The sequence below is a fragment of the Brevibacterium sp. FME37 genome, assembly GCF_014897485.1.
Taxonomy (GTDB): Bacteria; Actinomycetota; Actinomycetes; order Actinomycetales; family Brevibacteriaceae; genus Brevibacterium.
Genome location: NZ_JABUYE010000004.1, coordinates 1 through 57671, shown reverse-complemented (window position 1 = coordinate 57671; position 57671 = coordinate 1). Strand labels below are relative to the sequence as shown.

Sequence of the window (57671 nt, the reverse complement as noted above, 5' to 3'; positions counted from 1 at the left end):
TGGCTGCTGGCCCGGTCGTGGCACCGTTCCGATCAGGGACGGAGCGCACCAGGTCGAATGCCGTTCATGATGGCGAGGATGTTCCGCAGGCTGAAATTCATCAACCCGATCATTCTGCTCGCTGGCCTGATAGGAGCGGTTGCGAATTTTCCTGCAACCCCACTGGCAGCCGTCATCGTGATCCTCATCTGGGCGTTCGGAGTCGCCGAGTACATCAACTACTTTGTCGTGCGGCTCTCGTATCCGTGGACACAGTGGGCCACCGAGGTCGGTCGTCGGCGGACGCCGAGGCTGGTCAAGGACATGCATGCGGCACGCTGATGCCGATACTGCCTGTTTGGCGTCAGCTGCTCAGTGTCAGCCGCGCAAAGTCAGCCGCGCAGCGCCAAAGCAAACGGCAGCACCGCGGTGGCTCCCGCCTGCCTGAGCAGTCGTGCCCCGATCGCCATCGTCCAGCGGGAGACCACCTCGTCGTCGACGAGCAGCACTGCCTTCCCGGCCACCGTTTCCTCGACCTCGGGCGGAACGACGAATGCATCGTAGAGATCCTTCACCCGGAAGGCACTGTTGACCTCCGGGCTACCGTGATCATGGACCTGCAACAGCTCGCCGCCGTCGATGAGCCGGCCGGCAGACGCCAGGTTCGCCGCCAGCGACCTCACGGTCGTCGGCCTCCGCGCGCTCGGTACCGACACAACAACCTCGGGCCTGATGTCCCAGTCCCACTGGCTCAGGACCTCGAGGCACCATTTGCCGATCTGCACAGGGACCTCAGCATCGGGAGCATCCGGTGCAAGGAACGACCGCAGAGTCTGCCCCTGTCCCAGGTCGCTGAGTCGAGCAATAGCCCGTCCTTCGGCAGCCAGCTCTCCGGCTGGGATGCGGCCCTTGAGCGGAACCCCGATATTGGCCATTCCACTGGGCCAAGTGCTGCGCGGATCGACGGGCAGACCAATGCGATGCAGAGTCCCTGCCGTGGTCTGTCTGCTCTCGTCCGAAATCTCGGCCGACCACCAGACTCCGGCACAGTTGTCGCAGCGCCCACAGGGTTTGGGCTCCGGATCATCGAGCTGCCGAATGAGGAACTCCATCCGGCACTCACGAGTCGACTCGTAGTCCAGCATCGCCTGTGCTTCTGCCGCCCGCACGGCCGCGACCTTCTCGTATCTCTCTTGGTCGTAGGTCCAGCCTTGACCTGTCGAGACGTATCCGCCCTTGATCTTAGTTACGGCGTCTTCGACTTCCAGCGTCTTCAGCAGCAGCTGAAGACGGGTTCGCTTGGTGCCGACAAGGGTCTCCAAGCGGGCCACGGACAGGGGGCCGTCCGCCTCGGCAAGGGCCTGAAGCACGGCGTTGGCATCGGACTGGCTGGGCATCGATGCGGTGGCGAAGTAGTTCCAGATCTCCTGGTCTTCAGCACCGGGCAGGAGCAGGACATCGGCGGAGTCCGTTGCTCGGCCGGCGCGACCAACCTGCTGGTAGTAGGCGACGGCAGACGATGGAGCCCCGATGTGGATGACGAATCCGAGGTCGGGTTTGTCGAAGCCCATTCCCAGCGCCGAGGTGGCCACGAGTGCCTTGATCTGGTTGTCTTTGAGGCGCTGTTCGAGTTCGGCTCGCTCTTCCGAGTCGGTGCGGCCGGTGTAGGCACGGACCTCATGGCCTTGATCGCGCAGGATCCTTGTGATGTCCTCGGCGGCGCTGACCGTGAGCGTGTAGATGATTCCCGAGCCGGTGAAATCGCCGAGGTGGGAGGTCAGCCAGGCGATACGCCCACTCGCGTCGAGGCCCGGCAGGACGCCCAACCTCAGGGAGTCACGGGCAAGCTCGCCGCGGACGACTGTGGTGTCTTGGCCGAGCTGTTCGGCAACATCGGTGACGACGCGGGAGTTGGCGGTGGCTGTCGTGGCCAAGACGGGGGTGTTGCCGGGCAGTTCGGACAGGATGCGGCCGATGCGCCGGTAGTCGGGGCGGAAGTCGTGGCCCCAGTCGGAGATGCAATGCGCCTCGTCGACGACGATGAGGCCGAGGAACGCGAGAAGCTGTGGCAGGACTTCGTCGCGGAACTGGGGGTTATTCAGCCGTTCGGGCGAGACGAGCAGAACGTCGAGGTTGCCGGCTCTGAGGTCATCGAGGACGGCGTCCCACTCGGTGACGTTGGAAGAGTTGAGGCTGGCTGCGCGAACTCCGGCGCGTTCGGCAGCGGCGATCTGGTCGCGCATAAGAGCCAGCAGCGGCGAGATGATGAGGCTAGGACCGGTGCCTGCTGTTCGAAGCATCCTGGTTGCCACGAAGTACACGGCCGACTTGCCCCAACCGGTGCGCTGGACCACGAGGACTCGCTTCTTCTCCACGACGAGATCGCGAATCGATTCGAGCTGACCATCTCGGAACTCAGCGTTGGGATTCGCGGTGAGCTCGGCCAGGATACGTTGAGCCTGAACGGCGAATTCGTCGGCGTCGATGGTCGTTGCGGTCGGGGTGGATTCGGTCATGGGCCCAGTCTAGGTGTCACCACTGACGCGGGCCCATCGAGTACGCGCGACCGCGCCTTCAACCCCTGACTCGTCACCTCAGTGCGAGGTTGACTCCCAAGGTGGCGAGCACGCCGAAGAGCACTCCCCACAGGACGATCGAGATGCTCTGCCAGAACGCTACGGCGTTGCGGTTCGCGCCGAAGCCCACCATGGCCGACGAGGTGATCTGCGACGGCAACAGGGTCTGTCCCAGGAGCGAAACGCCGGGGACCCCGAACTTGTCGAACATGCGCTTGAGTCGCTGCCGCTTCTGCGAGGGCTCGGCGTCCTTCTCGCGGTTCTTCGTCGCCTTGTCTCGGATCGCTCCGGCGCCGTAGACGAATGCGAGCATCGAGGCCACATTGCCGATGATCGCCATGAGGATGGCGACGACCGGGTGCAGACCGATCGCGACGCCGATGACGGAGCCGAAATAGGATTCGACGAAGGGGACGGCAGAGACGAGGATGATGCCCGCCCATTGCAGCCAGTCCGGAATCGACCCGGCGAAGTTCTGGATGCTTTCGATCATTCTGAGGCTCCATTTTCATTGGTACGGAGTCACGGTCGACGCGTTGCACATGAGCCTCCTGGTCATTCTCGACACACGAACTCGGCGACGCAGTACAGTGTACTAGTACGCTGTACTATACAGAAGACGACAATGATGCGCGAGACTGAATTCGGATTGCGAGACTGAGGAGAGCACGAATGTCCAAACGCGATGACATCATCTCTGCAGCGATCCGACTGGCTGAGCAGGCTCCACCTGGGCAGGCCAGCCTCAGCGTGCGGGCGGTCGCCAAGGAAGCCGGAATCGGTGCCTCGACGCTGCGCCACTATTTCCCCACCCAGGCTGATCTGCATGAGGCGATTACTCGCGGCTCCATGGACATGGCAGTCAAGGACTTCTCGATCACCGATTCCAGTCGGGATCCGGGCGAGCGGCTCTTTGAGTGCTGCGCGCAGTTCCTTCCTAACCACGAACACCGTGAGATGCAGCTTGAACTGTGGCTCACGATGCACATCAGCGCGCTTGGCCCCGAACGCCGTGCGGTGACCCGACGGCTGCTCGAGTACGGCCACGACTTCACCTACACATGCCTGCATCGCTGGCTTGAGATCCTGGCCGGCGAAGGCCACCTCGACCCCGCCGAGGTGGCACCATCGGCGACTGCTTTGTTCACCATGCTCGACGGGCTGGCCCTTCACTCAATCGTCACCCCCGAACGGGTCACCGTCGATGCCGCGCTCGATCACCTCAGGTGGCTGATCTCAAAGGTGCTCGCGCCCGCTCCCGATCCGCGAAGATAGGCGCACTGCCCAGCCCGTAGCTCAGCGCATCTGGGCCGCCGCCTGCTGGAGAGCCTGCGTGAGTCGTCCGAGCTTCTCCGAGGCGAGGTTCCAGTGGTGCCAGTACAACGGCACATCGATGTTCGGCTGCGCGGTGATCTGCACTAGGTCCCGACTGAGACCTCCCAGCTGCATGCTGGGGATCAGGCCCCAGCCGACCCCGGCTTCGACGGCGGCCGCGAATTCCCAGGAGCTGGGTACCACCGACATCGGCGGAATCGTCGTCACCCCGGCCCGGCGGAGGAAGTCGAATTGGAGGTCATCGTCCTTGCCGAAGTTCACCATGGGCAGGGATCCCAGACCCACCTCGGCGAATGATCCCGCGCCAACGTCGGCTCCGTACTTCGCGAGCAGCCCTTTCGTGGCCACTGCAACATAGCGCATCGATCCGAGCTTCTGCACCTGGGTGCCGTAGCCGCCTGCGGCTGCCGAGGTGATGGTGCCCAGTACTTCCCCCGACGTCAGCAGCGGCAGGGCATTGCCCTGGTCAGCGACCTCGATTCGGATGACGATGTCATCCCATTTCGCCACCTCGGCGAAGATCGGTCGGAACCAGGTCGAGAGCGAATCGGCGTTGACTCCGATTCGCAGCACCGTCGGTTCTCTGCGTCGTCCACCCTTGGATACGGTCCCGTCGGCACCGATGCCGTCGGGAGCGTCGATGTCGATACCGTGGAGTCGATCCATGGTTTCGGACTCGAGGAGCTCAATCTCCCGCGCATATTTCAGCACCGCCTCCCCAGCCTCGGTGACGGTGATGGGGTTCGTGCGACGGATGAGGACCTGCCCGATGCGGGACTCGAGAGTGCGGATGCGCTGACTCGTCGCCGATGGCGTGACGCCGAGGACGAACGCTCCGCCTTCGACCGTGCCCTCGTCGACGACGGCGGCCAGGGCTTTGACATGATCGATGTTCATTAAGCAATTGTGCATCAGATGAAGATTCTGTTGTTTTTCTTATCAGTGTGCGCGTCATAGTCTTTTCGAGTGCTCACTCATCTCATCAGCGGAACCCTCGCGGGCTGGTCGCTCATCATCGCCGTCGGACCACAGAATGCCCTCGTCCTGCGCCAGGGGATTCGGCGTGAGCACCTCGGCGCGGTGCTCACCATCTGCATCCTCGCGGACGTCGTACTCATCGGATCGGGCACTGTAGGCATCGGTGCGATCGTTCTCCTGGCTCCGTGGGCGCTGGAGATTCTGCGGTGGCTAGGGGTGGCCTATCTGCTCTGGTACGCGTGGGGCAGCCTTAAGTCAGCGCGCGAGGCTTCGGGGCTGACCGCAGATACACATCAGCGCAGCCTGAAATCCATCATCGCCACCACTTTGGCGCTGACCTTCCTGAATCCCGGGGTATACCTCGATACTGTCGTCATGCTCGGCAACCTGGCGAACCAACAGGGACCTGGCGGTGTCTTGCCGTTCACCATCGGGGCGATGTTCGGGTCTCTCACATGGTTCCTCGGCATCGGCTACGGCGCTCGGGCGTTGTCGGGCTACCTGGCTCGGCCGCGGGTGTGGCAGATCCTCGACATCGTCATCGCCGTGGTGCTGGTGGTCCTGGCCGCACGGCTTGCGTTCGGGTAGGAGTCAGCTGTCGGGAGGGCTGGCTATTGCCTCCCCAGTGTGCCGCCCAAAGCGCCGTGTCCGTGCCGAGGGCTACAGTCGGTGACATGGATTCCCGGGTAGATCTGCCGTTGCGGTCGGTGACCAAACATGCGCACTCGCCGCCAGAACTCAGCCCATGGCTGCGTGAGCTTCCTGCTGTCGAGGATCTCCTGGAAGGGTTCGAATTCGAGCGCACGACCGTCTTCGTCGGGGAAAACGGTTCGGGCAAGTCAACGCTCATCGAGGCACTTGCCACGGCCCTGGATCTCCCTCACGGTGGCGGCACGGGATGGGAGGTGCGCGACCACGCCGAGGAGGTTCCTGAACTGAGCGAACATGTGCAGATTGTGCGTGGAGCCGCTTCCAAGCGCGGCGCGTTCTTCCTTCGCGCCGAGACCATGCACGAGAACATGGCCTATCTGATGGAGATCGGCTCCTTTCGGGGGCATCACTATTCACAGCAGTCGCATGGTGAGATGTTCATCGAGATGCTGACGGGGAAGTTCATGGGCCTGGGGCTGTGGGTCCTCGACGAACCGGAGAGCGCGTTGTCCTTCACCGCCTCGCTGACTTTGCTGCATCTCATCCGGCAGCGAGATCGCGCGGGGCTGCAGACCATCATGGCCACCCACTCCCCCGTCCTCGCACATGCAGAGGGTGCCAAAATCGTTGAGGTAGGCGAATGGGGATTGCGCGAATCCACGTGGAACCGTCTCGATATGGTCGACCACTGGAGACGCTTCCTCCATGAACCACAGCGGTACCTGCGATATTTCGATGACGATTGACCGCCACTCCTCACCGGAACGGCGGTGCGCGCGAACGCACCGCCGCCTCGGCGAGGGCTGAGGCTTAGAGCGACAGGCTCGGGTGCAGCTGAGTCAGCGTAACCATCCGCTTCTGGCCGCAGACGAACATGGTTGCCACCAGACAGATCGCAGTCATGAGCAGCAGGACAACCGCCGCCTGCGCTGCGATGAACATGTCCCCGCCGGCGATCAGAGCTCGCAGGCCGTTGACCGCATGAGTCATCGGCAGGAACGGCGAGATGATCTGGAAGATGCTCGGAGCCGTCTGCACCGGGTAGGTACCTCCCGCCGAGGCGATCTGGACCATGAGCAGGACCAAGGCGACCAGCCTGCCGACACCACCCAAGGCCGCGACGCAAAGTTGATGGACCGCATGGAAGCTGGCGGCGACAAGGATTGAGAACAGCAGGGTCCACACCCAACTGCCGGCGGAGAAATCGAGGGCGAAGGTGAGCACCCCATAGAGCACCGCCACTTGAGCCACCCCGAACATAATGCCGGGCACATAACCGGCCCAAGCGATACGAGAGGATTTCGCCGATGACATCAGCGCACGATACGGAATCGCATTGATGACCATGTAGGTGATCATTCCGCCGATCCACAGGGCGAGGGACACGAAGAATGCGGCCAGACCTTCACCGTAGGCGTCCACGGCGTTGTCCTTGAGCTTCTCGGCATCGACGGGCACCGCCACGACATCCGAGCGATTCTCGCGGTCGGATTTGTCATAGGTCGGAATCTGTTTGAGGCCGTCGGCAAGCTTGTCGGCGAGTTCTCCCGATCCGTCGACGAGCTTCTTCGCGCCCTTGTCGAGTTCATCGGAGCCGTCAGCCAGCTTTGAGGATCCGTCCTTGAGGTCGGCTGCACCGGTCTTGGCCTTCTCTGTGCCGTCCTTGAGCTGGATGACACCGTCGTTGAGGTCTCCGGCGCCCTTGGCCAGCTTGCCTGCACCGGCGTCGAGTTTGATGAGCCCTGAATGCAGGTCATCGGCCCCAGTGGCCACCTTCTGCGCACCGTCGTCGAGCTTGCCGATCTTCCTGTCGGCGTCCCTGATCTTACCCATGACGTCATCGACGGCCTTCTTCACCGGGCCTTCGAGGTCCTTAGCCTCATCGGCGGCCTTCGAGGCCCGACCGTGAGCCTTGTCCAGATCCCCGCCGAGGCGGTCCATGTCGTCGGCAAGCTTCGCCACGTTAGGATCATCGGGATAGTCTTCGCGCAGCTGAGCGACCCGATCATCCACATCACCGTTCACGGTCTTCCGCGCCGACTCGAAGTCATCTTCCGCATTGTCCAGCTTCGGTCGTGTGCCCTCGACGAGGTCGTCGGCGCGTTTGCGCAGATCTTCGGCCTTGTCCGTGGTCTCATCGGCGGTGTCACGCAGCTGCGATGTTCCATCAGCGACCTGTCCGGCTCCGGTTGAAAGCTTCTTCGAGCCGTTCTTAGCCTCGGTGGTGCTCTTGGCCAACGTATCTGCACCGGTCTTCAGGTCGCCGCTGCCCTTCTTCAGCTTTCCAGCTCCCTCGTCGAGGTCACCGATGCCGGTCTGCAGCGTCCCTACTCCCTTGTCCAACTTATGTGCACCGTCGGAGAGTTCACCAGTTCCGTCGTGGAGGTCAACCGCACCATCGTTGAGCTTCGACGCGCCCTTGACCGCCTCCTTTGTCGAGGAGTGGATGTCATTGAAGCCGAGATAGACCTCGGTGACGTATTCGGCCGTCGTGGTCTCGTTCAGTCCTGATTTGATCTCGTTGAGGATCGTTCCCGCCATCTGTCCCACGATGAAGTTGTGCGCATCGTCGGTGCGCAGGTTCAGTCCTGCCTGCTCGGGATCGTCCCCTCCAGTCGAGACGAGTCGCTCGGAGAAGTTAGAAGGGATCTCCAGGACGGCGAAATATTTGCCTTCGGCGAGACCGTCGTTGGCCTCCTTCAGCGATGTCTCCTGCCAGTCGAAGCCACCTTCACCTTTGGGCGTGATCTTGTCTACGAGCTCATCGCCTGCCTGGAGCTTCTCACCATCGGAGTCGGGTTTCTCGGCGCCCTCGTCCGTATTGACCACGGCTGCCTGGAGCTTGTCCAGATTGTCGGTCGGCGCCCAGTTCGACGCCAGATACAGTCCACCGTAGATCGCGGGGATGATGGCCACGACGATGATCGCCAACCGAGTGATGGTGTGCCGTTTGAAACGGCTGAGTTCGAGCCATGGCAGAGAGAACATCGAAGAAGCACCTTATTGTTGTCGACAGATTCGAAAAGCTGGTGGAAGCGGGACGTCATCTGAGTCGCCCGCCTCGGTGACTGAGTCGGTTGACTCAGTGTCGGGGATGCTGGGTCAGTTGCAGTGTGCTCACTGAGGTGGGCGATACCTCCGTGTGCAATGCGTCGAGGGCGAGGTCGACATCGGTGGAGTCTTCGCAGGAGGCGATCACCGTCAGTGGACGCTCGGGGTCACGTTTGCGGCGCAGATCCTGATAGATGAGGATGGCCGCCCAGGCGCGGGCGCGATCTTGGCGCTCGCGCAGATAGTCGATGTTATCGAGGACGACGACTGGTGCCTGGGCGAGGCTGGCGAGGCCCAGCTCGAGGAGGAATTTCTGGAGCTCGCTGAGCTCGGAGACGAAGGCCTTCCCCTCGTTGTCGATGAGGAAGTCGGCATCCTTGGCATCCGCAGCAGAGAACGTCCCGACGGGCAGACGATCGATCACCTCGGTGGCGGAGTCGAAGGTCTCGCGGATGACGTCGGTGACCTCGCGCAGGGAGGACTTCGACACCCAAGGTTTGTACCAGGGTTGAAGCATGATGAGCCGTTCGGCGATGTGCTGAGCGAGGGTGAAGTCGTTCTCAAGGTCGGTGAGCCCAGCAATATGCCCAACCGTGACCTGCTCGCGGACGTGGCGGGGCTTCTTGCGAATGTCGAGGTCGCCCACATGCCCCTCGCCGGAGGTCACACGCATGCGCCCGGCGATCGAGAGCAGGAGGGATGTTTTTCCGGATCCGGCTGGGCCCTGGATGATGGCGACCGCACCTCGGGGGACGTCGAGTTCGACGCCGGAGAACACGTCTCCGTTCTTTCCCGATATTCCCCACCCGCGGAGACTGACTTGGCTTATCGCCTGTTCTGTCTCATCGACGAGTGCCTCTGAGTTGCTCTGCATTTCTGATGCCCCCAATGTGTGCGACTATGTCGACCGTTCGCGCTGGCCGCTGACGCCGGGTACGCGGGTCACGCACGCACCACTGCCAAGCACATTACGCCACATGGGCCCTTACAGTGCCGTTCCGTCTGACGCAGGTCAAGTTACTCATAGGTAACTATAGTGGTCGAAGCTGAACATTTTCTTGAAAACACCGCGAATGTCTTCAAGCCCACACAATGCCGATAATGGAGGAATGAGCGATGGGCAGACGAACCTGACATACCTGCAGAGCAGATGGGGGCTGAGTCCGGGTACGGTCACACCCGGATGCTTCGCTTCCGTCATGGCCACCGGAATTATGGCCGTCGGTGCACACCTCAAGGGACTGACCCTGCTCTCGACCATACTGTTCTGGCTGGCCGTGATTCTCTACGCCTTCTTCCTGACACTGATCATCTGGCGCGCCTGCTCGCACAACGAGGACCTGCGCGCCGACCTCCACAACCCGTCGAAGGCCTTTGGATTCTTCACCTTCGTCGCAGCGACCAATGTCCTCGCGACTGGCCTCGAGGGGCAATCTCACTTCCGCATCGCCCTCGCCGCCTTCAGCATCGGCCTCCTCGCCTGGCTGGTCCTGGGCTATCTCATTCCCTTCTCCGCTGTGCTCGGTTCCGCGAAGTCGCCCATCCTCACACAGGTCAATGGAACCTGGTTCGTCTGCGTGGTCGCTGCGCAGTCCGTTGCTGTCGCCGCATCCGGGCTGATGGCGAACCTGCCGGACGAGGCACCCGCGTCTGGAGTCAGTTTCGGGTCGGTTCTTGCGGTCATCGCTGTCATCGCCTGGAGCCTCGGCGTTGGGCTCTATCTCGTCTGCGCCGTCTTCGTCGGGATCAGGGCGCTGCTCCACCGCATCGGTCCCGAGGACCTCGACGCCCCGTACTGGGTGATGATGGGCGCGCTGGCCATCTCCGTGGTTGCAGGCTCAAAGATCCTCGAGGGCGGAACAGCACCCATCTTCGCGGCGACGACGGTCATCATCGCCGGCGCCTCGGCGATCCTGTGGGCCATCTCGACCTGGCTCATCCCGGCACTTGTCATCGCCGGACTGTGGCGGCACTTCCGACACCGCATCCCTTTGGGATACTCGGCGGGACTGTGGAGCATGGTCTTCCCGCTGGGAATGTACTCCGTGGCGAGCATGAATATGGGCAAGGTCGACGGGGTGCCGATCATCTCGTGGATCGGCGATCAGTGGTATTGGATCGCCCTGGGTGTATGGGCGATCGTCTTCTGCGCAATGGTGTGGTCATTCGTGCGCTCGACGAGAGCGCAGGTATCCTCGGACGCTGCGGCGGGCTGAGGTTGGCGGGGAGTCGAGTACGGCTACGGCTGCGGGCACGGGTAGGGCATCACGGAGTGTATGAGTTGGCGCCCCAACGACAGACGGCGGTCCGCGGACAGCTAATTACGGGCCAGACTCCACGCAATGAAAAGCTGCCGCATGCAGCGTGTGCATGCGACAGCTTCAGTTTGTTCGCGGTGCGGACTCAGAGATAAGAACCCGTCTTAAGCGAGAACGCTCAGATGATCATACGTCGAAGCGCTGGCCCTCAGGCTTGGAAGGCAGGAGCTCAAGGACGAACAGAATGAGTCCGCCGATTCCGGGTATGAAGGTGAGGAAGAAGAACGGTCCAGCGAAGTTCGCATCGTGCAGACGACGCCAGATGATCGCCAGTTGCGGGATGATCATGGCGAGAGCGATGAGACCACCGATAACATAGCCGATCCCGGCGATAATCACGCCCGGACCCGACATTGCAGCCTGTGCAGCGCTCGGGTCGTATGGATCGACCATTGCCGCAGAACTTGCTGCCATAACCGCACCGACAATGACCAGCACCATCGGGATGAGCTGCACCAGGAAGGTGAACAGCGCCACCCACCAGAACTCGCTGCGCGAAGCGCGTCCGGAGAACGTGGCGTACTTCTTGAAGAAGCGCTTGACGGCCTGGCCGAATGATGCACCGTAGAGAGGGAGGGACAGATCTTCGGGGCTAGCGGCTCCGCGGATCTGGCCACCTGGGCCCATTGCGCCTGGACCTGTGGCACCGGGGCCTGCGGGATATGCGTTGTTCGCGTCGTAGGACATGGTGACCTTCGTGTTAGGAAAAATATCGTCTTTGCACAGGAAGTGCGATATCAATTGTGCTACAGACTGGCGCCGATCCCCGCATTCACGGTGTTTCAGATCTGGAACGTGAAACAAACAAGATGACGTGACTCGCGACTACAACCCCGCCGATGGGACCCCACGCGAAAAGCGCCCGAGAAGCATCAGCTTCTCGGGCGCCATCGGCGCGATCACGTCAAGCGTCGCCGCCGGTTAGGGCATAGGCCTCATCAACCGGAGCTTCGTCGATGTGACCGTCGACCCGTCGAAGAGCTTTCCAGCCGATCGCGATGACGACCACAGACAGGATCACTACGGCGGTGCCGAAGAAGTACGGTGCGCCGGTACCGATCGACTCCGAGACGACACCGGCCACAATCGGGGCCACGGCACCGCCGATGAAGCGCACTCCGGAATATGTCCCTGAGGCCACAGGGCGAGGCAGGTCGCTGACCTCCATCGCCGATTCGGTGAAGACGGTGTTGAGCACGCCCAGGATCAGTCCGGCCACGATGACGCTGACGATGATGCCGGTGAACGACTCGACGAGGAAGCCCATCACGGCCAGCAGCACCGCGAGTGCTATGAGGGAGACGACGAGGCTGCGACGACGTCCCAGTCGCTTGGTCAGAAGCGGTGCCCCGAAGACCGAGGTGATGGCCACGCACATTCCCCAGCCGAAGAACACGTAGCCGAGGCCCATGGCCCCGAAGTCTTCGATGCCGGCCTTCGCTGCGGCTGCTTCAACTGGGAAGGGGCTGTAGGCCAGCAGAATGAAGAAGCCGAAGTTGTACAGCAGCGCGGCAATTCCGAGCACGAGAACACCGGGGCGAGCCAAGGCACGGAAGGTGGCGCTGAGCTTGATCGGCTCGGGCGAGGTCTTCACGCTGCCACTGCCCGACTTCCCGCCGGGCAACAGGATCACAATGGCGATGAAGCCGATGGCCATAAGGACCGCGGTGCCGAAGAACGGTCCGCGCCAGGAGATTCCGCCCAGCAGGCCGCCCAACAGCGGGCCGGTCGCGATGCCGATGCCCAGGGCCGCCTCATAGAGGATGATCGCTTTGTCGGCACCGCCGGAGGCTGCACCGACGATGGTCGAGAGCGCGGTGGAGATGAAGAGGGCATTGCCCAGCCCCCAACCGGCACGGAAGCCGATGATCTGATCGACGCTGCTGGAGAACCCGGCCAGGGCAGAGAATGCAACGATGAGGATGAGGCCGATGAGCAGCGTGGTCTTCGCACCGATCCGTGAGGACACGAAGCTAGTGAAGAACATCATGCCGCCAGTGATGAACAGGTAACTGGTGAACAGCAGCATCGACTGCGACGGGGATGCGTGGAGATCGGCGGAGATCGCGGGCAGAATCGGGTCAACCAAACCGATGCCCATAAACGCGATGACCGCAGCGAACGCGACCGCCCACACTGCTCGCGGTTGACGCAGAATAGATGCTTCCGCACCCTCCCCGTCATTCTTCTGTACTTCGCTACCTGGTGACACACTCATAGCTCTTCCCGCGCATCCTTTCGTCGGTCTGTTGTGATCTGTTGTCGTTGGTCTGATGCGATCGGCCTGATGTGATCGTCGGCTCGACGTCATTGCCGCCGAGGTGGTTCGACGTCACCCGGCCTGCGTCTCGCCCTGCCCGACCTCCTCGGCATCCACCGGATGCTGTTCCTGCAGGTACTGTGAGACGAGCCCCAACGCCCGATGGACGCTGAGCCGATCGTCGGGAGTCAGCGCCTCGAAGTAGGGCTCCATCCGTTCGGCCAGAACGGTGCGGTTCTCTGCCAACCTCGCACGGCCGTCCTCGGTCAGGGAGAACTGTGATGCCCTCTTGTCATTGGGGCTGGTTTCGCGCAGAACGTAACCTGCCTCTTCGAGACGAGCCAGAACCTTCGTCGCCGCGGGCTGGGAGCACAGGTATCCCTGCGCGAAATGTCCCACCCGGACGGGCTGGTACTGCTCAACCACGCCAAGAGCGCGCAGTGTGACAAGCTCACTTTCGTTGCCGATCACTCGCCTCATCGCCCTGGTCAGGCGCGAGGAGACGACGACAAGGCCAGTGACGAGTTCCGCCGAATCAACATCATCCATAACTTAGTTATATACCCTGGCTATGCATCATCGCAAGAACTGCCCCGCTTCAACGACGCCGCAGCCAACATCACCCCCACCCGCACTCCTGCCCACTCGCACCCCCGCCCAGCAGGACTGCGGCAGGGCACTCGCGCTTCTCATGTGATGGACGTCATGGCTGCCTCGGCGAGGGGCGTGCTAATCTGTGGTCACATGTTCCGGGGACGGTGAAAATCCGTACCGGCGGTGATAGTCCGCGAGCCGACTGCATTCGTGCAGGTGGTTGACTTGGTGAAATTCCAAGACCGACAGTCAGAGTCTGGATGGGAGGAGCATGGCGACTGCGGTCGCTGTGATTCGGTGCATCCCAATGCGCTGTCGCACACGTTCGCACGCCCTGATAGTTGCACCCGCAATATCCTCCCTCCCGGCATCGGCTCGGGAGGTTTTTTCATGCACGCGGGGTTCACCGATCTCGAAATGACCGCGATGTCCGCTGCCCTGCAGGCTGCGCGAAACGGTCACCGGGGCGCGAATCCGCTGGTGGGCGCCGCGATCCTGACGAAAGACTCGCAGATCGTCGTCGGCCATCATGCCGGTGCGGGCAGTCCCCACGCCGAGGTGGACGCCATCACCACAGCCATCGACCGCGGCGTCGACCTCACCGCCTCCGCCCTGTTCGTGACCCTGGAACCGTGCAACCACACCGGTCGGACCGGTCCGTGCACGCAGGCGATCATCGATGCCGGCATCCCCGACGTCGTCTTCGCACTCCCCGATTCCAACGGCGTCGCAGCCGGTGGTCAAGCCACCCTCGCCGAGGCGGGCATCCGGGTCCGCTCAGGCCTGGGCCACGACGAGTCGCTTGCGCTGAATACGCGGTGGCGAATTGCAGTGGATGCCGAGCGTCCGTTCGTCACAGCGAAGATCGCTCAGAGCCTCGACGGAAAGGTCGCCGCCGCAGACGGGACCAGCCAATGGATCACCTCGGCGGTCTCACGAGATCACGCCCATCAGTTCCGGTCCCGGGTCGACGGCATCCTCGTCGGAACCGGCACCGCCCTCACTGACGATCCACGACTCAATGCCAGAGGCCCCGGTGGTGAACCCTTGGAGTCACAGCCGGTGCCCATCGTGCTCGGGATGACCTCCCTGCCGCCGGAATCCTTCCTCGCACTCAACCCCGACACCATTCACCTGCGCACTCGCGACATCACTGCAGCGCTGGGCGAACTGTATGCCCGCGGCATGCGCCACATCCTCGTCGAGGGTGGGCCCAGCGTGCTCGGCGCCTTCTTCGCCGCAGGAGCGGTTGACGAAATCTTCTGCTATCAGGCCCCCTTGCTGATTGGGCCGGGGAAGTCCAGTCTCTCGGGCTTGAGCACGTCCACGCTGAGCGAGGCAGTCGGCCTGATTCCTGACGAAACTGCCGAACCCGCCGTGACACAGCTGGGGCCCGACGTGCTGTTGCACTTCGTCACAGGCTCGGGCCCCAGTTCCGGCTCGGGTTCACGTTCGGGCCCCACTGACAACTACACGATCTGACTCGTCTCCTATTTACCATCGAATACCCACTCGGAGGGCATATGTTCACCGGCATCATCGAAGAGCTCGGCACTGTCGCAGCCATCGACCATTTGGACGACTCGGCCGTCATCACCATCGACGCCAAGGGCCTCGTCCACGACCTCGGTCTCGGCGGATCGCTTGCAGTCAACGGCGTGTGCCTGACTTCGGTCAGGGACGAATCCTCCTCGCCGCCGGGTGCCCCCACCGCCGAGGTGCAAGGCCCCTTCACCGCCGAAGTGATGGGTGAGACCCTGCGTCTGACCGGATTGGGAGCCTTGCGCACCGGGGACCGGGTCAACCTGGAACGGTGCACGCCCGCCTCGGGGCGCTTCGATGGTCATGTGGTGCAGGGACACGTTGACGGCTGCGGTGAGCTGCTGAGCCGAGACGACTATGACCAGTGGTCGACCCTGCGCATCGGCATCCCGAATCCGCTGGCCCCCTACACCGCCAGCAAGGGTTCCATCGCCCTCAACGGCGTTTCCCTGACGCTGACCGCTGTGTCCGAACCCTCCGAGACCAGCGCCTGGGTCGAGGTCGGGCTCATCCCGGCCACCCTGAGCCACACCACGTTCGGCAAGCTGGCCCCCGGCGATCCAGTCAACGTCGAGGTGGACGTGCTCGCGAAGTACACCGCCCGTCTACTCTCCTTCCCTGCGGAGACCACCGCTGCGGAGCCTGCCACCTCCGCGGAGACGACCACGCTCTTCAACTCAACCGACAGCAGCACTCGACAAGGAGCCGACAATGCCTGAGACCAACCCCACCGATCCACGGCTCGACTCGACTGAGGCGATTGCCGGTTCCGACTCAACTGCAGCAAGTGCGCGGCTCGATCCGATCGAGGACGCGATTGCGGCATTCGCTGCGGGCCAACCCATCGTCGTCGTCGATGACGAAGACCGCGAAAACGAAGGCGACCTCATCATGGCCGCCGAGTTCGCCGAGGCTTCGACCATGGGCTTCTTCGTCCGCTACACCTCCGGAGTCATCTGTGCCCCCATGGAGGCCGAGCGTGCCGCCGCGCTCGAGCTGCCGCCCATGGTCTCCACCAACGAAGACCCGAAGGGCACCGCGTACACAATCAGCTGCGATGCGGTCGGCGTGACGACGGGCATCAGTGCCGCCGAACGTGCCCTGACCGGGCGCCACCTCGCCGCAGCGGTTCCCGACCCGGCCTCGATCACGCGCCCTGGACACGTGTTCCCGCTCATCGCTAAGTCTGGTGGAGTCCGCGAGCGCCCCGGGCACACGGAGGCCGGAGTCGAGTTCGCTCGCCTCGCCGGTGCCACTCCTGTGGCCATGATCGGCGAGGTCGTCCACGACGACGGTTCGATGATGCGCTTCGACTCCCTCCGCGAGTTCGCCGATGCACATCAGCTCGTGATGGTCTCGATCGAAGGTCTCATCGACTACCTGAACGAGTCGAATCACGAAGACGCTGTGGATGCCGCCGAACGGCCGGATGCCGAACTGACGGCCCACAGCTCGACGCAAGAGTCGGGCGCGAACCCGCATGCGATCGAAGCCTCGGCGGAGGTTCCCCTGCCGACGAAGCACGGGAGCTTCAAGGCCCGCGCATTCACGATCGACGGACACGACCACCTCGGCGTGTTCTCCGGGCTGGACTCTGCCGCCGTTGCCGCCAAGTCGACAAGTCAGGGATCTTCGCTGCGCGGGCCTGCTCCTCTGGTGCGAGTACATTCGGAGTGCCTGACCGGAGACGTCTTCGGGTCTCACCGCTGCGACTGCGGAGAACAGCTGGATCTGGCGATGCGCCGGATCTCCGACGAAGGTGGCGCCGTGATCTACCTGACCGGCCACGAGGGCCGCGGTATCGGACTGAGCAACAAACTCCGTGCCTACGCCCTGCAGGATCAGGGCCTGGACACGGTCGATGCGAACCGTGAACTCGGCTTCCACGACGATGACCGTGACTACCGTGCGGCCGCGGAGATCCTGGCCTCGATCGGCCTGACTCGCATCCGTCTGCTGACGAACAACCCGGACAAGACCCGGGCGCTCGAAGCACTGGGAATCACGATCGAGGCCGTCGTTCCGCTTGAGATCCCAGCGCGGCCGGAGAACTCGAACTACCTGAACACCAAGCGCGAGCGCATGCACCACACGCTGACCCTGCCCTCGGTGGTCGGCAGCGCCACAGCCTCGGCGACCATCGCTGAGAAGCACCACTGCTGAGCAGCCGCTTCACTCACACGCACTCCTCAGCACTGACTACTCCGGCCATCACGGCCGCTACGAAAGGACCCACCCATGGCACATTCCGGAGCACCCGAGCTCACCGTCTCTGCGGCCGATACTCGAGTCGCCATCATCGCAGCATCCTGGCACACACAGATCATGGACGGTCTGGTCGACGGAGCCCAGCGGGCAGCCACCGAAGCCGGCGCCCAGGCCACCCTGGTGCGGGTCCCAGGAAGCTTCGAGCTGCCCATCGCTGCGGCACGCCTGGCACCACACTTCGACGCAGTCGTCGCCCTCGGCGTCGTCATCCGCGGCGGCACCCCGCACTTCGACTATGTCTGCCAGGCCGCCACCGATGGCCTCAATCGCGTTGCCATCGACACCCGCAAACCGGTCGGATTCGGAGTGCTGACCTGCGACACCGAGGAACAGGGACTCGACCGTGCCGGTCTCGAGGGGTCGCAGGAAGACAAGGGTCACGAAGCCATGACCGCCGCACTAGTCACCGCGCAGGCCCTCGCGGAGTATCCGATCGTGTGAGCAATGAAGCGGCCGATCGCCACGGCGAACGTGAGCGCGGCTAGTCAGACCGCAGTCGGTGCGACAGGGGCTTCCTGCGCCAACGGTTGGTAAGTTCGTCGCGATCCTAAGCTCGGGATCGCGACGAACTTACCAACCGTTTCAGCAAGAGTCCGCATATATGTCGGGATTCCGCTTCGCCGGACCTGCGAAAGTCGACTCATGCGCTTTGCAGTGTGGATGACCCCGAGCTTCGGAACATTCTGAGACTAAGAAATTCGCGCTGGGGCCGCGAACAACAAAAACGATCACGGGAATACCGCTCAGGGTCAGCGGAAATCGCCGCTCGAGCCGAGTGCGAATCTGTCCACAGCTGGACCTGACTTGGACGTAATTCCCCTGGGGATGCCGGGTCGCTATCCCCAACGCTCCCGAGTCACTTGGAAAGTGTGCCGCTGGCCGCCCGATACTGATCAGCATGTCGTATTGGCACTCGAAACCGATGACGTTCAGGCAGATGCCGACCCCATTCACCCGCGCCGATCTGGCCGCTCGGAAGATCACTTCGTATGCGCTGCAGCATGATCCGCGCTATATCCAGATGGTCCATGGCGTTTGGATCGACAGAACCGAGGACATCATGGCTCCCACACCGGTTTGGGCAGGAGCCGAGTGGCAGAGAGTTGCGACGCAGCTACGAGGCTTTCGTCTGCGACGCCCCGACGTGGCCGGCACATTCTGGACCGCGGCTCGCCTCTATGGCTTGCCGGTGCCGAATCGAATCCGGGACCAGGATCTACACGTTGCCGGAGACACGGCCTGCACCCGAGTCAATATGCGGCAGGTCATTCTTCATCGACATCGTCAGCTCAAGCAGATCGACTTCTTCGACCTGCAATTGGTCACGGTTCCACACCTTCTCCTCGAACTCGGCTCTCACCTCAGTCTGCTCGAGCTCGTGCAATTCGGCGATGCAGCGGTGTCGAAGCGATTCGGAGGTCCGAAGACCACTCTCGCGTCGCTCCAGACAGAACTCGCCACTCGACGACAGCTCCGCAGCCGTCGAAAGATAGCAAAGGCGTTCTCACTCATCCGCCTCACCGTTGACTCGCCTCGAGAGACCTGGCTGCGGCTGTGGCTCATCGGCAACGGCTTCCCCGAACCGGTTGTTCACCCACAAGTTCGCTGCCACCTCAAGAATGTGATCCTGCAACCCGATTTGGGGTACCCGGAGTTGAAGCTGGCGATCGAATATGAGGGAGACCACCATCGGTCGTCAGCAGGTCAGTTCAACACTGACATCGAACGGCACCAACTTCTGGAAGCTGAGGGATGGACCATCCTCCGAGTCACGAAGAGAACAGATATGAACACATTCGGGAAACTCCTCGCCGCTCACCTGAACAACCCAGTCTGAACCGGCAACCAGCGACAGCAGACTCTGCAACCTACAGCTCGCGAAACAGCAAACGGTTGGTAAGTTCGTCTCGATCCCGAAGCAAGGATCAAGACGAACTTACCAACCGTTTGGCCGTAGAGCGGTTCTACCTCGTTCGCGGCTGTTCGACCGCGGCTGCCCTCCCGCGAGGGCGGCTGCTCTCAGGTTCAGGTGCGCCGCCTGCCGCGAACGCGCAACCTCAGAACAGCTGGCGGATGTTTGCCTGGGCTAGGTCGATGAGTTCGTCGCCCTTGCCCGACATCACCGTGCGGACTGCATAGAGGGCGAAGCCCTTGGCCTGTTCGGCGGTGATCGTCGGCGGCATCGACAGCTCCTGCCGTTCGGTGACCACATCGAGAACCGCAGCGCCGTCGTAAGCGAGGAACTCCTTGACGACCTTCGGCAGGTCCTTGGACTTCTCGACACGGAAGCCCTTGATGCCGACCGCCTCGGCGATGGTGGAGAAATCCGGGTTGTCCAGTTCCGTTCCGAAGGTGACGAATCCAGCGGCCTTCATCTCCAGCTCCACGAAGTTCAGTGAGGAGTTGTTGTAGACGACGGTCTTGACCGGCAGCTTGTTCTGAGTCAAGGTCAGCAACTCACCGAGGAGCATGGCCAACCCGCCGTCACCGGCCAGAGCGACGACCTGCCTGTCAGGGTAGGCCGACTGCGCACCGACGCTCTGCGAGAGGGCATTAGCCATGGAACCGTGGCTGAAGGAACCGATCAGCCGACGCTTGCCATTCATGGTCAGATACCTGGCTGCCCAGGTCACGGGGGATCCGACATCGGGGATGAACACAGCATCTTCGTCGGCCATCTCGTCGATCAGACGCGTCAGGTACTGCGGGTGAATCGTCCGCTTCGACGGAGTCGCGAGCTCATCGAGTTCCTTACGAGTCTTCGCATAGTGCTTGGTCATCGCTTTGAGATGCGAGCTGCTGCGGTTCGGTTTGATCAGGGGAAGGAGGGAGTCAACAGTATCAGCGACCGTACCCACCAGTCCGATGTCGACCTGGGTCCGCCGTCCGATCTGGGAGCCTCGGATGTCGACTTGGATGACCGTCGCATCGTCAGGATAGAACTGCTGGTACGGAAGACCGGTGCCCAGCATAAGCAGAGTGTCGCAGCCTTTGAGTGCGTGATAACCGGAGGAGAAGCCGAGAAGTCCGGTCATGCCCACGTCATACGGGTTGTCGTATTCGATGAATTCCTTGCCACGCAGCGCGTGGACGATCGGCGCCTGCAGCTTCTCCGCGATAGCGATGAGCTCGTCGTGGGCACCTTCTGTACCGGCACCGGCAAGGATCGTCGTCTTCTTGCCCTTGTTCAGTGCCTTTGCAGCCGCCTCCACTTGGGATTCTGCAGGGATCATATGCGAGGGATAAGAATTGACCACCTCGGCGGCGGCATTGATCTCCGTCAGGGCAATGTCGCCAGGGATGACGAGGACAGCGACGCCGCGCTTCTCGATGGCCTCGCGCATGGCGATGCGCAACAGGCGGGGCATCTGCTCCGCGGTGGCCACGTGTTCGAGGTAGACACTGCATTCGCGGAACAGTTCGGTCGGGTGGGTCTCCTGGAAATAGCCCGAGCCGATCTCATCGCTGGGGATGTGAGCAGCGATCGCGAGAACAGGCACGCGGGAGCGCTGGGCGTCGTAGAGACCGTTGATGAGATGAAGATTTCCGGGGCCGCAGCTGCCTGCGCAGACGGCGAGTTCACCGGTCAGTGCGGCCTCGCCGCTGGCGGCGAAGGATGCCGCCTCTTCGTGGCGGACTTGGACCCATTCGAGCTGTGGGTTGACGCGCAGGGCATCGGTGAAGCCGTTGAGCGAATCTCCCGGGATCCCGTAGACCCTCTTGACTCCGCTGGCCACAAGGGTATCGACGATGTTTCTGGCGACGGTGGGCATAGGATTCCTTCCGTTGAAACACGTGGAGCTCTCTCAGCTCCTGGGTGGACCCCGTCAGCATCCCAGTCAGAGTGCCGACGCAGGCTGGTACCGCGGTTTCAGTCTAGCCCCGAGGTCAGCGGTCGGGCATGTGAAGTCAGAGACAGCACCGCCGGACCATACGACAATGTCCGATGCACACGGCCCGAAGCTCAGTGCCAGGATGTCCGCAGCACAGAAGTCATCTGCATCGGATTCGTTCCGCGATATGCGGTGAGGACGCCTGCGCCTTCCGGGTTCCTCGTGTAGACCGCTTCACCGCCGCCGATCCACCGGTTCCACGCTCGCGAATACGCTATTGCCGATTCTCTTCTCGTGCCGAGAGCTGAAGGCACCGCGTGCCAGACCGGATCGCTCTGCTGCGCATTCGACCACCCGACCTTCAGACGTTCCCACAGTCCGCGCGCTCCAATCGATGACTGCGGCAGAGACCAGCGAGGAACCAGATACCTCGGGTCGGCGATCGGGGACACCGCCTCGTCGAGGGCGAGCGCGAAGACCTCCGCGGACTGGGCTTCCGCATCGAGATGACACCGCAGATCCCCACTCGCGTCGACGCGTACACGCACCGAGTCCGATCCTGTCTTGCTCAACCCCGCACTGTGCAGGGCATCGGCGACGGCACCGGCAAGTTGGCCCACCGTCGGCGGCTTAGCATAGAGCCGAGTTCGTCGTTTTCCGGCTACGGACAGCACCACCGGCAAGCTCAGCCAAAGGACAAGCCCGAGCACCGTGAGGACCAGGCCGCCCACATCGTCGATCGCCACACCCAGCAGCAGGAGAATCAGCCCAAGTCCCGTCCAGGGCACGACAGTGGCAGTCCTCACCCGGAATGGCAGGATGTGCCCCGGATCCCCGCCGAGGTGGCGCGGCAAAACGCTGACATCGCCGTTGCGAACGGGGTCGGCTGAGGTGAGGCTCGACTGTTCGGTGCGTCGATGGCCGGTGCGCTGAAGGATTCGCACCGAGCGCATCTCCTCGTCTTGATAGTCACTGCCGACCTGCCACCGCTGGGCGATCTCCCCGCGGTCTTGGGAGCGGGCGATCATCCGCGCGTTGATCTCGTCTGCCATATCGGGCAGGGGAGGCTCGTAGGGCGAGAACGCGGAATCGATATGAGCCACTCCGTCGACGACCTCACCCTCAGAATCCGTGCCGAAGAAGCCGTCGTGTTTGCGCACGAGACGCCCCCAGTCCTGGTTACCGCGTGGGTGATCGGGGCTGACGCAGACGACGGTCCAGTTGAGCCCGACCTTGTGTGCCTGGTCAGGGTCTCGCCGCAACGCACGACCGCGGGTCTGCGTCACCGCCGTCGGTGTAGTCGCGGTGCTCAAGTCGATCAATCCGGTGATGGCCGGTGCATCCCAACCTTCGCCGAGGAGGGCACGGGTGCCGATGAGCACCTGAGTCCTGCCCGTGGTGAAGAAGTCGGTCACATAGGGAACCCACGTCCGGCTGGTCCACGGACCCTCGAGTCGGCTGATTCCAGATACCGGTTCGCTCACCTGCAAACGAGAAGCCAGGGATTCGTCGGATACGGCAATCCGAGCACGCAGCTCGCCGAGCACCTCCGGAGCTCCAGCCACGGTCTTGCCGGAGACGAGCAGTGGTCGGAGGCCGGAGGTGCGGGCATCGGAGACGAGTGTTTCGAGAACGAGCAGGGCCGAACCGGAGCGTTCGCTGATCACCCCGCTGACGTCGGCCGGCAGCGTCGCTGTCAGCGATTCGAAGTCGCAGAGGACCAGCATCCGCATGCGTTCTTGAAGGTTGGCCGCCTCGGCGCAGATGATCTCGCTCGTCGCCTGTGGCTTCGACGCCGAGTAGGCGATCACGCGGTCGACGGGTGATCGTCCCGCCCGTATGCCGTTCCGGGTCCAGCGGTACCCGATTGCGGGCAGGTCACGACGGATCACCTCGGCGAGTTCGATGTCTTCTGCCTCCTCGGAGACCATCAGGTGGTGGCGCATCCAATCGTCGATGAGCAGCGCCCAGTCCTCGGCATCGGGATTGCGGCGATGCTGTTCGGCGGGACTGGCACCGGGAGGCAAACGGAGCAGATCCGCGTGGTGCAGCCGCAGCGCAGCCGAGCACAGTTCCGGTGTCGAGCGGCTCATGGCCACCCAACTGACAACGTGCTCTCGGGTGCCCAGGAACCGCCTGTCGACCCATTCGAGGAACGGCACCGAGCCCTGAGTGGGGTCGAGGATGTCGGTGATGAGTTCGGTGAATCGCACAGCTTGCCCCGATAGCCAGCTGTTCTCCTCGTTCGTCGGGGTCGTCACCCACACGAGGTCCGCGAATGGAGCCAGATCGCCTTCTCTGACGACTGCAGGGATCGAAGCGGAGTAGCGAATGTCGGAGAACAGTCCGGTCACCAGCTCTGACTGTGCTGTCGTCATTGTTCCGGGAGGAGTGGCTGTGAGTCCGAGCACCCAGACTTCAGGGAGCAGGTCGAGGAGTTCGGTCAGCAGGCTGCCCCACACGTCGAGCAGGTGGTGGCATTCGTCGAGGATGAGCAGCAGAGGTCCAACATCGCGAAGGCGGTCGACGAGTTCCCGCCCTCCAGGGGCGAGTTCGTCGAGGAGGTTCTTCGTGCTTCCGCGGTCGTCATCGAAGACAGCGAGCGATTGGTAGGTCAGAGCGGTGAATTGGGTGGTGAGTCTCCGGTCGAGTCCGGCGCGGTCGGTGCCTCCGGCGGCGGGCTCGTCAGCGGCGTTGTCGGCACCTTCGCCGAGGCGATCGGAACTGTGGCTGTTCCAGGCGTTCGCCCACTGAGTCTGGATGGCGGTGTTGGGGCCGAAGGCCACAATCTTCGAGACATGTCCGTTGGTGAGCAGATGCTGCGCATGCTCGAGCCCGACCCGGGTCTTCCCTGCACCCGGCGGCAGGACGATCCAAGATCGGCGAGATTCGGCGCTGACTGAACTCGTGAGTGCGTCAAGTGCCTCGCGTTGGTGTCGGCGCAACGGAGGTCGGTGACCTCGCATTGGCTTCACCTCGGGCATCGACATGGCAATCAGTCTAAGACGAGCCCTTGATCGACAGCGAAGAAGGGCAGAATCTGTCCAAGCCGACTCAAGTTATCCAGCGCGACTCAGGCAGAAGCGATGAACAGCCATCCACGCCCGGGAGCATAGGGAAGGTCGTGGACGTCGATGGTGCCGAAGCCAGCGTCTGTCAGTGAGCCTTTCACCGCGTCTTCGGTTCGGAAGCGCAAGGTCGACGTGGAATTGATTCGTTCACCATCACTGTGGAAGATCGTCGGTGAGTCAAAGGAGACGTACTCGCCATTGACCTCGGTGACCTGCACCCACGTCTCGACCGGTCCCTCGCCATCGACGTCGACTACTCGCCAGGTCAGTTCTTTGGTCCAGCGGATCCAGGCACGATCGGAGGGTCGTCTGGCTTCGAAAACCAGGCGTCCCGCCGGGCGAAGACAAGAGTGTATTGCCCGAAGGGTGGCCAGCCATTCATCATCGTCGAGAAAGACTTGCGCAACATTCGCGGTCATAGTTGCCAGGTCAAAGCCGCGGTGCCGAGCAGGATCGTCAGCAATGTCAGGAGCCTCGGCGACGATGAACTCAGCGAAGTCAGAAACCACCTTCGACTGTGCGATGTCGATAGATGCCGACGCGGGATCGAGGCCCAGAACGGAATTCTCCAATTCAGCCAGAAGGGAGGCCAATGTTCCTGTTCCACAGCCAACGTCAAGAACTTTACTGGCCCCGAACCTTTTGACGACGTCGACATACATGTCGAGGTCGCTCCGGTCCGGGTCAAGCGGATCGTAGACTCCAGCTAGCCGGGGGTCTGAAAACAACGCATCAGGCACACGTCCAGAATAGCTGATGGTCCGCTTCCGTAAACATCCTCCGTCGGCTGAAGTCGCGAGCTGACAGAAGACATGACAAGTAATTTGCTACGTTCTTGAAACGTGTAAGGAAATCGACGAATTCTTTACACGTTTCGGTATTGTGGTAATTCGTGCACCGCATCTTTCGGATGCTGTTCCACGGCCCGTTCCGGTGCCGGTGCCGAATTCACGTCCTTGCCGACAGCACCGTCGCCCCGGTCAGGAGGGCGGCCATGACGATCGCCATCATCGGATAGCCGCCGACGACTCCGGCGAGAGCCGGACCTGCCACCGGCGCCAGAGCGGTGCCGGCGGTGATGGGAGCGACGAAGACGCCATTGATCGCCCCGAATTTTGCGGTCCCCCACCGGTCGGCCACGGCAGTCGCCTGCAGCAGCGTGATGCATCCACGGACACCACCGGCGATCATCGCGATGCCGATGAGCAGCCAGATAGGTCCGGGCACGAAGGCGAGCAGCCACAGTCCGATAGCTCCAGCGCCGAGCAGCAGCACCGTTCGCGCCCGTGAACTCGTGCGCCGTGCAAACGCCGGATAGAAGAACCGTCCGGAAACCTGCCCGAAGCCGACGAGTGCCAGAGCAATCGCGGCGAGCGAGTACCCGGCTCCACGCTCGATGATAAGAGGAATGATGTTGATCGTGACGGCGAAGAGGGTGAAGGTCGCCAGCGCGACGGCGATCTGGAGGATGACGAACGTCGGGGATCGGGTGATGCTGCGGATCTCCGCGCGCGACGGCACCGTCGAATTCCGCGACATCTCATCGGTCCACCCGCGGTTGAGGAAGAACCAGTGCATCGGCAAAGCTGTCACGGCCAGGATCCCGGCAAGGATGACATAGGCCGGTCGCCAGCCCCACGAGTCGATGAGCCAAGCGATGATCGGGGCGAACACCGTCGAGGCGAGGCCGCCGACCAGCGTGATCGTTGTCAGTGGCTTGGTTCGCTCGGCTCCGTACCAGCGGGTGACGACAGCGAAGGCCGGCGGATAGAGGGTGGCGGCCTGGGCGAATCCAGCCAGCACCCACGCGAGGAAGAAGACGAAGAGATTCGGTGCCGCTGCCACAAGCAGCAGCGCGAGGATGCCGATGAGCGTGCCGACGCTCATGAGCGTTCTGGGCCCGTGCGCGTCGAGCAGCTTTCCGACGCGGACGCCGGCGAGCGCGGAGACGATGAGCCCGAGGGTCAGTGCCGCAGTCACAGTGGTGTGGCTCCAGCCCATATCGGCAGAGATCGGAGTCACCGCCACTGGCAGCGAGTAATAGAGCAGACCCCAGCTGGCCAATTCGGCAATGCAGAGGGCAACCAGCCCTCCGCGAGGCCGGTCGGTCATCCCTGTGCCCCTCGCGGGGCATCGAGTTCACTCGCCGAGGTTGTCGGCTCCCCTGGCGAGGCCGAAGACTTATTCGACGCGTCTGCAGACTCCCCCGCCGAGGCGGCCTTTGCTTTCAGTGCGGCGAGCGCGGTGGCCCACGGGATGCGCTCCTGCTCGAGTCGAACGTCGCCCTCGGCACGCAGGCGGTTCAGCGCCCGCGCTTCCGTCCCAGTCAGCTCCGGGAACACTCCTGTGTGGGGTTTCGGCTCCTGGACCCACAGATCCTTGTGGTCGGTGAGAGTGGCCTCGTCCATGAGCGTCGAGTCCACGTGCGGCAGGTGTTTGCGCAGCCGAGAGAGGATCGCGAACCCATGCGAGTCAAGGTCACCCCAGTAGATGACTCGCGCTCCGTGCACCCAGGCCAGACGGGCAACGTTGTCCACCGCGTAACCCGATCCGTGCACAGCCACAGCATCGGCCCAATCGGGCATCGCGAGCACCGATTCGAGATTCTCGAAGACGAAGACGAGCCGCGGCGCGATCGCCAGATCGCTGAGCTGAGTTACTGGCGTGCTGATGTCGCTGAGTCCTGACGGTGTGAGTTCCGGGTCGAGGATGCGCATCCGAATCCGAGGTTCAGCGTCGAGAACGTCGACCGCATCGGGTCTCCCAGTTGCCTCCAGCAGTGCCGTGACCAGTGAGCGGTGTGTTTCGAACCATTTTGAGTCGACCCCGCGGATCGGCAATTGTCGGGGCCGCAGGGTTCCCACGGGGTGATGGCGCAACCAGGCGACGACGTCAAGGAGCGTGTCGAACTCGGTGTGTTCAAGTCCGAGGATCCGTTTCGCATGAGCTTTGATCGCCGAGGCGGCACTGTGCTGATCGTCGAATCGTGACCTGATCGTCGCGGTCCGATCCCGCAGCCGACGCCACTGGCTGGCCTCGTCGCCACCGACGAAGTCTGCCACAGCATCCGGTGTACGCAACCGCAGACGCAGCGGGATCCGTTGGCGCCCGACCCGCACCCAGGAGCGTTCGGCCCAGTCGATGACCGGACTGCTGAGGTTCTCCAACCTCGAGTCACTGACACCGGGTGCAGCGATCTTCCGCCAGCTTGCAGCCCATTCCATTGCGGCCTGCTGATCCTCGAGCACGTGCTTCTCCGTGGGCGGATGCAGAGCAATCTCGACAGTTGCGAAGGTAGGAACGCTGACGTCGAGGCCAGTCTCTGCGCCGCCGTCTGGACTCACACAGTTCGAGTCCGTCTGGGTGGCCCAGGTCGACATCGACGAGCGCAGGCGGGTACGCGCTTTCGCCCGCGCCTCGGCGACGGTGAGCATGGTCATCGTCGCCTCCCCCGGTCAGCTCTCATCGTCGGGTTCACCTCTCATCGTCGGGTTCACCTGCGCCTACCTCATCGCCGGCAGCCGCTTCGTCAGCGACGGCAGCCGCCTCGTCCGCCTGGGCTTCACCGCTCGGCTCTTCGCTGTTCTCGGTCTCCCAGACCATGGTCGCTGCGAGGGTCTTCTGTCGACTCGGGTTCTCGATCGAGGTCGCCGCACCGACATAGGGTTCGATGGTCTGCAGCAGCTTCTGTGGGGTGGCCAGGACCATGTGGAATCCGAACTCGATGAAGATATTGAGCGCCATGCGCGTGTACCTCGTGTCGGCCTTGTCGAAGGCTTCGTCGAGGATGATCGTGCCGTACTTCGAGATCGCCTCATCGGGGTCGGCCAACTGGTAGCGCAGTGCTGCTGCAAGGCAGAAGATTACGAGCTTCTGCTGCTGACCGCCGGACATCGCCGCACCGGAGTCGTAGGTGGCGTGGGCGCGGCCGTGGTCGTCGATCTCTTCGGCCAGGAAGCTCACGTGCAGTCGAGTGTCGAGGCATTGGTTCTTCCACACTTTGTCAACGTGCTCGCTTGAGGAGAATCGACGCATCACCTCGGCGAGGGTGTCGTACTTGTCCTCCGCTGTGGCCATGTCCTCCTCGCCCCAGGTGCCGCCGGCGACCTTGCGGAGGTCGGCGATGAAGGCGTTGACGGTCTCACTGCGTCGGGTCTTGACCTTCAGCCGCAGGTAGCGGCCCTCGTCGAATTGGGACCGCAGCAGGGATGAGTTGATCGGTGCGACCCGGTCTTCGATCTCACGTGGGGCGGCGTGGATCTCGTTGAGGAGTTCGCCGATGAGATCGCGGGAGCGCTGGCGCAGCAGGTCCCGGAATCTGTTCTCATGATCGGGTAGGCCATGGGCCAGGATCTCGTCGAGCATCGCCAGGTAGTCGTGCCTGTCGGCGACATCGGCGGTGAGATCGGAGGCGACCGAAGACCAGGCGGCTTTGAACTCGGCGGCCAACCTGGTCACGGACTGACCGGCTTCGCTCGCCGAGGCTTGGGCCTTGTCCTTCTCCGACTGCAGAGTCTGGGAGACCTGCTGTCCGATCTCCGACAGAGATTCGCGTCGAATGCTGCGCTGGATTCGCTTAAACCGGGCCTCGAGCTGCTCGGCGATCGTCGGATCCACCTCGGGGATGCGCCCGGCAGTGACGTCATCTTCGAGACCGTTGAGACTGGTCCGCAGGCTGGTGATGTCTTCATTCGCCCGACGCAGGGCGTAGTCGCTGTCACGGGTGGCGGCTTCGGCGGTTTCCTTCGCCGCACGGGCTTCGCGTTCGGCTCCGATCGCCTGCTGCAGGTCACCGTCGGCGTCTTCGAGTTCGCGCAGGGCCTTCTCGAGGGCCGCGATCTTCTCCTTCGCCCCGGCCAGGTCAACATCGCGCCAGGACTGCTCGCGGATACCGGCGAGGATGCCCTTCCTGCGGTGGGCTTGTGCGGTCTGTGCGTTCGCGGCTTCGACGATGGCCTGCGCCTCGGCCAGCTCCGCCTGAGCTTCCTTCAATGCGGAGATGAGGGCTTCGAGCTTGTTCTCTCGGTCGCCGAGGACCCATTGGCTGCGGTCATCGATGCGCCGCCGGTCATCCTTCTCATAGCGAGTCCTCGAGGTCTTGATCTGTCCCTTGATGGTGACGGCACGGGGGTGGTCGTCGAGTTCGTCAGGGCTGTCGACGCAGGCGAAGTCGAAGCGTTCGGACAGAGTGGACTGCACCCACTCCCCGAACCCAGTTTCGGCGATAGTGACCTTGTTGACCAGGGACTTCGCGCTATTGGCGGGTCGTGGTTTCGTCACTTGGGCGGGAATCTCTTCGAACACGAGTCGGCCCTTGATGCGGTGGGAGTCGACCCACGAGCGGACCGCGCCGAGATTCTCGCTGCGCACGAGGACGGTGAGTGCCAGTGGGCGCAGCACGCGTTCGATCGCCCCAGTCCAGGCAGCGTGGTCGGGATCGACGTCGATGAGTTCTGCGGCGAAGGGCAGTGCCTTCGCACTGAGTCCCGTGCCCTCGGCCAGCTCCTCTCGGATCTGGAGCAGATTTCCCGGCACGGTCGAACCCGAACGGCGCAGGGAGTCGATCTCAGCTTCGAGCTCTCTGACCTGTGCGCGGGCCTTGGAGAAACGGTCGTGATCGGCGTGGCTGGGCCCTGAGGCCTGAGTCTCCTCGTCGAGGGTGGACGCGATCTGAGTCTGGAGTTCGGCGAATTCCGCCGCCGAGGTGGGCACCTGTTCGATGTCTGCTTGCTTCAGCTGTCGCTCAAGACTGGCCCACCGATCGGCGATGGCACGACGTTCGGTCTCGGCCGTGTCGATGCGCTGCTGCAGGTGTTCGGCCTCCGAACCGCCGAGGTCGAGGGTGGCACGGCGGGCGAGGTCGTATTCGTCGACCGCGGCGTCATAGTCCTTCTTGGACCTGTCGGCCGCGACTTCGATTTCGACGAGCTCGCGGCGCAGCGCCGAGAGGTCCGAGCGCATGAGGTCGAGCTCGCGGCGTTTCTGGAACGGCAGCAGGGCATCGTTGAGCGCAATCGACTTCGCCGCGGACTCATGGGCGGAATCGTAGCGGTTCGAGGCCTCACGCAATTGAAGGAGGTGGTCGCGTTGGCGGCGCAGTTCGACGACATGATCGTGAGCGTCTTTGAGGTCTCCGAACTGGTTGACCGCGGTCTCGGCCAGGTCGAAGGTGACCGGCGGTTCGAGCATGTGGTCGCGGAAGAGCCGGTCCAGACTGTCGAGGCTCTTGGCTGACTGAGTCTTATGCAGCAGCTGCAGCGCCGATTCGCTGGCCATGCCGAAGACCTTGCGCATCCGGGCGTAGAACCTGGCATGGGAGCCGTTGGACGTGATGAGCGCTTCGGGATGCTCGGTTTTCAGTTTCCTGGTCTCGAGGCCGGTTCGTGCATACTGCTGCAGGTCTGCGAGGTCGAGGCCTGCCCGTTCGAGAATGCAGACGTCGGAGAGATCGGTCATCTTCGTGCCCGAACCCTTGATGAAGAAGAGCCTGGCCAGCGACAGCGGACGGTCGGTGCCATTGTCGTAGCGGAGAATGATGCCGCTCCAGGTGGCGCGTGGGCGCAGGTACTTGCTGACGACACGGTCCTCGTCGGAATCCGCTGTGCGGGTCCATGCACCGCGAACATAGCTGACGAGGCTGCGCTGGTCGACCCGGCTGCCGGCGGTTTGGGCGGCGACATTGAAGCGCAGCCACTTGTCCGGGGTGAGCACCGCGGCGATGCCGTCGAGCAGTGAGGACTTGCCGGAGCCTGAAGGTCCGGTGATGAGGTGGCCCTTGTGGGAGACGGGGATGCGGTGGATGTCGGCGTCGAAGGTGCCCCAGTTCGCGATCTGAATCTCGGACAGCCGCCACTGGCTGCCGACATCGGGACGATCGACGCTGCGGGCGCGGGCCTGATCCGCGATGAGTGCGGCATCGAGCGGGAAGAGAGCCTCGGTCATGCTTCTTCCTCCTCAGTCTCGGGTTCGTCAGTCTCGGAATCGTCGTTGTCGTCGGTGTCGTGTGAACTGAACGCTGCCTCGGCGACGGAGCCTTTGGCCTCTCCTGCGGCGATGCGTTCGTAGACCTCGATGAGCTCGCGCACCTGGTCCTCGTCGATGAGGAACTTCACCATCGGCGAGACTTCGAAGCGGTCCTCACCTGCCTTGTGGAGGACACGCAGACGGTTGCTCATCCGGTTCCACGCACCGTTGAGGTTGCGTTGGAACGTGGACTCGTCGCCGGTGCGATAGATCGCCAGGCGTTCGTAGACCTCTTCGCGATCGACGATCACCCGGCGCTCACCTGGTGCTGCCAGAAGCAGTTGGCGCAGGACGAGGAGCATGGCGGTGTCGAGGAAGGTCAGCCGTTCGCTGCGCACGGCCGCAGGCACGTCGACCTCCTCGGTGACGACCTTGCGGGTGAAGGCGAATTCGTCGATCTTGTCGATGACGAGTTCAAGGAACAGGTCGTGCAGCCGTGATCGCACGATTCCTTCATCGGCGACCAGTGCCGACCACAGCTGCGGGCTCTGCGCACCGGAGACGTAGGGGCCCTTGAGCAGTTCGAGGAGAACCCGACGCGTGCGCTCACCCAGGGTGCCCGTGTCGTCGAACCAGAGTGCACTCGGATTGCGCGTGAATGCTTCAGTTCCGGAGTCGTGCGCCGCAGATTCGTGTGCCGCGCCGTCGGTGGGGATGCCTGCGGAGTTGCTCATAGTGTGACGCCTTCGGTGAAGTAGTGACGGCGGATCGTGGCGCTGCGGACAATTCCGTCGACCCCGGCCCATTCAAGTCGGTCCCGCGACTCGGGGTCGACATGTCCATAGGTGCTGGCCAGGGATAGGAGACCGACGACGCTCGCCAGGCCCTGTGAGGCTGGGAAATGGTCGAGCACCTCGGCGACGGAGACCTGCTCGACTCCATCGATGGCCCGGTTGACGTTGTCAGACAGCTCGGAGAAGTCGATCTCGGATTCCCGGGCGACGGCGATGAGTTCAGCGAAGTCGACTTCTGTCTCGGTCGCCTCACCCAGTTCGGCACCGGCATCGAATTCGGTGGGGTCATGGAGGATGACCTCCCCGAGGCTGCCCAATGCCACGCTCGAGAGCTCGAGATCCACGCCGAGGTTGTCGTAAGGTTTGCGCACCTGTGAGACAGGTGCCGCCGCTGCCAGGGCGTCCTGGATCAGGTTGCGCATGACGCGGTCGCGTTGGAATTCGTGGGAGTGGACATAGCGCCGCAGCCCGCGGGCGAATTCGGAGAGAATGTCGGAGACTTCGCGGGAGCCGTCCTTCATCTGCCGCATGAGGGTGCGCAGTGATCGGCGAGTCTCAGCCGAGAGCGTGGCCGAGAAGTCACGATCGAGGATGGAAGCGATGTCCTCGTCGAAGGCCGAGGCTTGTTCGGGATCGCGGACTAGCGCGGAGAAGGCGGAGAACGTTCTGCCCTCATCGGAGGATTCGATGAGGTCGACGCCGCGAAAGACCTCGTCGAGGACCTGGGATTGAGAGTCCTCGGCGGCGAGGATCGAGATCCTCAGCTCCTGGTTAAGCTCTTCGAAGCGGGCGCGGACGCGGGCGAAATCGGCGGGCAGACCCTCAGCTTGTTGGAGGATGTCACCGACGCGTTCATTCGCGCGGCGCCGGTCGAGGACGATCGAGCGTGGGTCATCGCGGCGGACCCGGGCGATCTCAGCGTCGATGCGGTCGCGTTCTGCGTGCAGGGATGCCAGTCGGCGGGAGCTGTCCGGGTCGGTGTCGATGGCCAGCTGTCGGACCGATTGGGCGAGGCTGACCAGCCGTGATTCGGTCGCGGTCTGGGGCGGGGTGCGCAGCTGTTCGAGCATGCGGATGGCATCGAATCCCGCCGCCGAGAGTTCGTAGGTCTCACCTCTCGCCGCTGTGGCCGGCCGCCGGACGAGGATCTCTGCCCTTCGCCAGTCGTCGCAGTAGGCCTTGGCCGTCCGTGTGGACAAGTCGAAGTGGTCGCGGAGTTCTTCGAAGTCCGAGTCGATGGACTCGTGGAGGTCTTCGGTGGAGATTCGGGTGCCGGGCTTGCCCAGGTGAGTACCCAACGTCGCGGCCATGACGGGGAGATGGTCGGCCCGCAGCATGCGCAGTGTGGCATTGGAGTCGAGCAGACGCCGGTAGGCGAGTGCTGAGCTGAGGGCAGACATGTCCTCTATTGTCTGCGCCGATGAGGCCTGTTGCCAATTTCAAGGACGTCGGGATTCATGGTTTTCGCAGGCAACGGCACAGTATTTTTCAGCCAGTGACAGGTCACACAGAATTCGCCACCTCGTTGCCGAATCGTTATAGAGTGTCCCGATGGTTCGGATACGACGATGGCCCTACACGTTCGCCATACTGCTCTCCCTCGCTGTCGCAGTGGTCGCCCTCTCCTCCTCGATCTACCTCGGGCAGCCACTCAAAGATCCAGACGGCTTCCTCGGCCCCGCCTATGTTCGGATGCCGTTGCTGGCGCTGCTGATCTTCGGCATAGGAATCTTCGTCGACGCGCTGCGAACCAACGGATGGAGACAGCTGCCGAGGGCGATGATCAAAGTCGTGCAGAACGAGTGGAACCTCCGCCGAGTGCTGTGCATCACCACCGGCATGATGAGCTTCTACATCTGCTACCTCAGCTATCGGAACCTCAAAAGCAACCTTCCGATCTTCCGCCACGGGGTCCTCTACGACCAGCAGCTTCTGCGATTCGACCTCTGGTTCGGAGGAGGGATTGACCCCGCGGTCGTCCTGCACGATGTGTTCGGCACCGGGGTCATGGCCCAGGTGCTCTCCCTCGTCTACCTCGCCTACCTTCCGCTCATCCCCATCAGCCTCGGCATCGTACTCATCCTCAACCGCAATCTCGCCATCGGCGCCTGGTATGCGACGATGCTCTGTCTCAACTGGGTTCTGGGCACAATCAGCTACTACCTCATGCCTGCTCTTGGACCGGCGTTCACCCGTCCTGATCTCTACAGCGGACTTGCCCAGACAGAGGTCAGCGACCTTCAGCAGTCACTGATCACCACTCGCCTCGACTTCCTCTCCGACCCGTCCGGCAGCGGGGTGATCCAAGGCGTGGCCGCCTTCGCCTCTCTGCATGTCTCCGTGACCTTCGCCGCTGCTCTCTTCATGATGCACACCCGGCAGCGTCGGCTGACGCAGGTTCTGACATGGGTGTTCTTCGGACTCACAGTGCTGGCTACCCTCTACTTCGGGTGGCACTACGTCATCGATGACATCGCGGGCATGGGCATCGGCTGGGCCGCAGTGTCCCTGGGCGCATGGGTCACCGGAAACAGACGCCAATCGGCGACGCCGCGTGATGGACTCCGGGCTGCTGATCCTGCTGGGGAACGGGCTCACGCCGAAACCGCCTGAGTGCCGAGGATCGGCGCCGAGGCCAGGGCCCGATCAGCCTCCATCCCTCCCGCCGAAGGTCTTCGGGTCGACTGGCCGGTCCTTCTTCGGCAGTTTCGCGACGACGAGGCAGTAGGACTCGAGGACCAGATCGTGTAGAAGTTCAGAGTCGAGTAGGTTCCCAGAATCGCCGCCTCTATCGCCAGTGCCGATGCCGACACTTTCGTCATCGTCGGTGCCAGCACCAGCCACGGTGACCCAGTGCTTCTTATTCATGTGATATCCGGGAGTGATCTCCTCATAGGCATCGCAAAGCACCTCGCCGTCGAGCGGGTCGATCTTGAGGTTGATGCTGGATACACCGCGTAGGTCGAAGTGCATCATGAACATCTTCCCGCGCACCTTGAACACGTCGTACTCCGGCCCGAACGGTTGCTCGATCTCCACAGACGGATACTGAATCGCCTGATCATGAGCCAGGGTGAGGACGGTGTCTGGATCCATGCTCGGATGCTAGCAAACGGCCATGACACGGGGTCCGCTGATTACCGTCGACCCACCAGAGCAGCGCCCGATAGACTCGTGCCCATGTCAGAAAACGCTCCGCGACTCCTTGTCGCCGCCCTCGGCGGAACCATCGCATCGACTTCGAACCAGTCTGGTGGCGTGGCCCCCGCGCTGAGCGGCGCGGAGATTGCCGCGGCTGCCGGCCTCGACCAGATCTGGCCGGACCTGCAAGCCGATTTCACCCAGGTGTCACAGGTCTCGAGCGCCAATGTCACCCTCGACATGCTCTTCGAGGTCCGGAAGTTGGCCCGCACCAGCGAGGTCGACGGCATAGTCCTCACGCAGGGCACCGACACACTTGAGGAGAGCGCCTTCGCGCTCTGGCTGCTCAACGACTCGGCCACCCACATCGCCGCCACCGGAGCCATGCGCAATCCGACCCTGCCCGGCGCCGACGGACCGGCCAACGTGCGCTCCGCTGCGCTGACCGCGCTGTCGCCACTGACGAAGAACCTGCCCGCCAGTCTGGTCTTCAACGATGAGATCCACGATCCGCGTTTCGTCCGCAAGTCCCACGTGACCTCGACCGCGGCATTCGCCTCCGGCCCCGTCCTCGGTGCGATCGGGTGGATCAGCGAAGACACCGTCCGCCTCCCCCACGCGCCTGCTGCCGCAAGCGTCTCGCCGTTCGCGGGCCTCCCCCATCCGAAGACGCTGGCCAAGGTCGCCCTCACCGAGGTGGGGATGGGCGAACCCGAGGAGACGCTGACCCAGCTCATCGACTCCGACTTCTCCGGTGCCGTCCTCGCCGGTGTCGGCGGCGGACACGTACCCGAACATCTGGTGCCGACGGTGACCCGCCTCGGCGAGGCCATGCCCGTGATCCTGGCGTCACGGCCGGGATCGGGTGCGAGCTTGACGAATACCTACGGCTACCCCGGCGGTGAGATCGGACTGCTCACCTCCGGCCTCATTCCCGCGGGGATTCTCGACGCCCGCAAGGCCCGCATCGTTCTGACCTTGGCTCTGAGCCTGGGACTTGACCCCGCCGAGGTGTTCGCGGCGTTCGCGTAAGTGCTGCCTCCCGGAGTTCACAGGGAGCAGCAACTTCAGACCGCCTTCGTCGACCGACCGCGCCCCTCATCACCGTGACACCAAACAGTCGGTAAGTTCCGGTCGAAAAACTTGAGAAATTCGACCATAACTTACCGACTGTTTGTGATATCTGCAGGCCGTTGGTGTGTTCCGCAGGCTGCTAGGGAAATCTGCAGCTTCAACCTGCGCCTGTGTCAGCGCCGAAGGCTAACCGCCGCAGGCTGTCTCAGCTCTCGGCACCGACTGCCACGACCATCTTGCCGAAGTTGCGACCGTTGAGCAGATCGTTGAAGTACTCGGGAGCCTTGTCCAGACCCGGACGGATGTCCTCGCGGTAACGGACCTGTCCTTCCTTGACCCAGCCGCTCATCTCGGCCAGGAAAGCATCATGGTGCTTCTCGACGAACTCTGTCTGGATGAAGCCGCGGACGTTGAGTGACTTCGTGAGGATGTTGCCCATGAGCGCACCCGAACGGTCCGGTCCTTCGGGCAGCTCTGTCAGGTTGTAGTTGGCGACGAGCCCGCAGACGGGCACTCGTGCGTAGGTGTTCAGACGTGGCAGGACTGCCTTGAACACGTCTCCGCCGACGTTCTCGAAGTAGACGTCGATGCCCTGTGGCACCGATTCTTTGAGTTCGTTCTTGAGGTTGCCCGTCCGGTGGTCAAGCGCCACATCGAAACCGAGCTCGTTCAGGTGGGCGACCTTGTCGGGTCCACCAGCGATGCCGACGGCCTTCGCACCCTTGATCTTCGCGATCTGACCTACCACCGAGCCGACGGGACCGGTGGCGGCAGCGACGGCCACGGTCTCACCGGGCTGCGGGCGGCCGATCTCCAGGAGACCTGCGTATGCGGTGAAGCCAGGCATGCCCAACACACCGAGAGCGGTGCTGACCGGAGCGACCTCAGGGTCGAGACGGCGCAAGTGTGCGGCCTTCTCGACGGAGTACTCCTGCCATCCGCCGTAGCCGAGGACGGTGTCACCAGTGGAGAAGTCAGACGAATTCGACTCGACGACCTCGGAGACCGTGGCGCCGACCATGACATCGCCGACCTCGACCGGCTTCGCATAGGACTTCGCATCCGACATCCGACCGCGCATATAAGGGTCGAGCGAGAGGTACAGGGTCCGAAGCAGAACTTCACCATCCTGCGGCGTCGCCAGCTCCACTTCGTCGAGCTGGTAGTTCTCGGCCGTGGGCGAACCTACTGGGCGGGAGTTCAGGAGAATCCGGTGGTTAGTCGTCATGGACATGATTCCTTTCATCGACGCCGTGCACTGTCTGCGCACGGTCGCTTCTGGTCTGCGGACCGACAAGGCCGCGCCTAGATCCAGTCCTTGCTGTAGCAACCACCTCGGACCCGCTGATGTTCCTGATTTCGCGAAGAATCCGAGCTCGTCGTGGACACAAGCTTCCGTGCCATCGTCTCCCACTTCGGATCGAATGCCCAGGTGAACTCGCCGAGGTGGTCAAGCAGCTCCGCACCATTGCTCCGAATGATGTCCGACCACTCCCGTGGCCAGGCACCGTAGTCAGCCGCTGCGGCGAGCTCGTCGACGTCTTTGAACACCGCCCCGTTCGGGTTGAGGCCGGCCGGACTGTGCAACGGCATGCTGTCGACGGGGAACGTGATGTCGAGGATGTGATCGCTGGTGAACAAGCTGTCATCCGTGAGGCGATGTGTTGATTCGAGGTTGACGTACCAGTGTGCCGAGATCGATCCCGCCGCCCCAGAGTCCGCTCCCTCCGTTCCCGGTTTGAGGAGGACCCACACGGAGAAGGGAACATGGGGCGGAACGATTTTGAGCACTCCGAGTCCGCGCCAGCTGCCGGGAGCACTGATACGTCGAGGCGCCTCGGCGAGGGGACGGAAACGAGCCTTCAGGGGCACATCATGAGGATTGGAATCCTCCCAGCCTACGATCCTCGTGTCGACGGTCTCCGTGCCCCCTGCCATCCACAGCACAGCACCGGCGTCGGAGTCCTCGATGACACGCATCGGTCGGCGCACCTCGGCATGGTCCCGGTCGAAGTCGAAGCGTCGAAATGACCAGGTCACAGTCTCACCGGGCCTCCAGAATGGGCCTTCGCCCACGTGCCGAGTGCCAGGTGGGACGTCGATCTCGTAGGGATCGGTGAACTTCATGGGGGCAGTCTAAACGTGCGGCATGGGTGGGCGCTGGATGCCCCTGATTCTGCTCAGCTCCCACCGTCTAGGGTGGGGCGTATGGACGACTTCACACCTCACGACCGCAATGATGCCGTCGATCACAGCGACGCGATCGAACCACCATGCGCTGATGCCGACATCCCGGCCTACCTCGAGGCCCTTGGCATTCCCGGCCTTGCCGACATCCACATCCACTTTCTGCCGCAGAATGTCCTCGACAAGGTATGGGCGTACTTCGATGCCGCCGAGTCCAGCTACGGCTACCCGTGGCCCATCCACTACCGCTATGACACCGAGACTCGCCTGCGGATCGTACGTGACCTGGGTGTTCGCGCTATCCCGGCCCTGACCTACCCGCACAAACCCGGCATGGCCGCTTGGCTCAACGACTGGAACCGTGACTTCGCTGCCGCCCATGATGATGTCATCCACTGCGCAACGCTCTACGCCGAGCCGGAATCTGCCGACTACGTCCCAGAGGCATTGGCGGCCGGTGCCCGACTGTTCAAGGTCCACATCCAGGTGGGCGGCTTCTCCCCCGATGACCGCGTACTCGACCGCGCATGGGCGGCACTCGCCGAGGCGCAGGTGCCCGTCGTCATCCACGCCGGCTCCGAGCCGTTGCCCGGGACCTACACCGGGCCGCGGGCCGTGGCGAATGTGCTCGAACGCTATCCGTCCCTGCAGTTCGTCATCGCCCACATGGGCATGCCCGAATACGACGCCTTCGCCACGCTCGCCGAGGACTACAGCGGAGTCCATCTGGATACGACGATGTATGCCTCCGGGTTCTTCTCTTCCCCCGCCGAGGTGGACCCGAGCTACCGTGAACGCTTGGCTGATCTGCAGGACAAGATCATCCTCGGCTCGGACTTCCCGAACATTCCCTACCCCTATGCGGATCAGGTCTCAGGGCTGGCCGGGCTGGGCCTCGGCGATGATTGGATGCGTTCGGTGCTGTGGCACAACGGTGCCAGGATCCTCGGCCTCGAAAGCTGAGCTCTCAGTCGTTCTGTGGTGCTGAGCTCTCTCGCAACCAGTCATCGATGGTGACGGCCGACAGCCTCGGCGAATCGGGGATGAGTCCTTCTGCAGACATCGGACCTGGGATCGGAATAGGAACGATCTTCGTGGGCCGGGGCGAGCGTGCACCGACGCTCACCGTCGCATCTGCAGTCGACTTCCTCGCAGCGATCTTGCCGGCGATGGTCGGAAAGTCACTGATCTCAGGTCCGGCGACTTCGAGGGTGCCCCGCTCTGAAGCATCAATGGCCTCGGCCATCATTCGTGCGGCTTCGTCCGCGGCCAGAGCTTGGACTCGCATCTTCGGAACGAACGCCAGCGGACCTGCATTGAACGTCATCGTCTCGACAAGTTCGAACCATTGGGTCGATCGGAACATCAGCAGCTGATCGGCGGGGACCAGCCTGCCATAGACCCGCTCCTGCAGTTCTTTGGCCTGGTAGTAGCCGAGCAGTTTGGACTTCGCGACCTCGGGACGAAACGCAATGGACAGACACACCATCGCGGCACCGGGATTCTCCGCAGCGGCCAGGGCGATCGAACGTGAGCTGCGGGAGAAGAAGTCGAGGGCCTTGTGCCGATTGTTGCTCATGTAATTGACGCAGTCGACAAGGACATCGCTGCCTTCGGCCGCCTCGGTGACTCCCTCGCCGGCGTAGGTGTCGACTCCGATGCCGCGGTGGGCAGCGATCACCGAGTGATCACGTTCGCGCAGGTGTGCCACGAGCCTGCTGCCGAAGGTTCCTGTGGCTCCATAAACGGTGATCTGCATGTCTCATCCCCTGATGTCGGTAGATCGGCGGCCTTCGAGTCGCAGGACCAGCGGACCACAGACCGAAGGTCAGTGCCCGCCGGCGGTTGCACCGACGGGCACCGTTATGTGCCAGTCTAGTTCCAGCGGCCCCGGTTGTGTCCTGCCTGGCTCTGCTTGAGCTAGTTCTGCTCGATGGTGATCGTGCCGGTGTCGGCACTCACCGCGACCGGGATGATCGTCTTGTCCTCGTCATCTTTGGAATTCTTCGAGGCATCGTACTTCTTGAGATCCTTGGCCAGATCGACGCCGCCCTGATTCGAGTTCGCGTTGATGCGATAGAAGAGGTCCTTGGCGTCCATCTTCTCCTGTGCCAGGTCCAGACGCGGCAGCCGGAGGTCGATCGTGCCCTCATCGGCCTTGGCCACGATGCCAGACATCGGAACCGTGTCATTGGAGAAGTCGAGGTCGATCGTCCCCGTCGAGGTCACGGCGTCGACGTGTTCACGAACATTGAGGTTCGTGCCGTTGATGGTGCCCACCCCGGTCTTGGATTCGACGGTGCCGAAAGTTCCGCTCAGTTCCGTCATCCCGTAGTCCGTCGAAGTCTGCACGGACTCTGCCGAACCGCTTACCTCAACAGACCCTCCGTCTGTCTTTGCGACGATCTCCTGGTAGTCACCCGCAATGTTGATGGCGCCGAAGCCGCCCTTGAAGTCAAGCTTCATCTTCTTCGAAGTCTCGGCGGGGAGGATGACCTCGATCTGGGAGTTCTCGAGCTGTTTGTGATCGTCCACAGAGATGGTCGAGGCGGGGCCGGACTTTCTCACCTGAAGCTTCGGTATCTCATCACGGGGCCCGGTGGCGTTGAGCCTGACGGAGGGCTGATCCGTGTCGCTGGTCTTGACGACCACCGAAGCACTGGTGTCGAGGTCGAACTTCAGATCCGTGATGGAGGTCGACAGCGGCTCCGTGACTTCGAGCTTCGTGTAGTTCAGTCGTGAGGCTCCATGCGCGACGCTGAAGGCGATGGGCACGAGGAGGACGACGAGAGCGGCGATCGTGATGATCACGCGCAGGCTCGTGCGGGTGGATTCGCTGACGTGGACTGTGGCAGGCATTCTAGGCTCCGAGGAATGTGAGGACGGCGAGGATCCGTCGATTGTCCGAGGTGTCGGCCGTGAGACCGAACTTGGTGAAGACCGAACTGATGTGCTTTTCAACCGCTCCCGCGCTGAGGTAGAGGGTGCGGGCGATCGCCGCATTCGATTTGCCTTCGGCCATGAGCTGGAGGACTTCGAGCTCGCGCGGGCTCAGCGTGGACAGCCCGTCCTTCTTGCGGGTGCGCACGAGGATCTGCGAGACGACCTCCGGGTCGAGGACGGTGCCGCCGGAGGCGACCTCGTCGACGGCTGCGAGGAAATCCTCGACATCGGCGACGCGGTCCTTGAGCAGATATCCGAAGCCGCCGGTGTTCTCTGCGATGAGTTCGGATGCGTACTGCTCCTCCACATACTGGCTGAAGACGAGCACCTTGACGTCAGGGTTCTGTTTGCGGATGAGGACTGCGGCGCGGATGCCCTCGTCGGTGAATGTCGGCGGCATGCGCACGTCGATGATGGCAAGATCCGGCGGAGTGTTGTGAACTGTCGCGAGGAGCTCGTTGGCATCGGGGACGGCGGCGATCACTTCGTGCCCGGCATCGACCAGAAGCCTCTCGAGTCCGGCTCGCAAGATGGCAGAGTCTTCGGCAATTACGATGCGCATGGCACCTCCACAACGACAGTAGTTGGCCCACCTGCGGGGCTGGTCAGGTTCAGTGTCCCACGAGCGGCTTCGACACGATCGACCAATCCGGCGATCCCGGTGTGACGGCCTGAACGGTCGATGCGCGCACCACCCTGACCGTTGTCGGTGACGACGATCTGGACTCCGGTCTCGATCGGGGCGATGAAGACACGGGCATGTGTCGCACCCGAATGCTTGGTGATGTTGGTCAGGCATTCGGCGACGACGAAGTACGCCACAGCTTCGGCCTCTCGGTCGATGCGTCCGGCCAGGCGGACATCAACCTCGACGGGGATCGTCGAGCGTCCGGCCAGAGCGGAGACAGCCGCGTCGAGACCGCGGTCGGTGAGCACTGCGGGGTGGATCCCCCGCGCCAACTGACGCAGCTCATTGACGATACCCTTCGCCTCGGCGTGGGCTTCGGAGACCAGCTCCTTGGCCCGTTCGGGGTCGGTGTCGATCTTCGATTTCGCCATGCCCAAAGTCATGCTCAGGGCGACCAGCCGGGGCTGTGCTCCATCGTGGAGGTCACGTTCGATGCGCAGACGCTCTGCACCGGCGGCCTCGATCCCGGCCATGCGGGCCCGGTCGAGATCGGTGACCTCGGCCTGCAGAGCAGCAGTCCGTGCGGGTGGGAGGAGGCTGCGGTCGAGTGCCCTGTCGAGGTACGGGGCGAACCAGAGGATAGCCACGGAGCTGGCGAGGACGATGAGGGAGCCGATGGCAACGCCGATGCGTCCCAGTCCGCCAGTGGTCCCACGGAAGAAGAAGTCGGTGATGCCCTCAGGATTGATGGCACTGAAGATGCCGATGATTGCCCCGCAGATGCCTGCGATGGTGCCGAATACGACGATCGCACCGAGCAGCATCTTCACATAGTGGTGGGCGGTCGAGCGCCAGAACGAGCCGGACTTCACGTGGAGCCAGCGGTTGTGGAAGAAGCGGCCGAAACCTGATTCGCGGGTGCTGCGCGCGATCTTCGGAACCGGGATGCGATCACCGTAGATGAGTTCAGCCCGGTAGCGTTCGAACACGTTCGCACCCTGCTGGACGAGGACCCAGGCGACGAGAGCGAGTACGCCGAGACCGAGCGCGAAGATACCGCCGAAACCGGTGAATAGCAGACCGAGTGGGATCCAGGCCCAGACCACCGCCATCACGGCAGAGAGCACGAGGTTCGCGACGCCGACTATTCCGACTCGCCTGTTCGGCCATTCGATCGGCCCGTCGGCCGGGATCTCGGTGACCGCGTCGCGGGTCAGCGGCATCGCGCCGGTCACGGGCGCGGAGGTGACATACTCCGACCTCGGCTTCTTTCGCCGAGGTGGTTGCATCGGCTGCATTGGGAGCATCGGCATCTGCCCGTTGGGTCCAGGCACGGCTGCGGGCGCAGGATGTTGGTTGGGGTGCTGATTGTAATGGTTAGTGTGCTGGCCGTACTGGCTGGCGTACGTGCGCGGCTGGTAGCCGGGATGCGGAAGATTGCCTGGTCCTGAGAAATGTGGCGGCTGGGGAGGATACGCCTGAGAAGAGTGCTGCGAGGGTGATTGCTGCGAGGACCCTTGCGAGGAGGGTGCCTGCGGTGGGTTGGTGTTCATCACGCGGGTCTGTGGGTATGCCCGCGTGTTCTGCTGTGTCGGATAGTTACCCGCCGACGACTGCCCGTCAGCACCGGCGCTGAAGGGCAGGTTCATGTCCATGGGAGCTGTCCGGAACTGTCCCGCCTCCGTCGCCGCAGGCGCGTCGGAGATCTCAGCGGTCGGGGGCGCGTTGACAATTGCCTCGGCTCCGAAAGACGTCTCGGATTCTCGTGTCACTTCCGGCGCTTCTTCTGGCGTCTGGGACTCCAAAGAATCGGCGCCCTGCGGCTCCGATTCATTCGGGTTCGTGGGGGTGTTCTCACTCATAGCAATTACGCTACGGGAGTCCGCGCGCCGCCGACAGCACGTTGACCACCTACCCAGCATCGGGTTTTCCCCCACACCACGTGAGCACGCACACACGCAGCGCACTCTCGGGCACCAACGCCGCCCCAGCACGACCCACCATGATCCGCGCCTGCACATCCACGCGCGACCACTGGTCCGGTGAGCGGAACTGCAAGCCTCAACTCATACCACTGCAACAGGGTGTTCAAGAGCTGACGGTGAGTGGGCCGATGCCGAAGCCTCCACGCCAGATCTCACACCATCCGGAATCTCTGCCGTCGCGGCGAGCGCTGACTCGAGGTCGGCGAGGATATCGGCGATATCCTCGATACCCAGGGACAGCCGGATGAACGTCGGCGAGACGCTGAGTTCGCAGTCTGCAACCGCCAGATGAGTCATGGTCGCCGGATGGTCGATGAGGGACTCGACTCCCCCGAGCGATTCGGCCAGGGTGATAAGTTCAGTGCTCTGCACCAGCGACAGAGCACGCGCCTCGGTGTCGGTGCTGAAGGAGACCACTCCCCCGAAGCCGCTCATCTGCTTCTTCGCCACCTCATGACCGGGATGTGACGGCAGCCCTGGGTAGTGCACCTCGGCGATCTCGGGGCGGGCTTCCAACCATTCGGCCACAGCCTGTGCGTTCTCGCAGTGCTTGGCCATCCGCACCGGCAGGGTCTTGATGCCGCGCCGGGTCAGCCACGCGTCGAACGGGGCGATGCCCAACCCCACGGATGCGAGGTGGGATTCGAGACGAGGAACCACCTCGGCGGCACGGGCACAGGTGGAGCCGTCACCGGCGAGGACGGCTCCACCGATGACATCGGAGTGGCCGTTGATGAACTTCGTCGTCGAGTGGATGATGACGTCGGCGCCGAGCTCGATCGGCCGCTGGAGGATCGGGGTGGCGAAGGTGGAGTCGACGGCGAGGATCGCGTTGGCGGCGTGAGCCAGCTTGGCTGTCTCCGCGATGTCGACGATGTCGAGGCCTGGGTTGCTTGGGGTCTCGACCCACACGATCGCGGTCTTCTCCGAGATCGCGGCGGCCAGCGCCTCGGCGTCGGTGAGGTCGACGGTGCGAATGCTGATGCCCCAGCGCTCGTACTCGTTCTTCAGCAGCCGGTAGGTGCCGCCATAGATGTCGCGGGGGATGATGATCTCGTCGCCGGGACCCAGCAATGCGGAGAAGACCGCGACCTCGGCCGAGGTGCCGGAGTTCACTGCCGCTGCGAAACTCGCGCTCTCGAGTTCGCACAGCACCTGTTCGAGGTCGCTGCGATTCGGGGTGCCGGTTCGCGCGTAGTCGAAGCCGGCGCGGGTCTGGCCCGGAGTATCCATCATGAAGGTCGAGGTCTGGAAGATCGGGGCGACAACCGAACCGGTATGCGATTCAGGGTTGGCACCCGAATGCACCGAACGGGTCGAGATTCCGATGTGGGTGATGCTCATGGCGGGTCCTTCCTTCACTGATGGCACTTCGACTTCGCTGCCGAAGTATCACCAGTGTGAGCGGAGCATCGGGGCGCCGGCTTCGGTCATGACCTCGGGTGTCACTGGTCGTCATATGACGGTCTTCCGGCGTCACTATTCGTCATGAATGCATTCGAGCACATAAACTGCTCAGGTCATCACGCCTGTCACACCACACCTGGGATGCTGAACTCCATGGCTCAGTATTCGGATGAGCTCGATGCGATGTTCACTGGGCTTGCCGATCCCGCACGTCGCTTCGTAGTCCATCGCCCGGGCAACGGACCGGCAAGCGTCGGAGAATCGGCAGAGCCGCTGTCGGTCTCGCACCCGGCACAACGGATCCCGACAAGCTGGCGAAGTGGTGGATTCCTACACCGCTCACCCTCCGCATCGACGCGCTGGAGCTGCGCCCCGGAGGTGCCTTCGTCACCATGATGAGCGAAGTCGGCGAATTGTTTGTGCCGCACGTAGGTGCGGTCTCCCTCGCCATTGAGGACGCGTGCAGGGGCACACGCGGCGGCGCTGGCCAGCCTCAGCCGAGGCTGGCCGTCGCCCTGCCACGATCCGTCACGGTCGGCAATTCACTCTCCGCTGGCATCTGCGCTTTCATGGTGGCGGCCAGCACTAGCGAAGTCAGGAGCGCCGCGATAGAGACGAGCGTCCAGATCAGCGGAGCGATACCGATGAGAAGCGCAATCGCGATGCCACCCATTGCCAAAGTGACTGCGGTGAGTGCCCGAGGAACTGGACTCGACAGGCGCTCACCGGCACCAGGAACCTCGCTCACTTCGAGAGCTGAGGACTCGACTCGAGCCTCGGAAGTCGAGAAACTCTCCCTCACAACCCTCGCCGCTGCACTCCCGAATCTGGCCAACCTCGCCTCGCTGGGAAACGGGACCTTCGACATGGCCATGGCCAAAACCGCAGCCAGCCCCATCACCGTGATCAGCCATGGCAGCCTAGTCAGCCACCACCAATTCGATTCGATCTCAGGGAGTACGATCCCGGCCGCCGAGAGTCCATCCCCCACCTGCACCCCAGACAGCAGCTGAGCTGCGTAGCCCAGAGCTCCGATGAGGGTGATGACGATCGGCATGTGCCACAGGTAGACCTGGATGCCGTAGGAGTTGCCCCAGGAGATGACACGCTCCCAGATGCGAGCACGGTACTCGTGTCCGGCCGTAGTCCGATCCGAACCACCGGACACGATCTCGTTGAGATGCGCATGGCTCAGCCGCAGGACGCTCATCTGCGCCACTCCCAGCAGCACCAAGGCCCCGGTCGGTGGGTTGAGGTTGATGAGCATATTCGGGCTGTAGACCCCGAGTTCGACGAGCAATCCGAGGCTCACCAGGGACAGCACCATCACGGTCCAGGCCGACCAGGCCCGCACGGGACGATGAATGGCATCGGCGTAGAAGAAGCCGAACTGCTGAATCAGGGGCCATACGAAGAGGAAGTTGAGATACCCCAGTCCAGTCACTCCCGTGAGTGCGACCAAACTATCCACCGCGATCACAGCACCGGCGAGCGCAGCGATCGTCCGCTTCGGCGCCCTTGCGTGAAAGTGCACCGCCACGGGAACCAGGGAGGTCAGCCCGACGTAGACGGCGAGGAACCACAGAGGCTGCCCGATGCGAGTGCTCGCCTCGGCGAGCAGGTCTGCGGGAACTCCCAGTTCAGAGGCGATCGACAGTCCTGCGCCGGCGAGGCCGATGAGGGTGGCGACCGGAATGACGAGGCGGCGCAGACGGGCACGAATATAGTCGGCCCAGGTGCCTCCGGTAGCTTGGGTGCGTCGCCATCCGTTGATAGCGGCGTATCCGCCGATGAAGAAGAACAGCGGCATGATCTGGAAGAACCACGATGCGGCTGTGAAGCCTGCGGTATGCAGCAGCGCCACCGTGGGCATAACGTCACCGTCTGCTCCGAGCACGGCTGCGCTCATCATCGAATGCAGGATCACCACGACGACGAGGCAGCCGAAGCGGATCAGATCGATCGCCCGGTCCCGGTGCGGTCGACCAGTGGTGCCGCTGGACGGGATGGGCAGGTGGTTCGCCCCGGCCTCGGGCGGCCTGCTGAGGGTCAGTGACATGTCGGCTCCTTGTCGGATTGAGCTCCGCTGACTGCACGGAGTGCGGAGCTCGTCGTTCGATACATCCGAAGCTATGGGCGCGAACGCCGCCCACACATCACCTCTGAGTTCCGACCTGAGCCCGCCCGAGCACTACTTTCGGGTGAGTCTGGACGCTCCGACTCCGTACCCTCATCGACCCCGCCCCGAGAGCCTCGGCCCAACGTGAGTGTAAGAATGGCAACGAGAGCATCACCAGCTCAGGGACCCGACTCGTCCCGAACGTCCTATTGAGGAGTGCGCAACGATGACGACGATCGCCTTCGAGACCACCGACCTGCCCATCATCGGAGCCCCGATGGCGGGCGGAACGACGACGCCCGAGCTCGCAGCCGCGGTCGCCCGTGCCGGCGGATTCCCCTTCGTGGCCGGCGGTTATCTCAGCGCCGAAGCGTTGGCCCCTCTGGTCGAGCGCATGCGGGAGACGACCGAGAACTTCGGCGTCAATCTCTTCGCCCCGAACTCTGTGCCCATCGATCGCGGTGCCTTCGACGCCTTCGTCTCGGCACTCGAGCCCATTGCCGCCGATCGCGGCGTCGCCATCGATCCCGAGCCCGTTGATGACGACGATCATTACACCGACAAGGTCGACTACCTCGTCGACAACCCCGTGCCCCTGGTGTCGATGACGTTCAACATCCCCACCGCCGAGGTGGTCGATCGTCTCCATTCCGTCGGCACTCAGGTCGTGGCCACCGTGACGACCGCCGCCGAGGCGCGCACCGCTGCCGACCGCGGCGTTGACGCCCTCATCGTTCAGGGCCCCCGCGCCGGCGGGCACTCGGGCACCGCCGATCCGACACGGTCCATCGAGGATCGGGCCACCGTCGATCTCGTGAAAGATGTCCTCGCCGAGGTGAATCTGCCGCTGGCTGCCGGAGGTGGAGTCGACAGCCAGGAGTCTGTCGACGAGCTGCTGCAGGCTGGGGCGAGCGCCGTGGTCGTGGGCACTCTTCTGCTGCTGAGCGATGAGGCAGGCACTGCGCCGACTCATCGGGCGGCCCTGCAGTCCGCGGACTTCGACGAGACACAGCTGACCAGGGCATTCACCGGCCGACCAGCTCGTGCGCTGGTCAATGACTTTGTACGGAAGTTCGATCCGATCGCGGTCGATGCTTACCCGGCTCTTCATCACCTGACGAAGTCATTCCGCGCCCAGGCGAAGAAGGATGATGACCCGCACGGCCTGCACCTGTGGGCCGGCACCGGCTATCGCAGCGCCCAGACATGCTCAGCGGAGACGATCGTCAAAGAGCTCGGCGCCCCCTTCACCCGGAACTAGGCACCCGCTCTCCTCGCGGCGGCCCTGCCGTCCGAGGTCCGACGCTGCTGCGCTCAGCTGCCGGCGATGACCAGACCCGATTCGTAGGCGGCGACGACGATCTGAGTGCGATCGCGCAGTCCCAGCTTCGACAGGATCCGGGACACGTGGGTCTTCACGGTCTGCTCGGCCAGGAACAGGTGCGCAGCCACCTCGGCGTTGGCATGCCCCTTGGCCACCAGCGTCATGACGTCGATCTCACGGTCGGTCAGCTGCCCGAGCACGGCTGTGTCCTTGGTGACTCTGGGCCCGCTCACGTACTCGGAGATGAGGCGGCGGGTCACGGACGGCGCCAAGAGCGACTGGCCGTCGGCGACCACGCGCACAGCGGTGATCATGTCTTCTGCTGTGGCGTCCTTGAGCAGAAACCCGCTCGCTCCCGCGCGCAGTGCCGAGAACACGTACTCATCGGCATCGAAGGTGGTGAGCATGATGACCTTCGGGTGGTCCCCCGGCATCGAGAACACCGCGCGGGTGGCATCGAGACCGTTGAGCTTCGGCATACGGATGTCCATGAGGATGACGTCGGGCGAGGTTCTGCGCACGAGGTCGACGACCTGCGAACCGTCCTCAGCACTGCCGACGACACTCATGTCCGGCTGCGCATCGAGAAGGGCTCCGAACCCCTGGCGAACCATGGCCTGGTCATCAACGATGGCGACCCGCGTCGTCTCGGACGAGGGCGGCGGCACACCGTCGCGCGCAATCGATCCCGGCGCGGGACTCGGCGTTGGGCGCGGTGTCGGACTCGGACCTGACGCTCCTGCTTCTGGCATGCTCTTACGCTACCCGACCCGCACTGCCAGAGCCCCTCAAAAACCAGTGAAATCAAGCCAACGGCTCCCTGCCTGCGCCGATTTCATCCTCAAGTAGCACTCCTCCGTCAGCACAATCACTCCTTCGTATGATGCGCCCCATGACACCGGGTCCTTAGCGTGCACACCATGATCATCACCGCGATAATACTCGCCACGCTCGCAGCCTTCTGCTTGGCACTCGGCACGCACTTCCAGCAGTACGCCGTCGCCACCATGACACCCGGGCCCAAACGTCGGGCAACCTGGGTCACCGGCCTGGGGCTGATGGGCATGGTGACCGTCCTCAACGTCATCGCTCTGGGACTCGGCCCTGTTGCCATCGTCCAACCCATCGGCGCGATCTCCCTCGTCTTCGCCGCGCTCATCAGCCGCCGGTACTTCGGCCTGCAGCTCGGCGCCCCACTGCTCATCAGCATCGGGGTGACGATGTTCTCGATTTTCGCCTTCGTGACCACCTCGGCGCAGTTCTCCCACGAACTCGTCGCCACCGAGGAATCGCTGACCTGGCTGCTGGCGCTCCTCGTCGCTCTCAGCCTCTTCGGCGCACTCTTCGCGCTCAGTCGTGCCGGGCACATTCCACGAGTCATCATGACCGGCATCATCTTCGGCACCGTCGCCGCTGCGACCCACGTCCTCGCCAGGACCGTCGTGACCGAGGGCCTGCCCGATTTCGGAACATCGGACTCGCAGTGGTGGATGTTGCTGGCAGCCGTGGCCCTCGCCTCGGCGGTGGGATTCTGGCTGGTCCAGACCGCCTACGCCTCTGGTCCTCCAGAGACGGTGCTCGCGGGGCTGACCGTCATCGACCCGATCGTGGCGGTGGTCATCGGCGCAGCCTTCTTCGGCGAGTACGCGGGCCTCACCCCCATGGCCATCGGCCTGCTGCTGCTCGCCGCCGGTGGTGGGATCGCCGGAGTCTGGATGCTCTCGCAGTTCCATCCCCGCGTCCTCGAATCGAAATCGGTCCCCACAGGGCGCATCTCAGCAGACGGTCCCGCACACCTCTCACCAGAGTCGCGAACACCGGCTCACAACAGCCAAGGAATCCGATCATGAACCAAACCCTCGAATCCTCATACACTGATGCGCCTTCGTGGCCGAGCACGTATTCTGAGAACGTGCCCCGTCCCCCAGATACGCCGCCGCAGACCCGGTCATGGTGGTCGCGGATGTGGCACAACCTGGGCCGGGACGCCATCCTCGTCCTCCCCGGATTCTTCGTCTCCCTCATCGGGTTCGTCGTACTCATCACGATGTTCTCGGTCTCAATCTCCACCATCGTCATCTGGATAGGCGCCCTGCTCCTGCCTGTGACTCTCTACGTCGCGACCGGGTTCGCGAACCTCTCCCGGGCCCGCGCCCGGCAGTGGGGAGCCCCCATCGCCGAGGTGGTCCGTCGTCCCCGTGGACACGGAATCAGCGGGTGGTTCGGTGTCATGGCCGAAGGACGGCGCTGGCTCGACCTGCTGTTCGAAGCCGTCTTCGCCCTGCCCATCCGGCTCTTCACCTTCTCCGTGGTGATCCCCTGGTTCTTCGGTGCCCTGGGCGGGATGACCTACTTCATCTGGGGACGCTTCCTTCCCAACGACAACACCGATCTCATCAGCTTCATCGCAGCATGGTGGAACGACACCTCCGTGGTGGCTCTGGGATTCGGCGCTGAGGCGACCTTCCAGTTCATCGCGGGACTCATCCTCCTCGTCACCTTCCCCTTCGTCCTGCATGCCATGGCCCGGTTGGAGATCGCAGCGATCACGGCAGGGCTGGCGCCCGGCCACGATGAGGTGACCTCGGTGGGAAAAGCACGAACCGGTGACTCCACGAGCCACGCTCCCGACGGGACCGCCACGGCGACTTCCTCGGGATCGAGAGCTCTGGGGTTGCCGGCAGCCAACTCGTTCCTGACACGGGCCGCCGGCGAGGGCTGGTTCTGGCTGCTCAGCATCTTCGTCGGCGTGGTGCTCGTGGCCGTCGGATGGCCAGTGACTGCAGCGCTGTATGAATCGTCGACCGTCATTGCGATGCTCGTCGCCCTCGGCCAGAGCGGCGCCCTGGTGCTCGCCGTGCGCAGACCGGTCACCGCGATCATCGTCGGGCTGGCCTCTGCAACGGCTGGAATCGTGCTCACCGCGGATACGACCGGGCTGGTGTGGCCGTGGACGGCGACGTCGATCCTCTCACTGCTCTTCCTCCACCTCATCATCGGCCTGCGCCACAGCTGGTACCACCTCGTCATCCTGTGGTCGCTGTCGACGGCGCTGGGCGTGCTGAGCCTGACCATGCCCCATGCGGGTGGGCTGTCGGGGGCGCTGGCGAACGTCATCACGACGGTCTCGCTCACTGCAGGGATCTCGATCGTCGCGGTGATCGGCAATCTGTGGATTCGCGGTCGCACTCAGCTGGCCACTGAGCGACAGCTCAGTGCCGAGGAGCTGGCCAAGCGTCAAGAGCTCGAGGAACGCAACAGGATCGCACAGGAGCTCCATGACGTCGTCGCTCACAGCATGTCCGTCATCAGCGTCCAGGCAACCACGGCTCGCTACCGACTGCCCGAACTCGATACCCGAAGCGTTGAGGAGTTCGACTCGATCGCCGGCTCCGCTCGACAGGCGCTCAATGAGATGCGCGGTCTGCTGGCGATTCTGCGCGGTGGCCGTGATGCCGATCTGGCTCCGCAGCCGATGATCGATGACATTCCCGACCTCGTCGAGGCCACGCGCGGTTCGGGCGCCGAGGTGGAACTCGACTTCCCCGCAGCTCCGCTCCCCCTGCACCCGACCACCGGGCTGACCGCCTTCCGCCTCGTCCAGGAGGCCCTGTCGAATGCTCTGCGCCATGCTCCCGGTGCACCAGTGAGGGTATCCGTTCGCACCGATGACTCGCAGCTGTGGGTGGCCGTGGTCAATGGGGCGCCGGACCGGCACCGATCAGACCGGCCCGAACCCGATCGGGACAACCCCGCTGCGGGCCACCTCAGCGGTGGATTCGGCCTCAAAGGCATGCGCGAGAGGGTCGAGGCCCTCGGCGGAACACTGCACGTGGGCCCGACTATCGACAGCGGTTTCGAGGTACTCGCGACCTTGCCCGCGGACTGAAGCCTCGGGGCGGATGGGAGTCGGCGAGGGCCGTTGGCCATCCGGGCGGTTGATCTCATCCTTTCGGGCGACAGCGTCAAGCGAGCGTGAGCGGTAGCCTCGAAGAGTGAGACTTCGACCCGACCGGCGCGCCCTGACCCATACCCTCCTCTGGACGGGCATCTCGACGGCCATCGGCGTGTTCGCGCTCATCGTCATCGTCAGTACCGAATGGCCGGATTTCGAGGAGGCGGGTGCCCGCACCGGAGCGCTCAGTGCCGAACTGTTCATCCATATCCTCTTCGGCCTCATCTCTTTGGCCTGCCTGCCCATCGTCCTTGCCTTCGACGGACGGACGATCCCCCGCAGATCACTGCGCCCCAAGGTGATTGCGGCCGAAAAGCTGCGCGATTTCCTCACGAACACTGGTCGCGGCGGCGTAGAATTCCTCGCCTCGGACGGCTCCGTAGAATCCCTGCAGCGTCGGCCCGGCGGCTGGGTTCCGGTGTCGGTCGGATTCCTCGGCATCGTCACCGGTACGATCGGCGTCCTCGGTGCATTCGCCGGACTGCTCATCCTCATCACCCTCACGTCTCGACGCAGCTGGTCACTCGACTTCACCTGCCTCGCTGCCGCGATCATCTCCCAGGGCCTGACGTACACGCTCACCCCGACGGCGGTCGGAGCCTTCGAACTTCCACTGTTCCTCGTCAACGGAACCGTCTACGCAATGATCGTCGTCATCGGCGTCATCCGCGGATCCCGCGAACAAGGGCTCATCGACACCGCCGCGCAGACGCTTCTGCGCGAACGCTCGCGCCAGGACCGTGCCGTCGCTGAGGTGCGGCGCGGCATCGCCCGCGACATGCACGACTCCCTCTCGCACCACCTCAGCGTGATCGCCATGTACTCCGGTGCACTCTCCGTCAGGCGAGACCTCGACCCCGAGTCCGTCCACGAAAGCGCCCGACTCATCGCCAGCAGCGCCCGCCGCTCGGGAATCGAGCTGCGAGAGGTTCTGACGATGCTGCGCGGAGACGACCAAGGCACAGTGATCGACCCCGATCTCAACCGCCTCGTCGCCGACCGCCCGGAGTCGGTGACCCTGATCTACTCCGAACCGCTCACCTCCGAATCACTGCACGCCCTGGGCAGCCTCGAACGAATGACGATCTACCGCTTCGTCCAAGAGACCATGACCAATGCCCTCAAACACGCGCTCGGTGAGATGCTCACCATCACCATCGGCGACGAGGGCGATGACGCCGTTCGATATATCACGATGACCGCGCACAATCACTACCCGGACAGCCTCCTCGGCGCCCCGGCACACGGCGAACCCCACCGCAAGCAGTACATCGCCGGCTCCGGCCTGGGGATTCTGGGCATCAAGGAGAGAGTGGAGGCGATGGGCGGTGACCTCGAGGTCAGCCACTATCCTGACTTCGAACTGCGAGCTCGCATCCCCGTCCAGAACACGGAAGAGATCAGCGCATGAGCATCAGAACGATCATCGCCGACGACGAGTCCCTCATGCGCTCAGGTCTGCGCCTGCTCCTCGGCGCGGCCGATGACATCGATATCATCGCCGAGGCGGCCAACGGTGCCGAGGCCATCGAGCTCGCCCGAGAGCTGAGTCCAGACCTCATCCTCATGGACATCCGCATGCCGGTCATGGACGGACTCGAGGCCACCCGTGCCCTCATGGCTCAGACTCTTCATCCGGAGGTTCTCATCCTCACGGCCTTCGGCACCGACGAATTCGTGCTTCAGGCACTGCGCTCGGGAGCGGCCGGCTACATCCTCAAGGACACTCCGCCAGAAGATCTCATCCACGCGGTTCGGGCAGCCGCGAACGGCACACGAACCTTGTCACCAAGTGCGGTCGAGTCCCTGCTGGGACGTGACACCACCTCGGCGACAGGGGTGGCTGGTGCTTCGAATTGGAACAGCACCCCGATCGGACCTGATCCCCTGGAGCCCCTGACCACACGAGAACGGGAGATCGCCGAGGCGGTCGCTCAGGGGATGACGAATGCACAGGTGGCGCGGGCGCTGTTCGTCTCCACGGCCACGGTGAAGACCCACCTGGCGCGCATCTTCTACAAACTCGACGTCAGCACCCGCGTGCAATTGGCCCTGCTCGTCAACGAACGGCGCTGAGCCTCGAGGGACGGACTCAGATCATTTCGGGGCCATGCGGATGGCGCCGTCGAGGCGAATGGTCTCGCCGTTGAGCATCGGATTGGCGACGATCGACTCGACGAGCTGCGCGTACTCGGCTGGCTTGCCCAGTCGAGAGGGGTGGGGAATCGACTTCGCCAGGGACTCCTGGGCCTCTTCGGGCAGACCGGCCATCATCGGGGTCTCGAAGATGCCTGGCGCGATCGTCACCACGCGGATCTGTGAGGATGCGAGTTCGCGTGCCATCGGCAGGGTCACCGAGGCGATGGCGCCCTTCGACGCGGAGTAGGCGATCTGTCCGATCTGACCGTCAAAGGCCGCGACCGAGGCGGTGTTGACGATGACACCGCGTTCTTCACCGGCGCTCTCCTGGGCCTGCATTGCGGCCGCGGCCAGGCGGCACACGTTGACGGTGCCGACGACATTGATGTTGAGCACCTTCGAAAACGCATCCAAGGCCAGCGGTCCCTTACGTGAGACGAGCTTGCCGGGGGTCGCGACGCCCGCGCAGTTGACGACCACGCGCAGCTGGCCGAGGCCCGTCGCCGTGTCGACGGCCGCCTGAACTTGCTCTTCGTTGGTGACATCGGCGGAGACGAAATGGGCGCGCTCGCCGAGTTCTGTGGCCACCTGCTGACCCACCTCGGCGTTGAGATCGACCATGACGACCTGGGCGCCGGCGGCCAAGAGCCGTTCCGTGGTGGCGCGACCGAGCCCGGAGGCTCCACCGGTGACGAGTGCGACTGTGTTGTTGAGATCCATGAGTATCCTTCGCATCACTGAAGTGAAAGTTTGAGTTGCTTCGACTTTAACGCAGGGCTGTGGGCACGACGAAGCCCGCCGACCATCGGGTGCGGCGGGCTTCGGACGTGTCAGCTGCTGAGGAGGCGCTGCCTCATCCGCAGTGTGCGCTGATGACGGTCAGGCAGCCTGATCCTCGGAAGCCGCATCCTCACGCACGGATTTCAAGGCTTCGCCCCAGCTCACAAGGTCGGACACCATCGATGCGAACGGGGCCGCGGAGACCTCGGTCGGGGTGAAGGTGCCGTCGGAGAAATCGGTGAAGAGGCTGAAAGAGGCCTGGTCGCGGACCACGGCGAGCTTGTAGTTGGCGAGGATGTGGCGCAGGTGCTCGGCGGCACGCACACCCTTGTCGGCGCCGTAGTTCACGATTCCGGCGACCTTGTGGTTGAACTCGCTGGCCACGAAGTCCAGGGCGTTCTTCAGCGATCCGGAGATCGAGTGGTTGTACTCAGGGGTGACGAAGATGAATGCGTCGAACTCGGCGAGCTTGGCACCCCAGGCCTTGGTGTGGTCGTTCTCGTACATGTTCGCGCCGGCCGGAATGACCTCATCGAGCAGCGGCAGGTTGAAGTCACCGAAGTCGACGACCTCGGCGCGCACGTCCTCGCGGCCGGCCAACTGGTCCTTGGCCCAGGAGACGATCTGCGGGTTGAGTGCCTGCGGGCGCGAGGTTCCAGGAATGATGGCGATGTTGAGCATGTTCGTCCTCAGCTAGTTCATAGGGTGCAATGTCAGTGATGCTGGTTTCAGGTGATCGGCACTGGCAGTCTCCCGCCGTGCGACTCACACCTGCTCAACATGATTGAACCGTCAATCATTCCCGATTCGTGGAGTGATCGCCGTTACTTTCACATGACCGTCCGGGGCGGACCAGACGACGGCCCGGGATAGGCGGACGTCTGGCGATCAGTGGAAACACGTCCTTCGACAAACCAGGGATCCCCGAATTCTGGCCGGAAACGGCCATTGACAGGGCAACGTCATGTATTCTCGGTTGGCAAGTGAAAGATTGTTCGATATCCGACCGACAGGAAGCACAGGCACCGTGAGATCAACCAACGGCCGCAACAATATCCTCCGCTCGGCTCGGGACACCTTCGCGGCAAAGGGATTCGACGGCGCATCCATCCGCGATATTGCGCAGGCGGCCGGGCTGAGCCTGTCCGCACTTTACTACTACTTCCCGTCCAAACAGGAAGCACTGTACGAGCTCGTGCACACGGCCTACACTTGGTACAGCGAGCACAGCCGAGCCGTCATCGCCGAGGTGGGTGACGACCCAACCGAGCAGCTAACCGTGGCCGTGCGCTACCTGTCCCGCTACCGCATGGAAAACGTATCGGTGTCCACAGTGCTGCTGCGCGACACTGAGCGACTGACCGGTGACAACGCCGCCCGCGTCAAGGAACTCCAGCACGAGGCGCGAGTCATCATGGGCGACATCGTCCAATCAGGCATCGACGCAGGAACATTCCACGTCAACAGTGCTCAGCTCGTGACTCGTGCGATCCACTCGATCTGCAATTCGCTCTCGCTCTGGTACCGACCCACCGGCGACCTGACACCCGATGTCATCGAACGAGACTTCACTCAGTATTCGCTGCGCATGCTAGGCCTCGATCCCAGCCCCGAAGAACTTGACCATCTGATGGCGCTGCCGATCAACCAGGCGGGCATGCTCGACTTCATCTCCGACGACAAGGACTGAGCGCTCCGCAGCGTCAACAACCTCACTGCAGATACCCGAAGGTGCTAATTACGCGCGGCGCCGCGCGTAATTAGCACCTTCGGGTA

Annotated in this window: 47 protein-coding genes and 1 riboswitch (1 of these 48 running past the window's edge); of the genes, 19 read left to right on the top strand and 28 right to left on the bottom strand. The window is 63.3% G+C overall.

The genetic code is table 11. The annotated features are described in order from the left end of the window. On the top strand, nt 1–321 hold the 3' portion of the coding sequence (locus tag INT29_RS06335; protein WP_319020851.1) for a hypothetical protein. The gene continues 189 nt to the left of window position 1, outside the view; only the last 321 of its 510 coding nucleotides appear in the window; the start codon falls outside the window, past its left edge; it ends in the stop codon at nt 319–321. A gap of 50 nt (nt 322–371) precedes the next feature. Here INT29_RS06335 and INT29_RS06330 read toward each other — a convergent pair whose 3' ends face one another. Both INT29_RS06330 and INT29_RS06325 read right to left on the bottom strand, forming a co-directional pair. Further along, nucleotides 372–2495: a RecQ family ATP-dependent DNA helicase gene (locus INT29_RS06330; protein WP_193071139.1), complete on the bottom strand. Its 2124-nt coding sequence runs from the start codon at nt 2493–2495 to the stop codon at nt 372–374. 73 nt (nt 2496–2568) lie between these two features. Continuing rightward, nucleotides 2569–3048, bottom strand: coding sequence for a hypothetical protein (locus tag INT29_RS06325; protein ID WP_193071138.1), 480 nt, complete (start codon nt 3046–3048; stop codon nt 2569–2571). Between the two features lie 179 nt (nt 3049–3227). On the opposite strand from INT29_RS06325, the gene INT29_RS06320 reads away from it, so the two are divergent. Then, nucleotides 3228–3830 (top strand): TetR/AcrR family transcriptional regulator, encoded by a 603-nt coding sequence (locus INT29_RS06320; RefSeq protein ID WP_101574080.1) that lies wholly within the window; start codon nt 3228–3230, stop codon nt 3828–3830. Nucleotides 3831–3851: 21 nt separating this feature from the next. On the opposite strand, the gene INT29_RS06315 is transcribed toward INT29_RS06320, so the two are convergent. Then, nucleotides 3852–4787 (bottom strand): ArgP/LysG family DNA-binding transcriptional regulator, encoded by a 936-nt coding sequence (locus tag INT29_RS06315; RefSeq protein ID WP_226841696.1) that lies wholly within the window; start codon nt 4785–4787, stop codon nt 3852–3854. A gap of 69 nt (nt 4788–4856) precedes the next feature. On the opposite strand from INT29_RS06315, the gene INT29_RS06310 reads away from it, so the two are divergent. Both INT29_RS06310 and INT29_RS06305 read left to right on the top strand, forming a co-directional pair. Then, nucleotides 4857–5456, top strand: a complete 600-nt coding sequence (locus INT29_RS06310; protein ID WP_193071136.1) for a LysE/ArgO family amino acid transporter — start codon at nt 4857–4859, stop codon at nt 5454–5456. Between the two features lie 86 nt (nt 5457–5542). Next, complete coding sequence (locus tag INT29_RS06305; RefSeq protein WP_193071135.1) at nt 5543–6265, top strand: AAA family ATPase; 723 nt, start codon at nt 5543–5545, stop codon at nt 6263–6265. A 64-nt stretch (nt 6266–6329) separates the two neighbouring features. Here INT29_RS06305 and INT29_RS06300 read toward each other — a convergent pair whose 3' ends face one another. Beyond that, complete coding sequence (locus tag INT29_RS06300; RefSeq protein ID WP_193071134.1) at nt 6330–8507, bottom strand: YhgE/Pip domain-containing protein; 2178 nt, start codon at nt 8505–8507, stop codon at nt 6330–6332. A 94-nt stretch (nt 8508–8601) separates the two neighbouring features. Continuing rightward, nucleotides 8602–9444, bottom strand: coding sequence for an ATP-binding cassette domain-containing protein (locus tag INT29_RS06295; RefSeq protein WP_101574085.1), 843 nt, complete (start codon nt 9442–9444; stop codon nt 8602–8604). A 235-nt stretch (nt 9445–9679) separates the two neighbouring features. On the opposite strand from INT29_RS06295, the gene INT29_RS06290 reads away from it, so the two are divergent. Then, the gene (locus tag INT29_RS06290) at nt 9680–10786 is read left to right on the top strand and encodes a tellurite resistance/C4-dicarboxylate transporter family protein (protein ID WP_193071133.1); all 1107 of its coding nucleotides are present in this window, start codon (nt 9680–9682) and stop codon (nt 10784–10786) included. A gap of 228 nt (nt 10787–11014) precedes the next feature. On the opposite strand, the gene INT29_RS06285 is transcribed toward INT29_RS06290, so the two are convergent. From INT29_RS06285 to INT29_RS06275, 3 genes are all read right to left on the bottom strand, one after another. Further along, nucleotides 11015–11575, bottom strand: a complete 561-nt coding sequence (locus INT29_RS06285) for a DUF805 domain-containing protein (RefSeq protein ID WP_226829846.1) — start codon at nt 11573–11575, stop codon at nt 11015–11017. A 217-nt stretch (nt 11576–11792) separates the two neighbouring features. Further along, complete coding sequence (locus tag INT29_RS06280; RefSeq protein ID WP_101574087.1) at nt 11793–13106, bottom strand: MFS transporter; 1314 nt, start codon at nt 13104–13106, stop codon at nt 11793–11795. Nucleotides 13107–13220: 114 nt separating this feature from the next. Next, entirely contained in the window at nt 13221–13697 is a 477-nt protein-coding gene (locus INT29_RS06275; protein ID WP_101574088.1) for a MarR family winged helix-turn-helix transcriptional regulator, read from the bottom strand. 192 nt (nt 13698–13889) lie between these two features. After that, a riboswitch (FMN riboswitch) is annotated at nt 13890–14018 on the top strand. Between the two features lie 114 nt (nt 14019–14132). Here INT29_RS06275 and ribD point away from each other — a divergent pair. From ribD to INT29_RS06250, 5 genes are all read left to right on the top strand, one after another. Further along, nucleotides 14133–15224, top strand: a complete 1092-nt coding sequence (gene ribD / locus INT29_RS06270; protein ID WP_193071132.1) for a bifunctional diaminohydroxyphosphoribosylaminopyrimidine deaminase/5-amino-6-(5-phosphoribosylamino)uracil reductase RibD — start codon at nt 14133–14135, stop codon at nt 15222–15224. Nucleotides 15225–15265: 41 nt separating this feature from the next. Next, nucleotides 15266–16003, top strand: coding sequence for a riboflavin synthase (locus INT29_RS06265; RefSeq protein ID WP_101574090.1), 738 nt, complete (start codon nt 15266–15268; stop codon nt 16001–16003). Next, entirely contained in the window at nt 15996–17447 is a 1452-nt protein-coding gene (gene ribB, locus INT29_RS06260; RefSeq protein WP_193071131.1) for a 3,4-dihydroxy-2-butanone-4-phosphate synthase, read from the top strand. Before INT29_RS06265 ends, ribB begins: the two co-directional genes overlap by 8 nt. A gap of 75 nt (nt 17448–17522) precedes the next feature. Beyond that, nucleotides 17523–17993 carry a 6,7-dimethyl-8-ribityllumazine synthase gene (gene ribH, locus INT29_RS06255; protein WP_193071130.1) on the top strand — a complete coding sequence of 157 codons (471 nt, stop codon included), beginning with the start codon at nt 17523–17525 and terminating at the stop codon, nt 17991–17993. Between the two features lie 457 nt (nt 17994–18450). Next, complete coding sequence (locus INT29_RS06250; RefSeq protein ID WP_193071129.1) at nt 18451–19389, top strand: endonuclease domain-containing protein; 939 nt, start codon at nt 18451–18453, stop codon at nt 19387–19389. A 220-nt stretch (nt 19390–19609) separates the two neighbouring features. On the opposite strand, the gene poxB is transcribed toward INT29_RS06250, so the two are convergent. The 8 genes from poxB to INT29_RS06210 form a co-directional block, all read right to left on the bottom strand. Continuing rightward, a complete protein-coding gene (gene poxB, locus INT29_RS06245) occupies nt 19610–21325 on the bottom strand; it encodes a ubiquinone-dependent pyruvate dehydrogenase (RefSeq protein ID WP_193071128.1) in 1716 nt (571 codons plus the stop codon). A 191-nt stretch (nt 21326–21516) separates the two neighbouring features. Beyond that, nucleotides 21517–24375, bottom strand: a complete 2859-nt coding sequence (locus INT29_RS06240; protein ID WP_193071127.1) for a DEAD/DEAH box helicase family protein — start codon at nt 24373–24375, stop codon at nt 21517–21519. A gap of 83 nt (nt 24376–24458) precedes the next feature. Next, nucleotides 24459–25196 (bottom strand): class I SAM-dependent methyltransferase, encoded by a 738-nt coding sequence (locus INT29_RS06235; RefSeq protein ID WP_193071126.1) that lies wholly within the window; start codon nt 25194–25196, stop codon nt 24459–24461. 208 nt (nt 25197–25404) lie between these two features. Further along, on the bottom strand, nt 25405–26568 hold the full coding sequence (locus INT29_RS06230; protein WP_193071125.1) for an MFS transporter: 1164 nt from the start codon (nt 26566–26568) through the stop codon (nt 25405–25407). Then, complete coding sequence (locus tag INT29_RS06225; protein WP_101574098.1) at nt 26565–27896, bottom strand: Wadjet anti-phage system protein JetD domain-containing protein; 1332 nt, start codon at nt 27894–27896, stop codon at nt 26565–26567. Before INT29_RS06225 ends, INT29_RS06230 begins: the two co-directional genes overlap by 4 nt. A gap of 34 nt (nt 27897–27930) precedes the next feature. Next, on the bottom strand, nt 27931–31398 hold the full coding sequence (locus tag INT29_RS06220) for an ATP-binding protein (RefSeq protein ID WP_226841695.1): 3468 nt from the start codon (nt 31396–31398) through the stop codon (nt 27931–27933). Continuing rightward, nucleotides 31395–32153, bottom strand: coding sequence for a DUF4194 domain-containing protein (locus INT29_RS06215; protein WP_226831023.1), 759 nt, complete (start codon nt 32151–32153; stop codon nt 31395–31397). Before INT29_RS06215 ends, INT29_RS06220 begins: the two co-directional genes overlap by 4 nt. Beyond that, nucleotides 32150–33613: a DUF3375 domain-containing protein gene (locus INT29_RS06210; protein WP_193071124.1), complete on the bottom strand. Its 1464-nt coding sequence runs from the start codon at nt 33611–33613 to the stop codon at nt 32150–32152. Before INT29_RS06210 ends, INT29_RS06215 begins: the two co-directional genes overlap by 4 nt. Nucleotides 33614–33764: 151 nt before the next feature. Here INT29_RS06210 and INT29_RS06205 point away from each other — a divergent pair, with 151 nt between their 5' ends. Then, complete coding sequence (locus INT29_RS06205; RefSeq protein WP_193071123.1) at nt 33765–34826, top strand: phosphatase PAP2 family protein; 1062 nt, start codon at nt 33765–33767, stop codon at nt 34824–34826. A gap of 33 nt (nt 34827–34859) precedes the next feature. Here INT29_RS06205 and INT29_RS06200 read toward each other — a convergent pair whose 3' ends face one another. Further along, complete coding sequence (locus tag INT29_RS06200; RefSeq protein ID WP_193071122.1) at nt 34860–35309, bottom strand: MmcQ/YjbR family DNA-binding protein; 450 nt, start codon at nt 35307–35309, stop codon at nt 34860–34862. An 84-nt stretch (nt 35310–35393) separates the two neighbouring features. Between INT29_RS06200 and INT29_RS06195 the strand changes: the two genes are divergently transcribed. Then, nucleotides 35394–36386 (top strand): asparaginase domain-containing protein, encoded by a 993-nt coding sequence (locus INT29_RS06195; protein ID WP_193071121.1) that lies wholly within the window; start codon nt 35394–35396, stop codon nt 36384–36386. Nucleotides 36387–36633: 247 nt separating this feature from the next. Here INT29_RS06195 and INT29_RS06190 read toward each other — a convergent pair whose 3' ends face one another. Beyond that, nucleotides 36634–37656 carry an NADP-dependent oxidoreductase gene (locus tag INT29_RS06190; RefSeq protein ID WP_193071120.1) on the bottom strand — a complete coding sequence of 341 codons (1023 nt, stop codon included), beginning with the start codon at nt 37654–37656 and terminating at the stop codon, nt 36634–36636. Nucleotides 37657–37733: 77 nt separating this feature from the next. Then, nucleotides 37734–38555 (bottom strand): DUF402 domain-containing protein, encoded by an 822-nt coding sequence (locus INT29_RS06185; protein WP_193071119.1) that lies wholly within the window; start codon nt 38553–38555, stop codon nt 37734–37736. Nucleotides 38556–38636: 81 nt separating this feature from the next. Here INT29_RS06185 and INT29_RS06180 point away from each other — a divergent pair, with 81 nt between their 5' ends. After that, nucleotides 38637–39578 (top strand): amidohydrolase family protein, encoded by a 942-nt coding sequence (locus tag INT29_RS06180; protein ID WP_193071118.1) that lies wholly within the window; start codon nt 38637–38639, stop codon nt 39576–39578. Between the two features lie 4 nt (nt 39579–39582). Here INT29_RS06180 and INT29_RS06175 read toward each other — a convergent pair whose 3' ends face one another. The 6 genes from INT29_RS06175 to INT29_RS06150 all read right to left on the bottom strand — a co-directional run bounded on the left by INT29_RS06175 (nt 39583) and on the right by INT29_RS06150 (nt 47637). Next, the gene (locus INT29_RS06175; protein WP_193071117.1) at nt 39583–40374 is read right to left on the bottom strand and encodes an SDR family oxidoreductase; all 792 of its coding nucleotides are present in this window, start codon (nt 40372–40374) and stop codon (nt 39583–39585) included. Nucleotides 40375–40535: 161 nt separating this feature from the next. Next, complete coding sequence (locus INT29_RS06170) at nt 40536–41474, bottom strand: hypothetical protein (RefSeq protein ID WP_101571366.1); 939 nt, start codon at nt 41472–41474, stop codon at nt 40536–40538. Between the two features lies 1 nt (nt 41475). Beyond that, the gene (locus INT29_RS06165) at nt 41476–42120 is read right to left on the bottom strand and encodes a response regulator transcription factor (protein ID WP_009881760.1); all 645 of its coding nucleotides are present in this window, start codon (nt 42118–42120) and stop codon (nt 41476–41478) included. After that, complete coding sequence (locus INT29_RS06160) at nt 42108–44048, bottom strand: histidine kinase (RefSeq protein ID WP_193071116.1); 1941 nt, start codon at nt 44046–44048, stop codon at nt 42108–42110. Before INT29_RS06160 ends, INT29_RS06165 begins: the two co-directional genes overlap by 13 nt. Before the next feature lie 204 nt (nt 44049–44252). Further along, nucleotides 44253–45515 (bottom strand): trans-sulfuration enzyme family protein, encoded by a 1263-nt coding sequence (locus INT29_RS06155; RefSeq protein ID WP_101571370.1) that lies wholly within the window; start codon nt 45513–45515, stop codon nt 44253–44255. A gap of 556 nt (nt 45516–46071) precedes the next feature. Further along, the gene (locus INT29_RS06150; RefSeq protein WP_193071115.1) at nt 46072–47637 is read right to left on the bottom strand and encodes an acyltransferase family protein; all 1566 of its coding nucleotides are present in this window, start codon (nt 47635–47637) and stop codon (nt 46072–46074) included. 286 nt (nt 47638–47923) lie between these two features. Between INT29_RS06150 and INT29_RS06145 the strand changes: the two genes are divergently transcribed. Next, on the top strand, nt 47924–48958 hold the full coding sequence (locus INT29_RS06145) for a nitronate monooxygenase (protein ID WP_193071114.1): 1035 nt from the start codon (nt 47924–47926) through the stop codon (nt 48956–48958). Between the two features lie 53 nt (nt 48959–49011). Here INT29_RS06145 and INT29_RS06140 read toward each other — a convergent pair whose 3' ends face one another. Further along, nucleotides 49012–49773 carry a response regulator gene (locus tag INT29_RS06140; protein WP_226829843.1) on the bottom strand — a complete coding sequence of 254 codons (762 nt, stop codon included), beginning with the start codon at nt 49771–49773 and terminating at the stop codon, nt 49012–49014. Between the two features lie 168 nt (nt 49774–49941). On the opposite strand from INT29_RS06140, the gene INT29_RS06135 reads away from it, so the two are divergent. The 4 genes from INT29_RS06135 to INT29_RS06120 all read left to right on the top strand — a co-directional run bounded on the left by INT29_RS06135 (nt 49942) and on the right by INT29_RS06120 (nt 55052). Beyond that, a complete protein-coding gene (locus INT29_RS06135; RefSeq protein WP_193071113.1) occupies nt 49942–50871 on the top strand; it encodes a hypothetical protein in 930 nt (309 codons plus the stop codon). Continuing rightward, nucleotides 50868–52910: a sensor histidine kinase gene (locus INT29_RS06130; RefSeq protein ID WP_193071112.1), complete on the top strand. Its 2043-nt coding sequence runs from the start codon at nt 50868–50870 to the stop codon at nt 52908–52910. The genes INT29_RS06135 and INT29_RS06130 overlap by 4 nt, the downstream gene beginning before the upstream one ends. Nucleotides 52911–53016: 106 nt before the next feature. Continuing rightward, the gene (locus INT29_RS06125) at nt 53017–54387 is read left to right on the top strand and encodes a sensor histidine kinase (protein WP_193071111.1); all 1371 of its coding nucleotides are present in this window, start codon (nt 53017–53019) and stop codon (nt 54385–54387) included. Beyond that, nucleotides 54384–55052, top strand: a complete 669-nt coding sequence (locus INT29_RS06120; RefSeq protein ID WP_096157655.1) for a response regulator — start codon at nt 54384–54386, stop codon at nt 55050–55052. The genes INT29_RS06125 and INT29_RS06120 overlap by 4 nt, the downstream gene beginning before the upstream one ends. A 21-nt stretch (nt 55053–55073) precedes the next feature. Here the strand turns inward: INT29_RS06120 and INT29_RS06115 are convergent, their stop codons facing one another. After that, entirely contained in the window at nt 55074–55835 is a 762-nt protein-coding gene (locus INT29_RS06115; protein WP_193071110.1) for a 3-hydroxyacyl-CoA dehydrogenase, read from the bottom strand. Between the two features lie 159 nt (nt 55836–55994). Then, nucleotides 55995–56576: an NADPH-dependent FMN reductase gene (locus INT29_RS06110; protein WP_193071109.1), complete on the bottom strand. Its 582-nt coding sequence runs from the start codon at nt 56574–56576 to the stop codon at nt 55995–55997. Between the two features lie 346 nt (nt 56577–56922). Here INT29_RS06110 and INT29_RS06105 point away from each other — a divergent pair, with 346 nt between their 5' ends. Then, a complete protein-coding gene (locus tag INT29_RS06105; protein ID WP_096158891.1) occupies nt 56923–57585 on the top strand; it encodes a TetR/AcrR family transcriptional regulator in 663 nt (220 codons plus the stop codon). Nucleotides 57586–57671: the final 86 nt, after the last annotated feature.

Excerpts from the sequence above, each read along its gene's own strand:
- INT29_RS06330 (WP_193071139.1), bottom strand. The coding sequence starts at position 2,495 with ATGACCGAATCCACCCCGACCGCAACGACCATCGACGCCGACGAATTC.
- INT29_RS06325 (WP_193071138.1), bottom strand. The coding sequence starts at position 3,048 with ATGATCGAAAGCATCCAGAACTTCGCCGGGTCGATTCCGGACTGGCTG.
- INT29_RS06320 (WP_101574080.1), top strand. The coding sequence starts at position 3,228 with ATGTCCAAACGCGATGACATCATCTCTGCAGCGATCCGACTGGCTGAG.
- INT29_RS06315 (WP_226841696.1), bottom strand. The coding sequence starts at position 4,787 with ATGAACATCGATCATGTCAAAGCCCTGGCCGCCGTCGTCGACGAGGGC.
- INT29_RS06305 (WP_193071135.1), top strand. The coding sequence starts at position 5,543 with ATGGATTCCCGGGTAGATCTGCCGTTGCGGTCGGTGACCAAACATGCG.
- INT29_RS06300 (WP_193071134.1), bottom strand. The coding sequence starts at position 8,507 with ATGTTCTCTCTGCCATGGCTCGAACTCAGCCGTTTCAAACGGCACACC.
- INT29_RS06295 (WP_101574085.1), bottom strand. The coding sequence starts at position 9,444 with ATGCAGAGCAACTCAGAGGCACTCGTCGATGAGACAGAACAGGCGATA.
- INT29_RS06290 (WP_193071133.1), top strand. The coding sequence starts at position 9,680 with ATGAGCGATGGGCAGACGAACCTGACATACCTGCAGAGCAGATGGGGG.
- INT29_RS06285 (WP_226829846.1), bottom strand. The coding sequence starts at position 11,575 with ATGTCCTACGACGCGAACAACGCATATCCCGCAGGCCCCGGTGCCACA.
- INT29_RS06280 (WP_101574087.1), bottom strand. The coding sequence starts at position 13,106 with ATGAGTGTGTCACCAGGTAGCGAAGTACAGAAGAATGACGGGGAGGGT.
- INT29_RS06275 (WP_101574088.1), bottom strand. The coding sequence starts at position 13,697 with ATGGATGATGTTGATTCGGCGGAACTCGTCACTGGCCTTGTCGTCGTC.
- ribD (WP_193071132.1), top strand. The coding sequence starts at position 14,133 with ATGCACGCGGGGTTCACCGATCTCGAAATGACCGCGATGTCCGCTGCC.
- INT29_RS06265 (WP_101574090.1), top strand. The coding sequence starts at position 15,266 with ATGTTCACCGGCATCATCGAAGAGCTCGGCACTGTCGCAGCCATCGAC.
- ribB (WP_193071131.1), top strand. The coding sequence starts at position 15,996 with ATGCCTGAGACCAACCCCACCGATCCACGGCTCGACTCGACTGAGGCG.
- ribH (WP_193071130.1), top strand. The coding sequence starts at position 17,523 with ATGGCACATTCCGGAGCACCCGAGCTCACCGTCTCTGCGGCCGATACT.
- INT29_RS06250 (WP_193071129.1), top strand. The coding sequence starts at position 18,451 with ATGTCGTATTGGCACTCGAAACCGATGACGTTCAGGCAGATGCCGACC.
- poxB (WP_193071128.1), bottom strand. The coding sequence starts at position 21,325 with ATGCCCACCGTCGCCAGAAACATCGTCGATACCCTTGTGGCCAGCGGA.
- INT29_RS06240 (WP_193071127.1), bottom strand. The coding sequence starts at position 24,375 with ATGTCGATGCCCGAGGTGAAGCCAATGCGAGGTCACCGACCTCCGTTG.
- INT29_RS06230 (WP_193071125.1), bottom strand. The coding sequence starts at position 26,568 with ATGACCGACCGGCCTCGCGGAGGGCTGGTTGCCCTCTGCATTGCCGAA.
- INT29_RS06225 (WP_101574098.1), bottom strand. The coding sequence starts at position 27,896 with ATGACCATGCTCACCGTCGCCGAGGCGCGGGCGAAAGCGCGTACCCGC.
- INT29_RS06220 (WP_226841695.1), bottom strand. The coding sequence starts at position 31,398 with ATGACCGAGGCTCTCTTCCCGCTCGATGCCGCACTCATCGCGGATCAG.
- INT29_RS06215 (WP_226831023.1), bottom strand. The coding sequence starts at position 32,153 with ATGAGCAACTCCGCAGGCATCCCCACCGACGGCGCGGCACACGAATCT.
- INT29_RS06210 (WP_193071124.1), bottom strand. The coding sequence starts at position 33,613 with ATGTCTGCCCTCAGCTCAGCACTCGCCTACCGGCGTCTGCTCGACTCC.
- INT29_RS06205 (WP_193071123.1), top strand. The coding sequence starts at position 33,765 with ATGGTTCGGATACGACGATGGCCCTACACGTTCGCCATACTGCTCTCC.
- INT29_RS06200 (WP_193071122.1), bottom strand. The coding sequence starts at position 35,309 with ATGGATCCAGACACCGTCCTCACCCTGGCTCATGATCAGGCGATTCAG.
- INT29_RS06195 (WP_193071121.1), top strand. The coding sequence starts at position 35,394 with ATGTCAGAAAACGCTCCGCGACTCCTTGTCGCCGCCCTCGGCGGAACC.
- INT29_RS06190 (WP_193071120.1), bottom strand. The coding sequence starts at position 37,656 with ATGACGACTAACCACCGGATTCTCCTGAACTCCCGCCCAGTAGGTTCG.
- INT29_RS06185 (WP_193071119.1), bottom strand. The coding sequence starts at position 38,555 with ATGAAGTTCACCGATCCCTACGAGATCGACGTCCCACCTGGCACTCGG.
- INT29_RS06180 (WP_193071118.1), top strand. The coding sequence starts at position 38,637 with ATGGACGACTTCACACCTCACGACCGCAATGATGCCGTCGATCACAGC.
- INT29_RS06175 (WP_193071117.1), bottom strand. The coding sequence starts at position 40,374 with ATGCAGATCACCGTTTATGGAGCCACAGGAACCTTCGGCAGCAGGCTC.
- INT29_RS06170 (WP_101571366.1), bottom strand. The coding sequence starts at position 41,474 with ATGCCTGCCACAGTCCACGTCAGCGAATCCACCCGCACGAGCCTGCGC.
- INT29_RS06165 (WP_009881760.1), bottom strand. The coding sequence starts at position 42,120 with ATGCGCATCGTAATTGCCGAAGACTCTGCCATCTTGCGAGCCGGACTC.
- INT29_RS06160 (WP_193071116.1), bottom strand. The coding sequence starts at position 44,048 with ATGAGTGAGAACACCCCCACGAACCCGAATGAATCGGAGCCGCAGGGC.
- INT29_RS06155 (WP_101571370.1), bottom strand. The coding sequence starts at position 45,515 with ATGAGCATCACCCACATCGGAATCTCGACCCGTTCGGTGCATTCGGGT.
- INT29_RS06150 (WP_193071115.1), bottom strand. The coding sequence starts at position 47,637 with ATGTCACTGACCCTCAGCAGGCCGCCCGAGGCCGGGGCGAACCACCTG.
- INT29_RS06145 (WP_193071114.1), top strand. The coding sequence starts at position 47,924 with ATGACGACGATCGCCTTCGAGACCACCGACCTGCCCATCATCGGAGCC.
- INT29_RS06140 (WP_226829843.1), bottom strand. The coding sequence starts at position 49,773 with ATGCCAGAAGCAGGAGCGTCAGGTCCGAGTCCGACACCGCGCCCAACG.
- INT29_RS06135 (WP_193071113.1), top strand. The coding sequence starts at position 49,942 with ATGATCATCACCGCGATAATACTCGCCACGCTCGCAGCCTTCTGCTTG.
- INT29_RS06130 (WP_193071112.1), top strand. The coding sequence starts at position 50,868 with ATGAACCAAACCCTCGAATCCTCATACACTGATGCGCCTTCGTGGCCG.
- INT29_RS06120 (WP_096157655.1), top strand. The coding sequence starts at position 54,384 with ATGAGCATCAGAACGATCATCGCCGACGACGAGTCCCTCATGCGCTCA.
- INT29_RS06115 (WP_193071110.1), bottom strand. The coding sequence starts at position 55,835 with ATGGATCTCAACAACACAGTCGCACTCGTCACCGGTGGAGCCTCCGGG.
- INT29_RS06110 (WP_193071109.1), bottom strand. The coding sequence starts at position 56,576 with ATGCTCAACATCGCCATCATTCCTGGAACCTCGCGCCCGCAGGCACTC.